We start from the raw sequence: 57,671 nt of genomic DNA, 5'->3' as shown, positions 1-57,671 counted from the left end.
TGACCGGATCGTGGATATCGCACACCGCCGCCAGGCGGGCACCGCGGCGTACGCTTTCATTCAGCGCGTTGACGGTGAAGTACAGCCGACCCATTTCCAGCACGCCGAACAGCAAGGTGAAAAACACCAGGCTGGTAATCGCGAACTCAACGACATACACACCGCGCATACGCTTGAGATTCATCATAAGGCCCTCATCACCACGGTAGAGGTCAACGTCAGGCCAAGCGGTTCGCTCTGGCCATAGAACGCAGGGATTGCGCTACCGATCACCGGCAAGAAGGTGTAGTTGATACTGACCTGGATGTGATCAGTGCCCACCGCCGTCACCGAGACATTTCCGGTGGTCAGCCCCGGTACCACCGCCGGGTAGCCGTTGGGGTTGGCCGGCACGCCGTACACCGCGACGCTCCGGGCCTGGGCGCGAAGCGCGTCGCTCACTTCGACCTTGCCCAAGGTTGCATTCCAGGCCTGGCCGGCGACAAAACGTCCGGCATCACGACTGGCTTGCATCAGGCTGTTGTACTGGAACAACATGCGCCCGAACTCACCGAAGGCGAACAGCATCAGCAACAGCAGCGGCAGCGTAATCACCATTTCCACCATCGCCAGCCCACGCTGGGCCTTCGGCGGCTTGCGTCCACGGTGTCCCATAAGGCCTCCTAAGAGTCGGTACTCGGTGTCTGGCTGTTATCGATATAGGTTTTGTACAACTGAATGATCTGCGGGCCGGCGTCGTTGACAGGATTGGGGCCGGGCACATTGTCGCCCTCGCACTGTTTGACGAACTGGCCGAATATCTGCGCCGAGTTGCCCTGTTGATTGGCCGGTTGCATCACGTAATAGCAGCCGAAACTCAACACCGGAATCGACGACGCCCCGTCGTTCTTGCCCGAGCAATTACCGATCACCACTTTCAGAATCCGCCGCTCGAACGCGCCGTTGCCGAGGCAGCCGCCGCCTGTGCCGGCAACACAAGCGGCAGAGGCCCGTACCCAGTCGTTGTAGTCGTACAGGGCTTCACCACTGGCCGTGACCAGGTTGCCATTGGTCGAGGTGATGGTCTGATTGTTGTACTGGATCTGTTCCGGTGTACCGGTGTACGTCAACGACTTGTCGTTGGCCGTAATCACCAGGTCCGGCGGATACTCTGCTGCGCTGAGGCCACCTGAATATTGGTTGAAGCGCGTATTCAGGCCTTGCGAGGCAGGCCCGACGGTGTTGCCCGGTTTGGTCAGGACGTTGTCGCCGACGCTATTGCACTGATTGATGCCGCCCGCCAGGCCTTGCCTCACGGTGTTGCCACCCGAGCCGAAGTCGAGCAGCTGAAAATTGCCGGGGCCGATTGCCGAGCTGTTGTTCGCCGCCGTTTTCAACACTTGCAAATCACCGTACTTGAACCCCCAGAACATCCCGGCAGCGGGGTCGTTCTTGCTCGGGTCGCCACACACCATCAGCGGCGTGATATTACAAGGGCTGGCAGGGCTGGGGCCGGCGGTGGCCACCGCGGCCACGGCCTTGTTCGGGGCAACACCGTCGCCGATTGCCTTCAGCATGCCCCAGAAAAAACCGCTCAGCGGGTAACTGGCGACCGATACCCGTACATAGCTCGCATTGGCCGGGCCCGGAAAGGAAAAAGGCCCATAGACACTGGCAGACAGCTCCACCGTGGCGAAGCCGGATGCATTATTACCAACCGCGTTGGCCAGTTCCTTGTTGCCACTGGCATTGGCATTAAGTGTCAGTGTGTCCAGGGCAGCGGCTTGCGTGAGGCTGGCGGCACCGGTCGCACCGTGCACCTCGCTGAGCGTCTTGGCCCCGCTCAGGGCTGCGGCATCGACAGCATTTTGCAGCCGGGCCTTGTTTACCAGCATATGGCCGCCGTCCAGCGCCAGAGCCCCCATCAACAAGATGGCGGCCATGGCGATCACCGCCAGTACAATAATCGTTCCGCGCTGTTGCCCTGGAAACGCACGGAGTGGTTGGTGGATACGTGCTCTCATCATCAAGCCCTCCAGAGTTCTGCCGACCTTGATCTGCAGGGTGCCGTCGCCCACCACCGCCAAGCGACGACGCTACCTGGCGGGCGATGCCTTCAACGGTTGCGCCTGTCAGCTACAGGGTGTTCACACGTTTGACTTCGATACCGCGGATCAGCGTGATGCCACTTACGCCAGGTTCGCTCTTGCGCTGGACGATCTGCTTGACCGGTGGCACTGGCGCAACCTGGGCCAGCTCCACTGGCTTGGCGACCGCGGGCAGTTTGTTGTTGTCCAGTGGATTGCGCAGGGCCAGTTGCAGCTTCCCGTCCGTCATGCCCTTGACCAGCAGTTCTGCCTGATCGGGGGTCATTTCCAGGGTGACTGCACGTACCACCACCGGCTGGGTCTTGTCGGTACTGGCGGTCTGGTCCACGGCCAGTACCCGCAAGTCCTCCAGAATGGTGCGGGACTCGGCGTTGCCGGTGTTACCTGTCTGCTTGGTCGCCAGGACATCGACCCGATTACCCGGCAAGAGGAACCCACCCACCCCCACCACATCATCCACGCGTACCGAAATCGCGCGTTTGTTGGGTTCGATCAGCGAGGCCAGCGTACTCCCGCCCAAGTGCTCGGCCACACGCGCACCGCGCACGATGTCGCCGCTCAACATGGAGAAGGTGGCGATCTTGCCGACGACCTTGTCGATGGCATCGAAGGCATCGTCGGGTACCGTGTCCTTGGGCATGCGCACCAGCGTCACCTGCTGCGCCTCGACCATTTGCCCGAACGCGATTTCCACGGTGGCCACCACCACGTTCTGCTGATTATCGTCGGGGCTGGCGTTGAGTCGGGCACTGAGCCAGGTGTTGGCCATCCACGCGGCGCCCAACCCCAGGATCACGGACAAGGCAATCAAGATGAAAGTACGAGAACTCATGGCGGTGTCTCCTTATCTATCCAAGGAAGTCGAGCTGTACGAAATAGTTGTGCCATGCCCACTCCAGTTCCTGCGCCGATAACGGCCCGCTGCCGCCCAGGTAACGCTGACGGTCGATGGCCATGTTCAACAGGTCACGTGGGTGGCAAGGCACCAGCGGCATGTTTTCAACGCCGTAGAGCTCCTGCAGCACGTAATGCAGTAGCTGCGGATCGTAAGAAACACCCAGTCGCTCACTCTCCTGGCGCCAGATGCGTTCGTATTCTTCGGGTTTCAGGTAACCGAACTGCAGCTTGTAGCCAATGCGCCGTAAAAACGCTTCGTCGGCCAGCTCCAGCGGATTGAGGTTGGTGGAAAACACCAGGATCAGGTCGAATGGCAGCTCACAGTGCCGCCCACCGCCGAGGTTGAGGAAGTCGCGTTTCTCCTCCATCGGCACGATCCAGCGGTTGAACAGCTCGGCCGGCGACATGCGTTGACGCCCCATGTCATCGATGACAAACAGGCCATTGCTGGCTTTGAGCTGCAAGGGTGCCTGGTACTGACGCGTGGAAGGGTCGTAGCGCACATCCAGCTGGTCCATGCTCAACTCGCCGCCGGTAATGATGACCGGGCGTTCACAGCGCAGTAGCCGGCGATCGACCCCTTCATCGAGCAGCAGATTGTTCTGCAGTTCATCGTCGCCACCCAGGCGCCGGTGTACCTGCGGATCGTAAATCTCGATCACCGAATCGTTGATCGCAATGGCATGTGGTACCCAGATGGCTTCATCAAACAGGCGAATCAGGCGGCTGCTGACATAGGTTTTGCCAGTGCCCGCCGGCCCGTAAATCATGATTGCGCGGCCAGAATTGAGCGCCACCCCCAGTTGGTCGAGCATGCTTTGCGCCAGGACCACCCCGCCAAAGGCCTGTTGCATGTCTTGGGCGTTGATACGACCGTGGTGAATGGTCTGCATTTTCAGCAGCGTGCGATAGTTACTCACCGGAAAGGGTGCCGCACCGATGTACCCGCTGCGCGCCAATGCATCACGGGCGGCGCTGCGACCGCGTTCAGTCAGCCCGTAGCGCAAGGCTTGACCACCGGCTTGCCCGAGAATTTCGACCCGACCGTCCTTGCGCAGGAAGGTCAGTATTTCTTCAAGTACCGCGCCTGTCAGTGCCAGGCGTTCCACCAGCCGCGACATGTCCAGCACGCCGGCATCGTGCAGATGCTTGCAGACCAGATCACCGAGCAAGTTGTCCGCCAGCCCGGTTTCACGGATGGTGCGTGGCTGTGGCGCCAACCGCTGCACGACTTGTTCGCGCTCATCGTGAGTGACGCTGCTGTTGCTGATGGCGTACATAGTGTTCTCCTGACCTACTGGCCGAAGGGCAGCCAGAAGACACTGGTCAAAGTGCCGAGCAGGACTGCGACTGAATAGGGAAAGGGCTTGCCTGCCACTTCATCAACCGCTGGCGAGAAATAGGCCCTGGCTCTCAACATCAGCCAGTAGCGCCCCATGGTCTGCTGTACTTGACCACGCACGAGGACAATCAATATTCCGCATAGACCGCCGGCTATCAGGCTGAACAGCGCGGCCCAAAGGGCGTCAAGCGGAGTAAGAAAGGCGCCGACCATGGCCATTAATTTGACGTCACCGGCCGCCATCCCCCCAAAGGCATACATCGGGAGAAAAACGGCAAAACCGATCAGCATGCCCAGCGCCCCATAACCGAACCCGATGACACCCAAGGTGTAAACCTGGCCGGCCAAACCCAGACCCAAGCCCAGCAAGACCAAGAGGTTGGGTATACGGTGATGGCGAAGATCGCTCAGCACCGCTATACCCAGCAGCCCCAGCAACGATGCAATTGCGACTGATTGCTCCATGCTCATGACTGCAACCCTCTGTGGACGGTGGGGTGTTAGCAAGTTTTGCCTGTGACTGCGCAGCCCAGGCTGGTAATGGCAGTTTTTACGTTAGTTCCCAGCGTGGTGAATGCGGTGACCGCGCCCAGGGTGATCAACCCACCCGCCACCGCATATTCCACAATGGTCAGGCCATCTTCGTCTTTGAGGAACTTCACTACCGACGTCTTGATCGATTGCAGATTCATTTTGCTCACCTCATTCAGTTTGTTTTTTTAGAGCAGCACTTTTCGTACTGCCTGGGTGAACATTAGTCAGTAGTACAACCCAGGGGTTAGGAGTTTTTTGCTCAACGCTAGGAGTTTTTTGCGAGTTTTTTGCGGTATTAACCGCGTAAGAAAAAAACACTAAGCACACCGTCTGAAACCCTAACGCAAGCGATCAATAGGAAATAACTTACATAACGCTGCAACCTAATCGCAGGCGAAACTCGGTCGCTTCCCGCTACCCTGCAAAGACCCGAAACAGTGCCAATACGCCGAGAAAAAAATCTCGCCAATACGGTCTAAGCCAGCGTTTTCTTATCAGGATTTGATCTGCTCGCAGGCAACACAACGACGATACTGGTCAACGAGGAAGAAATATCAGGAGCGGGGCCAGGACAGTGAAGTCTGACGCGCCAAGAGACTGGATTGTTGGGGGGGCTCGGCACGCAGGCCTTTAGCCTGCAGCGCCGCGGCTGAGAAGACTCCACCTTGTCCGAACGGGATCATGGTTAACCAACCAGGCAGAGTCCATATGATGCGTTTTTATCCTCGCGACACGTCCCTCAGCCTGTGGCCAGGTGTTCGTCGCCGCCACGGCCCAGAGGCTAGCAAGCTGCTTGCGCTCCGGGCGGGGCCGACGATGCGTGTTGTGGCACTAGCAGGGAGTGCCTTTGACTGCACAACCCAAACTGGTAATGGCGGTACTCACGTTACCCCCCAGTGTCACGAAAGCGGCCACGGCACCCAGTGTAATCAAACCACCCGCTACCGCGTATTCCACAATAGTCAGGCCTTCTTCGTCCTTGATGAATTTCAGCACCGACGTTTTGATCGATTGCAGATTCATTTTATTCACCTCATCTAAGTTCTATTGGCCGAGGCGGAGACTTAGTGTGCCGCCTGTTTGAATCCTAGTCAGGAGACATAACGAGGGGTTAGGAGTTTTTTATTGAACACTAGGATTATTTTGCAGCGCTGACTGCCCGGCGAGGTTGAGAAAACAGAAGCAAGGAAGGAATGAGAAGATGAAACCTGAATCGGCCAACCCGCCATTTCTGCTGTGGTTCGATCGCACCCGGGATCGATCGGCCGAGGCGTTGGTCGCGCATTTTCGCCCGACCTGTGAATGCCGTATCGCCAAGAACGCCTCGTTGTCCGAGCTTGCGGCGGAGCGCCAGCCAGACATGGTCTGCATTCACTATGACCGCCCCGACATGCCTGGCCTCAACCTGCTGCTGGAGATCAAGCACAAGTCCCCCTCGATACCGATCGCCATGTTCACCGTACAGCACTCCGAGGAGCTTGCCGTATGGGCCATGCGCTCGCGTGTCTGGGAGTACATCGTGCTGCCCCTGTGCAATAGCGAAAAAAGCCGCTTTTTGCACGCACTGCAGCAACTCTGCGAACTGCGCCGCAGCACTCATATTCATGCCAAGAAGCCACTGATCGAACATGGCCCGTCGCTGCCGGACAGCATCCGGCTGACCGCAGAACACCACAAGCACCAGGCGCTCAGTAACGTATTGCTCTACATCGACCAGCACTTACGCGACAGCATCGACCAGAAAGAACTGGCAAAGCGCTGCGGCATGACCACCTTTCGCTTCAGCCGCCTGTTCAAGGAAGTCAATGGCGTGGGGTTCATGGAGTACATCCTGAGCAAACGGATGGACTTTGCCAGGGAGCTGCTCGACAACAGCCAGATGCCCATCACCAGCATCGGTTACGAAGTCGGGTTCAAGGACCCTTCCTATTTTGCCCGTGCCTTCAAGCAATTCGTCGGGTGTACACCCAGCGAGTATCGGCAGCTCCCTCGAGCTGAAAGCTCCGGGGCAGAATCGACTTCAACGGAAGCACTCTCGGAGGTCGTCGAAAGCCTGCGACTGGGTGCCAACCGCTGACGGATGGCTACGTGCCATTAGCCCATTTGTGCTAATCGACCCCCCTCCTCCCTGGCGCTATATTCCTCGGCAACCCCAGTGTTCCCCAACGCCGCGATGATGCAGCGTGAGGGATCGTTGTGCCCGTAAAACAGAACAACACCAAGGAAGATGCACCATGAAACCAGCATTCACCAAGATCACCCTGCTCAGCGCCCTGCTGGTCGCCCTTGCCGGTTGCCAGACCATGAAGCCCAACGAAGACCGTCTCAAGTCCACTGCGCAGACCACCATCGGCGAGCCGGTGACCAAGATTTCCAACGTGCGCAGCGACCATAGCTCCACCTATTACATCGCCAGCACCGCTTCGGGTGACTACAACTGCGAGCTGCCAAGCGGCGTCATGATCGGGATCGCCTCCATGGGTATGGGCATGAGCGCGCATTGCTACAACAAGAACAGTGGCCGGCCGCAGAATCCGCTGCAGCGCTACTGATCCTGAACTAAACCGACACTGTCGAGGCCTCACGCAATGCCCGCAGGGTGGCACGTAACTCCGCCGGGCGCACCGGCTTGGACAGAATGGCGATCTGGCGGTCGTGCAGGGCCGCCTGGATCTTCTCCACTTCGTGCCCGGTGAGAATCAGCGCCGGCACGGCCCTGCCCCGTTGCGCACGCAAGCGGTCGATGCACTCGATACCGGTGGCGTGGTTGCCCAGGTCATAGTCGGCGACGATGATGTCGCAGTCGCTGGCCAGGTCCTTGCCGCTCAGTTCGGCCTGCACTTCACAGCCCCAGCGCTCAAGCAAGGCCTTGGTGGCCAGCAGCACGTTGCGATCGTCCTCCACCAGGCACACTTTCAGACCGGTCAACAAGCCGACCTGGCTCGGCTCTTCACGGTAGATCTGCTGCTTGGGTGGCTCAATCTTGCGCAGTCCCTGCAGGCTCACGGCCGTACCATGGCCGACCCGCGAACGTATCGCCACTTCCATGCCCATCATCCGCCCCAGGCGCCTGACAATCGACAGGCCCAGGCCCACGCCTTCGACGTCTTTGTCGCGCAACTGACGCACGCGGTAGAACTCTTCGAAAACCTTCGGCAATTCGTCGGCTTCAATGCCGCGGCCCTGGTCATGAATGACAATGGCCAGCCCTTCCCCACGCTTGCGCACGCCGATCAGTACCGGCCGCTGCGGCGCGTACTTGAAGCAATTGGACAGCACGTTCTGGACCATGGTGGCCAGCAGCGCCGGGTCTACCTGTACCCAGTGTTCGCCAGCGCGCAGGCGCAGTTCAACCCCGGCCCAGCGGGCCGCTTCGGCGTTCTGGCGCAGCAGGTCGTGAAGAAACTCGCCCAGCTGTATGCGCTGCAAGCGTGGCTGCAGGCGGCCGCTGTCGAGGGTGTAGAGGTCGAGAATCGAGCGAAACAGTTGCGAGACGTTGTGCAGCGAGCGGTCGATGTTGTCGACCAGGCGCCGCTCCTCCTCGCCCAGGCGTGCTTCGCGCAGGCAGGCGGTAAACAGCCCGATGGAGTGAATGGGCTGGCGCAGGTCGTGACTGGCCTGGGCCAGAAAGCGCGATTTTTCCAGGTTGGCCGCGGTAGCCTCTTCGGAGGCCTTGCGCGTGCGTTCGAGCAACAGGTGCGCATACATGGGGATGACCGTGCTGGTGATCATCAGCATCAGCACCATGAACGGCTGCGCCTGCCAGTAGGGTGTCAGCCGATAGACGCACAGCAGCGCCAACAATGCCAGTGCGGTGGCGATCGCCAGGTAGCGCGAGCCGTAGCGCATGCCGTTGCCCAGGTTGACCCAGACCATCACCGCGTACAGCGGCAGCGCCGCCTCGCCGCCCACCACCAGGCCGAAACAGGTGCCGGTGTAGTCCTGGACCATGCTGAAGATGCGCCGCGCCGGATACACGCCCGGCCAGCGCACGATGACCTGGCGCAGGACGATCGACAGCAGCAGGAACAGGACGATGTAGATCATGATCGGCAGGTAAGCGTTGACCTGCTGCCCGGGCAGAAAACCCAACACGCTGATATAGACCATGGCAAGGCCGGCAACAATGATCCGCAGGTTGGCCTGGTCGAGCTCGGTGTTTTTCTCGAACTTCATCGGGAACATCCTTGTGCGACAGTCGTCATATCCAGTACGTACACCGGGCAGCGTCCGTGCCCGGTGGTAAAGTAGCACGCCTGTAAGGAACGCCAGGCCCAGGGAGGCACTCGACATGGCATGCCGGATCATCATAGCTGACGACCACCCGCTGTTTCGCGAAGCGATGGTGCGTACTGTCCAGCGCCTGTTGCCCGATGCCGATCTCGAAGAGGCTGGCGACATGGACAGCGTACTGGGCCTGGTCGCCACCGGCGAAGCACCAGACACCCTGATCCTCGACCTGCGCTTCCCCGGGCTTACCTGCATCAGCCAGTTGGTCGAGCTGCGCCAGCAGCTGCGGCGCACCACCTTGATCGTGGTGTCGATGGTCGATGACGAAGAGTTGATCGGTGAGGTGATGGCCGCCGGCATCGACGGCTTTATCGGCAAGAACATCGCCCCCGACCAGATCGGTGAAGCCATCCTGGCCATTCGCGAAGGCGAAGTGCTGGTACGTTTTGCCCCGTCCGGGCTACTGCCGCTCGATACCAGTGCCGTCGCCGCCGCCCTGACCGCGCGCCAGCAAGAGGTGTTGCGCCTGATCGCCCAGGGCAAGACCAACAAGGAAATCGCCCGCGAGCTGGATATCTCGCCGTTTACCGTGCGTATTCATGTGTCGTCGTTGCTGCGCACCCTCAACGTGCCGTCGCGGGCGGCGGCAGCGGTGAAGTATTCGGTCACCCCATAGGGGCCGGCTCGCCCCGCGATTGCACTACTGAAGCCCAGGCTCGTCAGGATTTCGTCTGCTGTCGCACTGTGAATGCCCAACATTTTTTTATCGCCAGCAAGCGTGAACATCCGCCCACCGACTATATTGATAAAGCCGCCCGCTGCGGCAGGTGGGAAGCGCAGCCGTCCGTTTTTTCCACACCTTGGGACATCACCATGGTCTGACATCGAGACGGCGAACATGGACTCCAGTCAATCATCCAGGATTACGCCTGAATCGACCTCCACTTCACCACCGCTCAAATTCAACCTGAGCTGGGGGCTGCTAGCGATTGTAATGACCGTTGCAGCCGGCGTCTTGGCTCACTGGCAACCACCCTACCCTTACCCGGCCACCCCCGTTTCCGAGCGAAGCTGGATGGAACGACTGCTGTACCCCCGCGAGGCGAATGGTGAGTTACGGCTATGGCAACCTGCCCGCAAACTCAACTCCATCGCGGCCTCCGCAAATGGGCAATACCTTCTGGCTGTTGGCGACAGCGGCGCCGCCCTGTTCTCTGACGATAGCGGCAGGCATTGGCGCAGCCAGGTCAGCGGGTTGACCGAGAACCTGACATACGCGTGGATCTCCGATGATGGAAAGCAAGGTGGCGCCGTCACATTCTCGGGTTCGGTCTATGAGATGCGCCCTGACAGCGGCGCCTGGACACCAGATACTCGTTCATCTGGAATTCCGATAGGCCCTCCGCAGCTCCCGTCACCATCGCCGTACTTTAACAATCGTTCACCCCGCTGGCCCCAAGGCATGCCACCCGGAACACAGATAGAAAGGTCTCCAAGCAAGGACGCCTCGCAAACCGCCCACGATAGTCTGTGGGGGCTGGTGGTTTCTCCAGTGCCTACCGACTGCAAACACGCATGGGCCATTGGCGACTTTGGCAGCATCGTCACCAGCGAGGACTGCGGGAAAACCTGGAAGGTTCAAGCCAGCGCATTGCCTGGCAGCCTCTTCGCCATAACATTCCTGGCCGATGGCAAACGCGGCTGGGCGGCCGGCTACGCTGGCGTGTTGCTGCGAACCACCGACGCGGGTGAGCACTGGCTGCCGACGGCGGTCACCGACATTCACTCCACGGTGACTTCGATCATGTTCCTCGAAAATGGCCACGGATGGATGGTCACGGAGAATGGGGAATTGCTGTCGAGCACGGATCTAGGGCGCTCCTGGCGCTTGATAGAACCACAACCCCAACTGCCAGGGCTACGCTGCGTCTACTTTCAAGCGGATGGACTGCGTGGCAGGATCACCAATGACGAGGGGGCGTCCTTGTCTACCGCAGACGGCGGCTTGACGTGGACAAGTGTTGCCAGGGACAAGCCTGCGGACCTGCACACCATGACGTTCTCTCCAGACGGCTTGAAGGCCCCTCCCAAAGCAAAGGACGGGACGATGGTGTCCAACGATTGCGGCAGTACCTGGCGCTTGCAGCCCACGCCTGATGTCGAGATAACTGCAACCGCGACCTACAGCACTGGCAACGGCTTTGGCTGGATGGCGGGCGAGGACGGCCAGATGGTTGCAAGCGTCAACGGCGCGGTGCAAAAAAGCTACTCGCCGGCACGCTCCACGCGCTTGGCCATGTGGTTCAGTGACGCCAACAACGGCTGGGCCGTCGGCCTGCACCCTGCCCTCACGCGCACCCGGGACGGCGGTAAAACCTGGGCAATCGTGCCCACTCCGATTCAATACTCCCGCTCCCCTGCGCCGTGGTTCTGGGCCTTGCTGCCGCTGATCGCCTGGATGTGGATGCGTGCATTCCAAACCAGGCGCCCCCCCGTGGAGGAAGGCGTCGCCACCATGGCTGCATCGGATGCGCCAACTCAAGACTTCTGCCAAGACCGCTTGCGCTTCGGCCCACTGGCCAAAGGCATTTCGCGTTTTCTGCGCAACGAGGCCACGGAGCCGCCGCTGACGCTCGCTGTTTCCGGCGACTGGGGTACCGGCAAGAGCAGCCTGATGACGTTGATTTGCAAAGACTTGCGCAATAACGGCTGCCGCCCGGTATGGTTCAACGCCTGGCACCACCAGAAAGATGAGCAGTTGCTCGCCGCATTGCTCAGTGCCGTGCGCGAGCAGTCGCTGCCTTCCTTTTTCGAACCGAGCGGGTGGATATTCCGCTGGCGACTGCTTGTACTACGCACGAAAAGGCATTGGTTCGTGGCCAGTCTGTTGGCACTGTCCGGGGTCTGGTTGGGAGCCTACCTGTCGGCTCACGAGGCAGGTCAATGGCAGTCGCTTTGGACACTGCTCGATAAAGCCTCGGCGACCAAGGAAGATGGGATCACGCTGGCGTTTCTCGGATCGCTGAATCTGGGTCCACTGGCCGCGAAACTGGCAGGGCTGGTCACAGCGTTCGTTGCCTTGCGCAAGACGCTAACCGCCTTCGGCGCGGATCCGGCCGTGTTGCTGTCCAACTCGGTAGAGCAGTTTCGACTCAAGGAAGCGAATGCCCTGACCAGCTTCCGCTCACGGTTCGCCAAGGAGTTCGAGGAGGTCACCCAGTGTTTGCCTGGGCGCCTGGTGGTGGTGATCGATGACCTGGACCGTTGTCGCGCAGAGGCTGTTCTGGAGGTAATGGAGGCCGTCAATTTCCTGGTGTCATCAGGTAAATGCTTTGTCATCTTTGGCATGGCCACCAACCGGGTACAGGCGGCACTGGCGTTGTCCTTTGAAAAGATCGCCCAGGAAATGACCGAACTCGACACCTCCAGCCAAGCGCCGCTCACGGCTGAGGCAAAAGCCGAACTGGAGCGTATGCGGCGACGCAAATACGCCCGTGACTACCTGGAAAAGCTGATCAATCTGGAGATCGCTGTGCCGGATACGCCCAGCGACAAACCGCACTCCTTGCTGGAAGAAACCGCAGACGACTCAACACCACAGACGGCTCTTTTCAAACGGCTGAAAATTGCAGTCACTGCGGTTTTGTGTGCTGCTGCGCTCGGCTATGCATGGCATTCAGGCCAGCACTATCAACTCCCGCTTGCCTCGGCGCAAGCTTACGAAACCACGACAAACAAAACAGCTGCGACACCCCCTGCCAGCGTACCCGACGACAAGAAACAAGGCAGCTCCGCACCGCCTGAAACCAATCTTGACAGCGCCGTCACAGCCAACCCCTTCCCGCCGAACGAAGCGTTGGATACGCGTAACGATATCGCCTTTACGGTCGTATCGATCATCGTGCTGCTGGTTACCACGGGTTTGACCTATGCGCTTTGGCGCTTGCGCCGCACTCTGTACAGGGTGCAGGACTCACCAGCGTTCAAAGCGTCTCTGGTGGCATGGTCACCCTTGGTCCAGAAGCATCGCAGAACACCTCGAGCGCTCAAGCGTTTTGCCAATCGCTTGCGTTACCTGGCGATGCTGCAGCAGGCCCAGCGATTCGATCAGTCCGGTTGGGACATACTGCCAAGGCGTCTAAGGGAGTGGCTAGGGCTGACAGTAGCATCCGAATCTTCGGCGGCCGAAGCCAGTATTGCTGAACACCGGATCGTGGCCCTGGGCGCGCTCTATGAGGTGTTCGGTAGCGACTGGAAGAACTGCGCCAAAGACCATCTCCCCGAGAGTGAACTCGCCGAGCTGGCCAAGTTGTCGATCAAGGCCTACTGTGCGCCAGGCCTGGGGGTCACCTGGCCGCCCTCTGAGGAGGAGATACAGCGTTTTGCCCAATCATTGGCTGGAGTGCGCATTCCTTCTTGATAGCTTTTTCCAACGAATGTCGGCCTCATGGGCAGGGCCAGATCGAACGCCAGTGTTCGACCTGGTGAGGCCCTCCCCCAGCCATCAACGCACCCAGCGCGACTCGCTGCTCTGCAATGCCCCGGCAATGGTGTCGAGGCGGTTGTCCGGCAGGGTCTCGGGCAGCAGATCGGTCCCGGCGCTGACGAACAGCTGCGCGTGGGCATTGCGCAGTTCGGCATAGGCCAGGTCGCGCTTGAGCTGGGTCTGCAGGTTGTTGAGCTCGCCCTGGATCAGTTCCAGCTCACCGATATTCTGCGTCTGATAGCGGTTGCGCAGTTGCTCGGCAATCTGCCCGTCCAGGCTTGCCAGCTCTTCGCTGGTACGGAACTGCCGGGTCGCCTCGTTGAAGTTGGCATTGGCCACATACAGTTGCGCCAGCACCGCCATCGACATTGCCTGGCGACGGGCTGCCGCTACATCCTCACCGGCCTTGGCAACCTTGATCGCAGCCGGTGCCGAGAGCACGTTGAACAGGTTCCAGGTGACCTTGACGCCGTAGTCCGCCCAGCTCTGATTGACCAGGAAGGAGTTGCTGTCGTAATGCCCGCCGGCGGAAAACTCCAGCCCCGGCAGCAAGCGCAGCATGGCCTTGCGGGTTTCTGCCGCGCTGATGCGTGCCTGGTAATCCTGCTCGCGCAGTTCCGGCCGGCTGGCCAGGGCCTGCTGCTCAAGCTTGGCGAAATCGCCTGTGAACTGCGGCAGCGCATAGCCGTCCTGCGGCGCCAGGCTGAAATCGGCGTTCAACGGCAGGTTGATCAAGGCCGCCAGTTCGGTCTTGGCCAGCGACAAGGCGCGGCGCTGCTCTTCCAGCTGGCGCGTCGCTTCGATCAGCGCACGCTGATAGCTGAGCACCTGCACCGGATCGCCCAGGCGCTGCTCGCTCATGTGCTGGCTGTTGTTGCGCGCCTCGGCGATGCGGCCCATGAGGCTGTCGATCTGCGACAGCAGACGCTGCGCCGCTACCGCGCGCCAGTAGGCCGAGCGTACATCCTGGGTGATGGTATGGATGACCTTGCGCCGACGCTCCTGAAGGATCAGGCGCTGGTCGGCCTGCTGCTTGGCGCTGACATAACTGACGCCGAAGTCGAGGACGTTCCAGACCATGGTCAGGTCGGCCACCTCACGATCGCGGTCCTGGGAGGTCGAGGGTTCCAGGGACTGGGTGCCGGTTCGCACACTCTGGCTGCTGGATGCACTGACATTGTTACGCCCGGCATAACCGGCTTCCAGTGCCATGCGCGGCAGCATATCGAAGCTCGCCAGGTCGACCTGGCGCTTGGCCAGCGCTTCTTCCATGACTTTCAGTCGCGCCTCAAGGTTGTATTTCACTGCCCGGGCCATCGCCTGATGCAAGGTCAACGGCCCCCGCAGCGGTTCCTGGTCCTTGAACATGGCGCTGAGATCGGTGCGTGCCCGGTCCTCACTGACCTGTCGGTCGATGGGCTGGCTGGTGACTGCACAGCCGCTGATAGCTAATGCCAAGACGCTGACCCCGAGCAACTTGTGGTTTTTTTTCATCCTTGGGCCGCCCCCTGGTACGGCTTGATCTTGAAAGTGTTGGTGCCGTACATCATGCCCGCGGTCCGATCTGTGTCGGTTGCGCCAGGGCCAGGGCCAACTCGCGTACAGGACGCTGGTCAGCCTCGTTCATTGCCTGCAGCTGCTGGCCCAGGGTCGGTGCCCCGGGGGCACCGCGGCCTTCGCCGCCGCGCCACTGCTTGCCATCGAAAACGCTCAACTCGGTCGCCTCTGACGGTATTTGCCGGGTGAAAATATCCGAGAAGCTGCTACTGCCAAACACCCCGCCATCGCCACCGCCAAAACCCAGGAACCCGGTGCCCGTGCCCTCGCCAGGATTGTTGCTGCTGGCAAATACCTGGGCGATGAAGCTCGGTGCGCTGGCGCCGTTGTGTATGAAGAGGCTACCCAACGGGGCGATTCCGCTGCCCAGCGTGCGCACCTCGAACAACGGCGTCGGCAACAAGGGTGAGGTCGTCGGCTGCGTTGGCAGCAGCGGTACTTGTGGTTGCGCCAAGGTGCTCGGAGGCACGGTGCTCGGCTCGGGGACCTTGATCCGGTACTCCGGGTCGCCGGCATCCTGCGCATTGATGACATAGGCCGGGCCGGTCAGCGACACCGCCAAGGCGTTGCCGGCCTGGTCCTGAATGCCGCTTCCCAGCGCATTCAGGCGCAGGCCAAGGCTGCCCTGGCCGCTGATATTGGCCACACTGATGCGGTAGGTGCGGGCATCGACTTGCACCAGCGACTGCACGCTACCGCTGGCACTGCCGGTGCTGGCCACACTGAAATCGCCGGCGTCCACGCCGCTGACCGCTTCGTCGAAGGTCAGGGTGAAGCTCAGGGTCTGTTCCGCCGTCGGCGAAGGGCCATCGAGGGTGATCGTGCTTGGCCGCGGCGCCCGCGCGTCAATCAGCACCGCACCGGTACTGCCGATGTTGTTGAGTTCAGCCTTGAGGTCATTGCCAAGCGCATCGCGCAGGCTGCCGCCGTTGAGCTCGATGAGCGAGCCGACACTGATGCCGTTGTTGCCCTGTTGGCCGCTGCTGACGGTCATGCGGAACACCAATGCCGTGCTGCCGGAGCCGGAGAGATAATCGGCATAGGCGACCTTGCCGTTGCCCAGGTTGATAGCCAGGCGCGGCAGCCCGTCAGCGGTATCGACCAGCACGGCTTCGTCCAGGTGCACGGTGAAATCCAGGGACTGACCGGCGACATAGGTGCCGCTGGCCGGAACCTCCACCGCCGTCACCGAGGGGGCTACCCGATCGATGCTATAGACACTGCCTTGCAGGCCACCGCTGAGGTCGTTGCCGGCGAGGTCGACGATAGCGGTGCCGCTGTCTTTGAGATCAAGGCGCAGCGTACCGACCCCGGTGAGGCCGTCGACCAGTACGGTGTAGGTGCGGCCGTTGAGTTGGGTCACGCTGGCGATATGCCCGCTGGCCGTGCCGCTGAACATCAGTTCGAAGTCGGGGTTGTCGACGCCGCTGACGCTTTCATCGAAGGTCACGGTGTAACGAACCGAACTGCTGGCGACGGGGCTGACGTCGACCCGCACGATATCGGCCACCTGCGGCGCCACGGTATCCACCCGCACCGACGAGGTGCTGCCCAGGTTGTTGAGCGAAAGATTCAGGCTGTTGCCCGCCCCGTCGCGCACGGCCCCGCCGTTCAGGTCCAGGGTGCCCGCCACGCCAATGCCGTTGGCGTCGTTATTGCCCGCCTGCACGGTGTACTGGAACAGCAGCGCGCCAGTGCCGGAGCCTGACACATAGGTCGCGTGCCGGGTTACCCCGCCGATGTTCAGCAGCAGCCGTGGCGTGCCGGCGGAAGTATCGACGATCACCGCTTCACTGGTATTGACCGTGAAACTCAGCACATCACCGCTGTTGTACGCGCCGGCGGCCGGCACCGCGACCGTGGCCACGCTCGGCACGATGGCATCGACCAACACCCCGCTGGTGCTGGGCAGGCCATTGAGGGGGGTACCGGCATCGTTGCCAAGCCCGTCGCGCAGAGTGGCGCCGTTGAGCTGGAGAGTGCCGGCGACGCTAATGCCATTGCTGTCCAGTTGCCCGCTGGCGACGGTCAGGCGGAACACCAGGGCGGTGCTGCCCGAGCCCGACACATAATTGGCATAGACGGTGCCGCCGGTATCCAGGGTTACGGCAATACGCGGTGTGCCCCCCGTCGTATCGACCACCACGGTTTCGTCGAGGTGGACGGTGAAGTCCAGGTTCTGTCCGGCAACGTAGCTGCCATTACCGGGTACATCGACATGGGTGATGCTCGGCGCGACCCGGTCAATGCTGTAGACAGCGCCAGCCAGGCCACCGCTCAGGCCGTTGCCGGCGGCATCGGCAATGCCGGTAGCGCTGCCATTGAGGTCCAGGCGCACGCTGCCCGCCCCGCTCAGGCCGTTGACCAGTACCGTGTAGGTATGGCCATCGACCTGGGTAACACTGGCGATGCTAGCGGCAGCGCTGCCGGTCAACACCAGGGTGAAATCGGCGACATCCACGCCGCTGACGTTTTCGTCGAACGTCACCGTGTAGCGCACCGAATCGGCAGCGCTCGGGCTGGCATCGACGCGCACGATGCCGGTGGCTTGCGGGACAACGGTATCGACCAGCACCGAGGCTGTACTGCCCAGGTTGTTGAGCGTCAGCGTCAGCGGGTTGGCCGCCGCATCGCCCACGGTTGCGCCGTTCAGGTCCAGGCTGCCCGCCACGCTGATACCGTTGCTGTCGTTGTCGCCGGCCTGCACGGTGTACTGGAACAGCAACGCGCCGCTGCCGGAGCCTGACACATAGGTTGCATAACGGGTCACGCCACCAATGTCGAGCAGCAAGCGTGGCGTCCCCCCGCTGGTATCGACGCTCACCGCTTCACTGGTATTGACCGTAAAGCTCAGCACGTCGCCACTGTTATACGCGCCGGCGGCCGGCACCGCGACCGTGGCCACGCTTGGCACGATGGCATCGACCAATACGCCGCTGGTGCTGCCCACGCCGTTGAGCGTGGGCACTGCAGTGTTGCCGACGCTGTCACGCAAGGCCCCGCCGTTGCTGTCGATGGCACCGGCCACGCTGATACCGTTGCTGTCCAGTTGCCCGCTGGCGACGGTCAGGCGGAACACCAGGGCGCCGGTACCGGAACCGGACAGGTAGTTGGCGTAGACCGTGCCGCCGGTATCCAGGGTGATCGCCAGGCGTGGCGTACCGCCGCTGGTGTCGACCAGCATGTTCTCGCTGAAATTGACGGTGAAATCCAGGTGTTGGCCGGCGACATAGCTGCCATTGGCCGGCACGCCGACACTGGTGACTGTCGGCGCCACGCCATCGATGACGATGCTGTCCTGGCCGCCGATGGAGTTGGCGCCACCCACGGTGGGCAGGGTCAGCACCGCATCGTCGCTATGCACGCTTTTGATCGTCGCGCCGTTGAGGCTCAACGCGCCGGTGGAGGTGTAATCCAGGTCGGCGCTCAGGTCGCCGGCCTGGACTACATAACTGAAGGTCAGGGTGTTGCTGCCGGAGCCCGAAACATAGGACGCCAGGCGGTCGACCAGGCCGGTTTCCAGCAACAGGCTCGGCGCGCCGCCCGTGGTATCGACAACCACCGTCTGGTCGAAGGTGACGGTCACATTGATGACGTCGCCCACCTTGTAGCCGCCATTGGGGTTGCTGACCTGGACGTTGCTCACCAACGGATTGAGCGGGTTCACGTTCAGGTTGATGGTGTCGGTGTCGATCTGCGCGCCGCCGCTACCGTTAAAGCCCTGGTCGTTGCTGATGATCTGCAATGACGCCGGGCCGTTGAAGCCCGGGGTTGGGCTGAAGCTCAGGCCGTTGAGCGCGGCATTGATGCTGGCCAGGCTACCGGTGAAGATCATCGTCGCATCGGCTGACCCGTCACCGGTGGTGAAGATCAGGCCGGCAATCCCGGAGAGCGTGATCAGCCCGTTGTTGGCCACAAGCGTGACCTGCAGCGCACTGCTGCCGGCATCCACGTCACTGATGCTGATCAGGTTGCCGTTACCGGCATTGAACACCAGCACGCTGTCCTGGGCGAAGGACTGGGTGCCTGGTACCGAGTTGAACGGCGCATCGTTGATTGCCGTCACCGCCAGGGTCAGCGTGGTGCTACTCGCCTCGGAGGTACCGGTACCGGAGTTGCCGGGGTCGATGCCGGTGTTGCCGCCGTCGTCGATGGCCACCGTCAGGGTGACGTTGGCGACCGAGTTGGCGGCGGTGAGGAAACTCACCTGGCTGGCGGCGATGAAGGCGTTGATATCGGCCAGGCCGCCCACCAGGGTCAGGCTGCCGGTGCCGGAACCGCTCACCGTAACACCGCTGCCGCTGGTTGCGTTCAGGCTGCCACTGGGCACCGAGAGGACGACCGTGACCGCGCCGCTGCCGGCGTCGACGTCGGTAAAGCTGATGCCGGTGATGGCGCCAGGCTGGTCCTCGTTCACGGCAATGCTGCCCGGCGCGCTGATACTCGGTGCGTCGTTGACCGCCGTGACCTGCAAGGTCGTGATGGTCGAGGCCGTGGCGCTGCTGGCGCTGTCGATGCTCACCATCAGGGTCACATTGGCAGTGGCGTTGCTGGCGGTGGTGAAGCTCAGGTTGCTGCCGGCAATGAAGCTGTTGATATTGGCGATAGTGCCGGTCAGGGTACGGGCCGAGCCCGTGCCACCGACCACCACCCCGCCGCCACTGGTGGCCGACAAGGTACCGGAACCCACCGAGAAGGTTACCGTGGCCGTGCTTGAATCGGCATCGCTGAAGCTGATGCCGGTGACGGCGGTCACCGTGTCTTCGGTGACCGCAAGGGTCACCGGCGCGCTGACCTGCGGCGCGTCATTGATCGCCGTGACGCTGACCGTCTTGGTCGCCACGGTGCTGTCCAGGCTGCCGTCGTTGATCTGGAAGCTGACCGTACGGTTAGCGGTGCTTGGCGCGTCGGACAGGTTGGTGTAGTTCACCGCGCGCAGCGCCGCCTGCCATTGCGCCAGCGTGGCCGAGGCCCCTGCCGAGGTCAGGGTCAGCTCGCCGGTGGCAACGTTGTAGCTGGCGGAGATATTGCCCATGGTCGCCGGGTTGTTGCTAAACGCCAGGCGGTCCTCGGCGGTCTGCAGGTTGCCGGTGATGCTTACCGTGGCGCTGGCCAGGGTGGCGTTGTCGGAATCCGCCAGCGTCAACCCGCTGTCGATGACCACCGGGGTCGAGACGACATTATTGCCTTCGCTGAACGCGGTGGTGCCGCCGCTGGTGGTGACCTGCGGGGCATCGTTGACTGCGGTGACGGTCACACTGGCCGTGTCGCTGGCGACCGAAAAGGCGCCGGTACCGCCGGACAGCGCGGTGTCCACCTTGGTGCCCTGCTGCCCTGCCGTCAGGCCGGACTGGTCCCAGGCCCGGTAGGTCAGGGTGGCCGTGGTGCCATTGGCACCGTCCGGGACGAAACGAACCTTGTCGGTGGCCCGCAACAGCAGTGCGCTGTTGGCTGCCACGCTACCGATGGCGTTCCAGGTGCTGCCGTCGAGGCTGTACTGCCAGGTGCCGTTGCCGCTGGTGAGCCCGGTGATGGCGATACCCTGCAGCGCGCCGCTGTCGACATCGCTGATGCTGGCCCCGACCACGCTGGCAACCGTCTGCCCGGCGTTGTTGATCGCACCGTCGCTCAACGGCGTGAGCGACGGTGCGGCCGGGGTCAGCACCGGTGCATCGTTGAGTGCGGTGACGCTCAGCGTGGCCTGGGCGATACCGCTGGAAAACGCGAGGCTGCCACCATTGCTGCTGGTGTCGGCGGTATTGCGGGTGCTGTTGGTCGACGCCGTGCCGCTGCTCCGGTCCCAGGCGCGGAACGACAGGCTGACGTTCTCGCCATTGCCCTGGTCGGGCACATAGCGCAGGTAGCTGCTGCTCGACAGCAGCAAGGCGGCATTGCCCGCGACTGCGCCCACCGCGTTCCAGGTCAGGCCATCGGTGGAGTACTGCCAGGTGCCGTTGCCGCTACTGCCGGTCAGGGCAATCCCGGACAGCGCACCGGCATCGTCATCTGCATAGGTCAGCCCGCCGAGGATGGTCGAGACCAGCACGCCGGAGGTCGTTGTGTTCTCGTCGGTGCCAGGCAGTGCGTTCGGCCCGCCGGACAGCGTCGGCGCATCGTTGACCGCCACCACCGTCACTGTGCTGGCGATCGCCAGCACCTGGGTGTCGACGCCGCCATTGCTGGTGCCGCCGGTGTCGCGGATGCTGGTCAGGGTCACCACCCGGCTGGTGGTGTCAGGGGCCTGGCTGCTGTTGCGGTAGGCCAGGCCGTCGACCAGGGTCTGAGTCGCCGCCGTGGTGATACCGCCAACCTTGCTCAGGGTCACGGTAGCGGTGCTGCCGGTAATGTTCACCAGGTAGCTCATGCTATTGCTGGCGGTGGTGCCGGTCGTGCCGTTGAGCAGGACAATGGTGGTGCCGTCGACCACCAGCAACTCGTCGCTGCCATTGCCCAGGTTGCCGACCGTGAGGATCAACTGGTCGATATTCTGCCCCGCCTCCAGCGCACTGACGGTGACGCCGCTGAACAGGTCCGCCGCGCCACCGCCCTCGGTAAAGGTCGGGTTGTTCGGCGTCGCCACTACCGTCGGCGCATCGTTGATCGCGGTGATGGCGACGGTGACGTTGGCGTTGCTGCTGGTACCGCCGTCGCCATCGTTGACGGTGACGCGCACGGTCCGGCTGGCGCTGGCGATATCGCCGGTATTGCTGTTGCTGTAGGTCAGGTTGCGCAGCAGCGCTTCGACGCTGGCGGGCGTCGCGCTGGCGTTGAGGCTGATGACCAGGTTGTTGCCCCCGGTGCCGCCGGCCCAGGTGCCGATGGTCACGCCGGCATAGGTGATGTTGCTGCCCGATACGCCGATCTGGCCGGCCCCCAGGCCCTGGTCGCGGACACTGAGCACGTCCTCCCCCGCCACGCCGTTGGCGACGATCGCTACGGTGACATTGCCGCCGTTGAAGTCCGCCGAATCGGCATCGCTGAGGGTGGCATTGCTACCAGCATCGATCAGCACCGCAGTGCCGCCTTCGTTGAAACCGACCGAATCGCCATTAAGGTTGCCGACCACCGGCACGGCATTGCTGAGGGTGGTGAAGTTCAGCGTGGTGTTGTTCTTGATGCCCTTGAAAATCGCGCCATCGAGGTCGGCGAAGGTCTTGCTGTCGAAGCGAATGGCGTAGCCGGTCCCCATCGCCAGGGTGATCGACGGGTCGATGGTCCAGGTCGAGCCGGAACCGGTGATCTGCCCACTGCCGACTGCAATGGTTTCGACAATGGCGTTGTCGGAGGTGCGCACGATATAGAGGTTGCCGCTGCCCTTGACCACACTTTCGTTGAAGGTCAGCACGATGTTGGCCGTGGGCGAAACGTTCACCCCGTTGTCGCTCGGGGTGGAGCTGACCACGATGGGCGGCCGGTCGTTCTGAATGACGTAGGTGCCGGTGGAGGTGTTGATCCCGGCATACAGGTCGACGTCACCGTCGCCGTCGAAATCGGCGACCCGGTAGTTGGTGCCGCTGGTGTCGGTCAGGCTCACGCCGGCAAACGGCGAAGCGGCCTGGGCCATGATGCTGAACGTGCCGTCGCCATTGCTGCGCGCATACTGCCAGGCCGTGCCGTTGCCGCCGGTCTGGTAGAGGATGTCGGTATCGCCGTCGCTGTCGAAGTCGCCCACCACCAGGCGCGCACCAAAGACCGGTGCCGGGAAGGTGGCGCTCGACTGGCTGCTGAAGCTGCCGCCGTCGTTGCGGTAGTAGTTGCCGGTGGCGCCGTTGACCCCGGTGAGGATGTCCAGATCACCGTCACCGTCGAAATCGCCGACCCGGTAGGCGTTGCTGTTGTGGTCGGCGAAGCTCAGGCCGGCAAACGGCGAAGCGGCCTGGGCCATGAGGGTGAAGGTAGCGTTGCCATTGTTGAGCGCATACTGCCACACCGAGCCATTGCCGCCGGTCTGGTAGAGGATGTCGGCGTCGCCGTCGTTGTCGTAGTCGCCCACTACCATGCGCACGGCGAAACTCAGCGACGGAAAGGTGGCGTTCGATTGGCTGCTGAAACTGCCACCGTCGTTGCGAAAGTAGTTGCCTTGGCCGCCGTTCACCCCGACCAGCAGGTCGATATCGCCATCGCCGTCAAAGTCCTCGGCGAACACGTTGTTACCCGCAGTGTCGCCCAGGCTCAGGCCGGCAAAGGGCGAGGCGGCCTGGGTCAGGAGGGTAAAGGTGCCGTCGCCGTTGCTGCGCGCATACTGCCAGGCCGTACCGTTGCCGCCGGTCTGGTAGAGGATGTCGGCATCGCCATCACCGTCAAAATCGCCCGCCACGGTACGCACACCGAACAGCGGCGCCGGAAAGGTAGCGGTAGAACCGGAGCTGAAGCTGGTGGCCAGCAGGCTCTGGTAGCCGCTCAACTGGGTGCCCAGGGAGGCGCTTTGCAGCACCCCGCTGCTGCGCTCCAGGGTCCAGTTGCCGCCCAGGGCCTGGGCCCCGGTGTCATCGACGGAGGCCGCGATATCGGCGCCGGTCAACGCCGCCAGCTGATCGACGAACGCCTGGCCGGCGCTGTCCTTGCCGACGCGACAGCCATACAGCATCAGGTCGCCATCGGCCTTGAGCGCCGAGCCGATGCCTTGCAGGACTGCGCTGTGCTCGGCCAGGTTGCTGCTGTCGAGCCAGACATTGCCGAGCTGTACGGTGCCCGATGCCCCGTGGGACAGCAGGTGGATGGTATCCAGGCCGTCGCGCCCTTTCAGGTAGTCGGCCATCTGTTGCAGGCCGTCCTTGCTCGGGTCGAGGATTACCACCTCGGTGCCGGCAGGCAGGCCGTTGATTAACTGTTGCGAGTCCTTGACCTGGCCATCGACGAACACCACTTCGTGGCGTTGTCCGGCCTGTTGGCTGCCAATGTCGGCGGAGGCCGGCGCAGCCTGTGCGTTGTGCTCGGCAGAAGCGCTGTCCTTGGCCGGCTCGGCTGTCGCCTCGGCCACGGCCTCCTGGGCAACGACCGCCACGGAGGCATCGAACATGATCCGCGGCTCCAGGGCGAACAGCAATGGTGCCTGGCCGCTGCCCGCAAGTGGCGTGGATTGCTGCGCCGCCTGACGCTTGAATCGCTCGATGAACTTCATGCCCCGCCTCCTGCTGTGCAACCGCCCTGCCCACAGGCAGCAAACGGTGGAAAGTGGCGGCGGCCCAGCGGGGCCGCCACCGAACTGCGCTGATCAGCTACGCGTAGGGAAGGTGCCTTCTAGCGCAATGATGTAGGTGACGCCCAGGTACGGATTACGGTTGCCGAATGGCTGGCCGCCGCCGGCCAGGCTCAGCGAGTTGGGGGCCAGGGTCACCGCACCGGTCATGTCGCTACCGTAGATGTTCACGGTGTTGCCGGCGGTATCGGCCGCGCGCGCCAGGTACAACGATTCGCTGCCCACGTCGCTGCTGCCGCCAACCGTCGAGATCACCTGCGCATGGCCGTGACTCGGCAGCTGGTTGTAGGTCAAGGCAATGTTCTCGACCCCGCCCACCTCGCCCAGATCGATATCGCTCAGGCCCGGCCCCTGCCCGGTTCCAATCGGGCTACGCCCGCGCAGGTCCGGCAGGCCGAAGGTGTTCTGGCCATTGCCGCCGTAGATCGTGCCAAGGATCGAAAACAGCGCCGCGTTCTGCGCGATAGGCAGGATCTGGGCCTGGCAGAGGGCATATCCGCGAGGCGCGAAATTGCCGCCGAACATCTTGATTTCACCGAGAAATGGTTCGCTCATCGGGCATTTCCTTACGTTGCGTTGTTGGAATCTCGGGCCTAGCCGCAGACCGCCTGGGGCGGTGCTTGGCATTCGCGATGGATCACCACTTCGAGGGTGTGGCGCCCGTCTGCCTCAGGCAGTGTCGGGGTCATCAGCAACACCCACTGCTGCCCCGCCGGGCCACCCAGGCGATACACCGCCTGGGGCAGCCGCACGGCGGGAGGCAAGGCAAAAACCGCGCTATAGCATTCATAACGCGCGCTCATCGGCGTACCGTCGAGCACTTGCAGCAACGTCAGCGGCAGCGCCTGGTCCGCGGCGAGCCAGAGTACGAAACCCTGCACGGGTGCCTGGGCCAGTTCGTCGCGGCTGGGGATGAGGTAGAGATTCTGTTCGCTCATGAGGCAATCCTGTCGGCGCACACCGGTGCCTGGCGGCGCATGCGCAGATAGACACCGGAAGTATTGATGGCCTCAAAACCGAACCGGGCATACAAGCGCAGCGCCGGGTTGTAGGGCTCGACCGACAACTCGACGGCCAGCCCGCGTTCATCGGCGCGCTGGAGCAGGTCCGTGAGCAAGCGGGTACCAAGCCCCTGGCCGCGGCAAGCCGGCAGCAGGGCGATATCGATGAGGTTGAGGGTGGTCTGGCCCCAGAACAGGTACAAGCGGCCGATGGGCTGCCCGTCTTGTTCGATGAGGTAGAATTCGGCGTCGTGAAAATGTACTTGATAGTACTGGTGCTGAGCCTGGAACTGCTGGTCGAGAAAGACCGCAATGGCCTCGGCAGACCAGCCGCTAGGGGCCATTTCCTCGCTGCGAGTGCTGGCGTAGAGCATCCGCAGGAAATCCAGGTCGGCAGCTTCCATCCCTCGAAGGGACACCGCGAACTTCATCATGAACGCAAACTTCCCTGTTTGGTTGGAACGCTTGGACCTGGAGCAAAATGATCGGCTGATCAGTGTGGCATTAAACTGATGGCAGATTAGTCCAATTGTTGAACAATCGCACGCTTAAAATCCACTTTCCCTTACACCTAGTGCGGCTACTCGTCGCCAGGCCGTCGCCACCAGCGATTCGCCACTACCTTCAAGCACCACAAGGCCACGGACAGGCTGTGAAACACCTGTTTGCGCGCCGTCTTGTAGGGTAAACCGCACCCCGTATTGCGCCTGCAATGGCTGGGCGCGGTTGTCCTCATCGCGGCGCACGGCAATTGGTCCCCGATGCTCGGAAACCAGCGCTTCCTGGTCAATATAGGCGACTCCGGTGGTGTCGATATCATCCAGCTGCACTTTCAGCGAGGCGCGCAACGGGTCGTCTGCGACAAAGCGCCCGGGCGCACCGGGCTGAACCCGCCACAGATCGGCTTCGGCCAGGTAGCCGCGCAGGCGCGTGCCCTGCTCCACCACTTCGGCCAGGGGCAAGCGCGCCGCCACCCAGCGGCCCGGCCCCAGATCGCCGAGCAGATCGCGCACGATCCCGGCATGCGGTGCGCGCAGCTTCAGCCGTTCACGTTGGGCGACAAAGCCGCGGTACTCGGCAACAGCCTCGGCCAGGCGCTGCTCAAGGATGCCACTGTCGCCAGCGGTTTCGCTGCGCCCGGCCTGACGACGCAACTGCAACTGCAGAATCTCGATTTCGCGGCGAATGATGCGCAGGCGCGAATCCAGGTCCGGGGACTCCAGCTCCACCAGCAGCTCATCCTTCGCCACGCGCTGGCCGTCATGCACCCGCACCTGGCGGATACGCGCCGCCGTCGGCGCATGCAACGCGCTGCTGCGCGATGCCTCGAGCATCGCCGGTGCTTCGACGTCACTGCGCCAGGGCACCAGCAACACCGCCAGCAATGCCAGAAGCCCCAGCCCTAGCAGCATCACCCGCCTGGGTTGGGCCTGCTCACGCTGTTGCCACCAGTGCCGGCCTTCGCGCCAGACCGGCAAACCGATAAACCAGACCAGCTCCACCAGCATCAGGAAAATACCCAACACCTTGAAGAACAGGTGATAGACCGCCAAAGCGATGCCAAAGAACAGCACGGCCCGCCACAGCCACGAGGCATAGCCCCAGACCAGCAGGCGCCGACGCATGCCGGCCGACCAGGGTTCGGGGGCCGGCTCGCGATAGCCGAACAGTGCCTCGCGCAGATGCCAGCGGCACAGGGCATAGGCCCGGCCCTGCAGGTTGTCCACCGCCCACAGGTCACTGAGCAGGAAGTATCCGTCAAAGCGCATCAACGGGTTGAGGTTGATTGCCAGGGTGGTAAGCCAGGTGGCGGTGGCCAGCATGAAGGCCGCCGTGCGCCCTGCGCCGTCCGGCAGCAACGACCAGGCCAGCAAGGCAATGCAGGCCAGCAGCAGCTCGGCAAGAACTCCGCCGGCGCCGATCAGCAGCCGGGTGCGGCGATCCTGCACGCGCCAGGCATCGCTGACGTCGGTATACAGCATCGGTAACAGCACCATGAACGCCAGGCCCATGCTCGGCACCCGGCAGCCGGCGCGTTTGGCCATATAGGCGTGACCGAACTCGTGACACAGCTTGGCGAAACCCAGGGCGATGGCGAAGGCGATCACGCCGCCGAGGCTGAGCAGGTGCGGAAAGGTCGCCAGAAAGCGCTCCCAGTCACGCATCACCAGCAAGACCCCCAGCCCCAGTACCAGCGGCAGGCCATAGCGCAGAAGCCTGGGCCCGAAGCGCGCCAGCCACGGCCAGGTGCGATTGAGGAAGGCATCCGGGCGCCAGAGCGGAATGCGGAAAAACAGGTACTTGTGCAGCAGCTGGGTCCAGATCCCCTGGCGCTGGTTCGCGGCCTTGAGCGCGTAGCTGCCGCGTTGTTCATCATCGCCGGGCGTGACCAGGTCGTGGCCACGCAAGAAGCGCAGCAATTCTTCCACGGCCGCCGCCGGCAACGGCACCCCCGCTTCGCTATTGGCGGCGGCCAGGACCTGTGCCGGGTCGCCCAGTGCCCAGTGGCGCAACAGGCGCATTGCCGGGGCACCGAGCTTGAAATAGCGCCCGCGCAACGGGTCGGCCAGGGTCCATTGTGGCGCGCCGTCCAGCCCCGCTGAGCTGGCCGAGAGCTGCAGGTCCGGGCGCAGGGCGGGCAGGCTCACACCCCCACCGCCTGGCGCAGCGCCGCCAACGGTCGGCGCAACAGGTACAGGGCCAGCGGGGCGCGCTGACCGAAGACCTTGGCCGTGCCACGCAAGCCGATCCGCGGTGGCCCGGCACTGAAGCGTGCGTCCAGCCGGTAGGCCAGCTGCCCGGCCGGCGTGGTCTGGGCCTGATAGGCGGCGCGTTCAAGCTGTGCGCTATGACGATGCAACGGATCGCTATCGAGAAACAGCGCCACCTCGGCGCCCGGTGCAAGGTCGATGGCATCGGCAACGGGCAATTCGATACGCAGTTCGGCCTCGGCCGGGTCGGCGATTTCCAGCAGGCGTTCACCGGTTTGCACCGGTTTGCCGGTTAAGCGCTGGGCGTCTGCAAAAACTGCGATGCCCTCGCGTTCGGCACGCACTTCAGTGCGCGCCAGCAGATCGCGGGCGTAGTCGTATTCAGCGCGTTTCTGTTCGACCCGTGCGGCCAGCAGGTCAAGCCGGGCACCGGATTCGGCATCGGAGAAGGCCCGCTGGGTATTGGCCTTGAGTTCGGCCTCGGCGACGCCGAGGGTGCGTCCGGCCACATCCGCCTGCGCCTTGAGGCTGGTGGCGTCAAAGCGCAGCAACAGCTGGCCGATGGTCACGCGCTGGTTGGGTTTGACCAGGAACTCGGCGATCACCCCATCCAGTGGCGCCGCCACCACCTGGCCGTTGCGCGGCACGACTTCGGCCGGCGCCAGCACCGACTGGCGCACAGGCACGAACAGCAACAGCAGCACGATACTGGCAAGCGCCCAGCGGGTCCGTAGCGGCCAGCGCAGGCGCCACGGCTTGCCAGGCTGCAAAGCGCGCCAGGCATGGCTGTAGCAATCCCCCAACTGCACCAGCAGTGCTTGTTCAGCCTCGCTCCAGAGCGTGTCGCGGGCCAGCCAGAGGCCGCCGAACACTTCACCTCGACGGTCCTTGAGCGGTAGCCAGAACGCTTCGGCCGCCGACAGTGCCTGCCAGTCCTCGCGGCTGGCGGCATCCAGCGCCTGGGCGCGCACCGGCGCGGCATTGGCCAAGTGCTTAGCGGCTTCCAGGCAGCCGACCGCACGCTCGATGAACGCCACGAACGGCGCATTGGGTTCGACCACACTGATGCCGGTGAGCGCCCGGACCTTGCCAGCGATCAGCAACACGGCATGGCGGTAGCCGAACAATGCCTGGCCATCGTTGACCATGGCGAAAGCCAGGGCGTCGACCGTGGCAGCGGCCCGGGCCTGGCGCTCCAGGCCCAGGTAATGGGCCAGCAGTTGTTCGAGCACACCCGGGACGGGGGCGTTCATGGCTGGTCGGCAAAATGCGCGGTACCGCTCATTCCCGCCAGCAAGCCCGGGCTGTTGGCCGGCAGCGTGCCGATCAACAACAAGGTCTGGCTGCCTTCATCAATCCGAGCGCCGAGGCGCTTGACCGAGGCATCGAGGGGTTTGCCGGTTTCGTCGGGGGTAAAGCTGAACTTCTGCTCCGGCTTGAGCCGCCCCAGCCAGCGCGAGGGCACCAACAGGTGGACTTCCAGGGAACGGTTGTCGACGATCTCCAGCAGTGGCGTGCCACTGGCGACACTTTCATGGGCCTGGACCTTGCGGGCGACCACCTGCCCATCGAAAGGGGCCTTGACCTGGCAACGCTGAACCTGCACCTGGTACACCTGGGCTTCAGCCTGAGCCTGGGCCTGGCGGGCCTCGGCCAGGGCCACCTCGAAACGCCCTACTGAATTGAGCGCAGCCAGTTGCTGCTTGTTGCGCAGCTCTTCACGGGTGGCTCGCACCGCAGCACCGGCAGCACTCTGCTGCGCCTGGTAGGCGCTGCAGTCGAAGCGCACCAGCACATCGCCCTTATTGAACGATTGGCCTTCGGCATAGGGTATTTCCACCACCCGCCCGGCCAGTTCACTGGCCAACAGCGCCTGGGAGCGCGCCCGCAACACGCCACGGACCTCGCTGGCGGTGGAGGTAGCACCTTCGAGCAACGGGTCAGGGTCCGTTGCGGCCTGAGCCCATCCGCTGGCCATCACCAGCACCATCCACCACGCTGATCGCTTCATGTTGCTGCATCCTTGCGGTTATGGCCGGATGCTATCAATCTTTTCGGCCATCCGGAAGTCGGATGCCGGTCCATCCGGCTGGACTGCATGACCCTTCCCACCCCGACCAAGTGATCTTGAAATGCCACTTTGCTCTGCTAGCGTTAGCAGCGCACCAGCGCATCCCCGCGTTCGCGGGATGCAACTGCGGTACAAGGACGATAGACCCTCTGCCAACAATGATTGGAGGCAACTATGAGCGCAGTCACCAGTTCGACCAATTTCGGTCATGGCTACCCCACCCCCGGCCCACAAACACCCAACGCACAGAAGGTGCTGGACCATGTGTTCTTTCTCTCCGAGTCCGCCTGGAAACAGGTCCGCGAAGAGGAGCAGTTCGACTTCATCATTATCGGTACCGGCTTCTGCTCCCTGGCCTTCGCCGAGCGGATCCTGAGCAGCAACCCCAAGGCGCGGATCCTGATGATCGAACGCGGGCCGTTCTTCCTCCCCGAGCACTTCCAGAACCTGCCGATCCCCTACCAGAAAACCCTCGGTGGCTTTTCCGAAACCTTCCCCTGGACCCTCTCGGCCCGCACCGCCAACCAGCCACCGGGCAACATCGGCTGGCAGCACGGCATGGTGCCGTTCTTTGGCGGGCGCAGCATCATGTGGAGTGCCTGGTGCCCACGGCCAACCAAAGATGAAATGGCCTTCTGGCCCGAGCAGACCATCGCTGCCGCCGAGGCCCGCTTCGAGTCGGCCGAGAGGCTGCTCAACGTGATCCCGGCCGACAAGATCGACACCCAGCTCGACCCGCAGGTGCGCGCCCATGTAACCGAGCAGCGCCCGGTCTACGGCACCCTGCAGCTTGAGTTGCAGAATATGCTCGAGCACAACATCGGCAAGATCGACTCGGCCACGCGCTGGCTACCGGCGCCACTCGCCGCCGCTGCCGACCGTGCTGGCGGCGTTGACTTCGCCAAGTTTTCGACCCCGGCCTCGATCATGGAACTGGCGGGCAAACAGGCCGACCTTGCCGCCGCCGGCACCGGCAGCCCGCTGCGCATCATTACCGAGTGCATTGTCGAACGTATCCACCAGCAGGATGGCGTGGCCACTGCGCTGCAAACCTCGCGCGGGGTGGTCAACATCGGCAATGCCAAGCTGATCCTGGCCATGGGCACCCTGCCGCCGGCGACCTTGCTGATGAACTCGTTCCCGCAGGTCAAGCGTGCTGGCGATCGCTTTACCGCGCACTTCATCACCTCGGTGGTGGCGCGGGTGCCGCGCAAGGACTACCCGTTCGCCGCCAAGCTGGCCGAGCTGGAACTGGCGGCGATCTACCTGGCCGGCAAGAACCAGGACAACGGCATGCAGTACCACGTGCAGCTGTCGGTACTGTCTGACCGCGAGCCTGCAAAGAACGCGCAGAAAGCCGCGCGCTACATGCCTGACGTGGTGGCCACCGCATCCATGGCACAACTGGAATCGTCGAAGGATTACCTGGTGTTCGTTTGCGCCGTGCTCGGCGAGATCGACTTCCGCAACCCGGAAAACCACTTCCACCTCAACGGCCAGGCCGACCCCACCACCAACGTCAACCTACAGGTGCTGGCCAGCGAAACCGACCGGCAAACCTGGGACACCATGGATCAAGGGACCTTCCAGATGATGGAACGGGTGTTTGCCCCCGAGGGCAAGGTCGAATACTGGCATGGCGACCCGAACCTGGGCCATTGGACCAGCGAGCGGCCAAGCATTCCCGAGCGCCGGGTGGCCGGGCTGGTGCACGAAGGCTCGACGCTGTGGATTGGCGACAAGGACGAAGGCGTCGTTGGCCTGGATTACCGTCCCCATGGCGTGGAAAACGTCTACGTCACCGGCGGCGCGCTGTGGCCGGCTAGCGGTTCGTGGAACCCGACCATGACCATGGTGGCCCTGGCCCAGGACCTGGCTGACCAACAACTGCACTGCATCAATGCCGTCCAGCCGCTAACCTCGGACCTGACCGAAGTCTGACAGTAGGAGCGGGCTTGCCCCGCGATGAGGCCAGTCAAACCCATCGCGGGGCACGTCAAAATACCCACACGCTATGTTCAGGCCCTGCAGTGGCGTTGGCGAATCAGCTTCTTGTCGATCTTGCCGACACTGGTTTTCGGAATCTCGCTGACAAAGCGCACCAGCCGCGGGATTGCCCATTTGTTCAGGTGACCGCTGTCGACGAAAGGCTGCAGGTGCCGAGCCAGCGCTGGCTGGTCCAGCTCGACACCGGCGACGCAGACCACCAAGGCCAGGGGCTGCTCGCCCCATTGCGCATCGGCCACCCCGACCACCGCCACCGAATCGACCCCACTGTGCTGGCTGATCAGGCTTTCCAGCTCCACCGAACTGATCCATTCGCCGCCGGTCTTGATCACGTCCTTTATCCGGTCGCGGATCTGCAGCATGCCGCGCTCATTGATGCAGGCCATGTCGCCGGTGTGCAGCCAGCCGCCGGCCCAGAGTGCGGCACCCTGCTCCGGCTCCTTGAGGTAGCCCTGGGTCAGCCATGGCGCGCGGACGACGATTTCGCCGAGGCTTTCGCCATCATGGGCAATGTCCTCGCCTTGTTCGTCGACGATGCGCAGGTCAACCAGCGGGATCGGCACCCCGGCGTTGATGCGCAAGGGCAGTTGCGCTTGCATGGGCAGCGCCAGGTCTTCAGCGCTGAGGCGGGTGACGCTGAGCAACGGGCAGGTCTCGGACATGCCATAACCGCAGTGCACGCGAATGCCCCTGGCGCTGGCCCGCGCCGCCAGGCCCTGGGTGAGTGCGCTGCCGCCCAGCAGCATTTTCCAGCCACTGAGGTCGGTGCGCCGGCCTTCGTCGCAGTCGAGCATCATCTGCAACAGGGTCGGCACGCAGTGCGAAAAGGTCACCTGCTCTTCACGCATCAGCCTCACCAGCTGGTTGGGTTCGTAACGGCCGGGATAGACCTGCTTGATGCCCAGGGCCGTGGCCACGTAGGGCACTCCCCAGGCATGCACATGGAACATCGGCGTAATGGGCATGTACACATCGCCCGAGCGCAGCAACGGCTCGCCCCCGCAGGCAGCGAAGGTGCCCAGTTCGTTGAGGGTGTGCAGCACCAGCTGGCGATGGCTGAAGTACACGCCCTTGGGGTTGCCGGTGGTGCCGGTGGTGTAGAACAGGGTCGCCATCGAGTTCTCGTCGAAATCGGCGAAGTCGAAGTGCGTGCCCGCGCCGGCCAGCAGTGTTTCGTACTCGCCCAGCAGTGGCAGTTCACTGCTGATATCAACGCCGTCGCTCAGGCGGATGTAGCCTTTTACCGTCGGCAACTGGTCGCGCAACTGGACGATCAGCGGCACAAAGTCGTCATGCACCAGCACCAGGTGATCCTCGGCATGGTTCATGGTGTAGCGCACTTGCTCGGGTGACAGCCGCACGTTGACGGTATGTAGCACCGCGCCGAGCATCGGCACGGCAAAGAAGCACTCCAGCGCGCGGTGGCTGTCCCAGTCGAGCAAGGCCACGGTGTCGCCGGGTTTGACTCCGGCCCGGGTGAGCACATTGGCCAGGCGCTGGATGCGTTCGAGCAAGGTGGTATAGCTGTAGCGCAGTTTGTCGGCGTAGACGATTTCCTGGCTGGGCTGATAGCGCACGCCTGACAGCAGCAGGCGCTTGATCAGCAACGGGAAGCTGTAGGCCCCGGGGGCCGGTTGCATGATGCGGGTGGTGGTCATGGGCGCGTCCTTCACAGTTGCTCGGCCTTCAGCAGGTACAGGCTTTGGCTGCCGGCCTTGACGCTGGCGCTGAGCGAATGGATGCGCGGCAGCAAGCGCGCAAAATAGAAGCGTGCGGTGCCCAGCTTGCTCTGGTAGAAGGTGCCGTGCTGATCCAGGACGACGTCAGCCATCTGTGCCCACAAGTAGGCATACAGCGTGTAGCCAAACACCTGCAGATACTCCACCGCCGCCGCGCCGATTTCCTGGGGGTTGCCCTGGGCGCGATCGAGCACCCAGGCGGTCAGGTCGTCCAGGTTGGCCAGCGCGAGCAACAACGGCGTCTTGAACTCGGCGCGTGACGGCGTCAGAGCCTGGGCAAAAGCCTTGATCTCCTGCGCCAGCGCCGCGTAGCTGCGGCCACCGTCGGCAACCAGCTTGCGCCCGAGCAGGTCCAGGGCCTGGATGCCATTGGTGCCTTCGTAGATCTGGGTGATACGGCAATCGCGAATCAGCTGCTCCTGGCCCCATTCGCGAATGTAACCGTGGCCGCCGAACACCTGTTGACCGTGCACGGTGGTTTCCAGGCCCATATCGGTCAAAAATGCCTTGGCCACCGGGGTCAGCAGCGCCACCCGTGCTTCGGCCTGGGCACGCTCATCGGCTTTTTCACTGTACTTGGCCAGGTCCAGTTGCAGTGCAACGTAGGTGGAGAACGCCCGCCCGCCTTCGTTCAGCGCCTTCATGGTCAGCAGCATGCGCCGTACATCCGGGTGCACGATGATCGGGTCGGCCGCCTGTTCAGGCGCCTGCGGCCCGGTAGATGCGCGGCTTTGCAGGCGTTCGCGGGCATAGGCAACGGCGTTCTGGTACGAGCGCTCGCCCAACGCCAGGCCCTGGATACCCACGCCCAGGCGCTCGTAGTTCATCATCGTGAACATGGCGTTGAGACCTTTATTGGCCTCGCCCACCAGGTAGCCGGTAGCGCCGTCGAAGTTCATCACGCAGGTGGCCGAAGCCTTGATACCCATCTTGTGCTCGATGGAGCCGCAACTCACCGCGTTGGCCTGGCCCAACCCGCCGTCTTCCTCGACCATCAGCTTGGGTACCAGGAACAGCGAGATGCCCTTGGCGCCGGCCGGTGCATCCGGCAGCTTGGCCAGCACCAGGTGAATGATGTTCTCGGTCAGGTCCTGCTCGCCGCCGGTGATGAAGATTTTCGTGCCAGTGATCCGGTAGCTGCCATCGGCCCCAGGTTCGGCACGGGTGCGGATCAGCCCCAGGTCGGTGCCGGCATGAGGTTCGGTCAGGCACATCGACCCCGACCAGCGCCCTTCATACATAGGCGGCAGGAAGCGCGCCTTGAGCGTCTCGCTGGCGTGATTGAGCAGCGACAGACAGGCCCCGGCGGTGAGCATCGGGTAGAGGGCGAATGACAGGTTGGCGGCGTTGAGCATCTCCTCGACCTGGGCGGCAATGACCTTGGGCATGCCCATGCCGCCGTATTCGCTGGCCCCGGCCACGCCGACCCAGCCGTCTTCGGCGTAATTGCGATAGGCCTGGGCAAAACCGTCCGGGGTGCTCACGCGACCGTCTTGCCAGCGGCAACCCTGCTCGTCGCCACTGCGGTTGAGCGGCGCCACCTGCTGGGCGATGAGCTTGCCGGCCTGCTCGAGAATTGCCCGCGCGGTGTCGCTATCGACCTGCTCGGCGAGGGCCGGGATCCGCGCCCACTGGCCGGGGATGTCGAATACTTCGTTGAACAGAAAATCCATGTCGCGCAACGGTGGTAGGTAATCAGACATGCGATGAACACTCGGCTTTTGGGTTGTTGACGTGCAGCCCCTCGACGTTCGTGGGGCTGGGTGAAGGCGCCCGTGCCTTGCTGGCGGGCAACAGGAAGTGCGACAGCGCCGGGATCAGGATCAGCGCACCGAGCATGTTCCAGAGGAACATGAAGGTCAGCAGGATGCCCATGTCGGCCTGGAACTTGATCGGCGACCAGGCCCAGCCCACCACCCCGGCGGCCAGGGTGATGCCGACCAGGCCCACCACCCGGCCGGTAAAGGCCACGGCATTCTTGTAGGCCTGGGCCAGCGACAGGCCCTGGCGCTGGTAATGCAACTGCACGCTGAGCAGGTACAGCGCGTAATCCACGCCAATGCCCACGCCCAGGGCGATCACCGGCAAGGTGGCGACCTTGACGCCAATACCCATGGTCACCATCAGCGCCTCGCACAGCACCGAGGTGAGCATCAGTGGCAATACCGCCACCAGGGTCGCGCGCCAGCTGCGAAAGGTGATCAGGCAGAACAGCGTCACCGCCAGGTACACCAGCAACAGCATGCTGCGGTTGGCGTCGCGCACCACGATATTGGTCGCCGCCTCGATCCCGGCGCTGCCGGCCGCCAGCAGGAACTGGCGATCCTCGCCGCTGTTGGCCTGGGCAAAGCGCTCGGCAATCGCCACCACCTGATCGAGGGTGTCGGCCTTGTGGTCCTTGAGGTAGGCGATCACCGGCATCAGCGAGCAATCGTTGTTGAACAGTTCCGGGGCATTGACCGAGGCTTGCTGGGCGGCGTAGTTGAGCACGTCCTGGTTGCGCTGGATGCTGCTCAGCTTGGGGTTGCCCTCGTAGGTGCCTGCGGTTATCTGCCGGACCGCGTTGGTCAGCGACAGGGTGGTCTGCACTTGCGGGTTCTGCTGTAGCGCCCAGGCCAGGCGGTCGGCGAGCACTAGGGTCTGGTAGCGCAGGCAGCCTTCCGGGGCGGTCTTGATCATCACCGCAAAGGTGTCGCTGGACAGCGCGTAATGGCTGGTGATGTAGGCGTTGTCGCGGTTATAGCGCGAGTCGGCGTGCAGCTCCGGGGCACCGCTGTCGAGGTCGCCGATCTTCAGTTGCAGGCTCAGCCAGAAACCGCCGGCACCGAGCAATGCGGCCACCAGCACCGCGGCGCTGGCCCATTTGCGTTCGGTGAAGCGGTCGAGCACGTCCCAGAGTTTGCCGAAGCCCCGGTGCTCGGCCGCGCGCAGGTCGATACGCAAGGCCCGTTCCGCCGCCTTGCGCCCGACGCCCACGTACGACAGCGCTACCGGCATCAACAGCAGCGAGGTGAAGATCAGCACGGCGACACCGATGCTGGCGGTAATCGCCAGGTCCTGGATCACCGGGATATCGATCAGCATCAGCACGGCAAATCCCACCGCATCGGCCAGCAAGGCGGTGACGCCGGCGACGAACAGGCGCCGGAAGGTGTAGCGCGCAGCGATTTGCCGGTGGGTGCCGCGGCCGATGTCCTGCATGATGCCGTTCATCTTCTGCGCCGCGTGGGACACGCCAATGGCGAAGATCAGGAACGGCACCAGGATCGAATACGGGTCGATGGCATAGCCCAGCCAGGCGACGATACCCAGCTGCCAGACCACCGCCGTCAACGAGCACAGCACCACCAGCAAGGTGCTGCGCACGCAGCGGGTGTAGAGGTAGATGATCAGCAGCGTGGTCAGCACCGCCAGGGCGAAGAACAGCATCACCTGCAGCAGCCCGTCGATCAGGTCGCCCATCAGCTTGGCGAAGCCGATCACGTGCAGCTTATAGACACCACCCGCTTCGTAGTGCGCGCGCAATTGCTCGAGCTTGACCGAGAACCCGTGGTAGTCGATGCCGGCGCCGGTCGCCGAGGCCTGGTCGAGCAGCGGCACGATGAGCATGCTTGATTTGAAGTCGCGGGCCACCAGGCTGCCGACGATGTTGGCCCGCTCGATGTTCTGGCGCAGCTGCTGAATGTCGGCGGCCGAGCCCTGGTAGGCATCGGGCATCACCGGCCCGCCCTGGAAGCCCTCTTCGGTGACTTCGGTCCAGCGCACCGCCGGGCTCCACAGCGACTTCATCCAGGCGCGGTCGACCCCCTGGCTGAGGAACAGCTCGTCGTTGATCTGGCGCAGGGTCTGCAGGTAAGCCGGGTCGAAGATATCGCCACGGGTATTTTCCACCACCACCCGCAATGAATTGCCCAGGCCGCGCAGGGACTGGCGGTTGTCCAGGTAATTCTGGATGTAGGGATGGCCCTGCGGGATCATTTTCTCGAAGCTGGGCCGCAGTTCCAGGCGGGTCAGGGCCATGTAGCCCAGCACCACGGTGACCAGCAGCATGCACAGCATGAACGGCAGCCGATGGTTGAACACCAGGCGTTCGAGACGATTGCCGGAGCGCGCGTCGAAGTCGCTGAGGTTGCGGATCACCGGCAAGGTGTCTTGTTGGATGTCGGCCATCAGGGTTTTCTCTTGTTATGGCTGCTGCGGTTGTTCGAGGGCCAGGGTGCGAATGCCACGCTCACCGACCAGCACCAGGTCGGCGGCGCTATCGAAGGCCGCGCCGCTGACCGGGGCGCGCTGGGTTTGCGCCACGGGGCTGAAGCTGGCGCCGTCGTCACCGCTGACCAGCAGATCGCCGGCCTGGCTCGCCAGCCAGAAACGCCCGCTGGCGTCGAGGCTGGCGGCGGTGATGCTGCTGGTCAGATCAGTTTTGACCGCTTGCCACTGGGCACCGCCGTCGGTGCTGCGCAACACATGGCCGCGCAGCCCGTAGGCCAGCAGCGTCCCAGGCTTGCCAATGACGCCGAAGTAAGTGCCGGCATACGGCGTGGACAGCCGCTGGAAGCGTTCGCCATCGGCGCTCAACTTGAGCAGCAGGCCCTGCTCGCCGCTGATGTACAGCGCGCCGTCGACGCTGGCCAGGCCGGTCAGGTGCAGGCCCTGCGGGTTGTCACTGCGCTCGAGCCAGGGCGTCCAGTGCTGGCCGCCGTCACGGGTGTGCAGCAGCAGGTTGAACACCCCGACTGCATAGCCGTGGCGGGCATCGGCGAACCACACGTCGAGCAACGGCTTGTCGGCGCCCTCTGCCACCAGGCGCTCGCCCTCGCCTACCCAGCTCGCCCAGACAGGGTCCGCGGGCGCGGCCAGGGCTTTGGCCTGGTAGTACGCCAGCACCTGGTCACCGAGCACCCGGCCGTCCAGTTGCTTTTCCCAGCTCAGGCCGCCATCGCGGCTGTGCAGGATCACCCCGTCGTTACCCACCGCCCACCCAAGCTCCGGCGTCGCGAAGGTCAACGCATTGAGGTCGGCGCTGACCGGCACCTGTGCCTGTTGCCAGTGACTGCCATGGTCATCCGAGTACAGGATGTGCCCGCGCGGCCCCACCGCGACCATCCGTGCGCCGGCGCGGGCGACATCGCGCAAGGCGCTGCTCGCAGCCAGCGCACTGGGCAGCGCTGGCAGGTCGAGCACGTCGACGTAAGGCTCGGCCTGGACCGCGCCCTGCAGCGCGGCCCAGGCCAGCAGCAGCACGCTGCAGCGTTTGAACATATCCATCCCTGATCCTCCTCAAATGCGTGCTCGACAGGCTCAGCGAATGCCGGCCCCGGCCAGGGACTCGGGCGACCACTGGGTGCGCGACAGCGGCTCGATATAACGAATGCCGCCGTAGGCACCGACCACGCCATTGAGGTTGTAGGTGCCGCCGATCAGGTCGTAGATCATGAACGGCGTGGCATCCGGGGTCTGTTTGTCGTAGCTCTGGCTGAGGAAGGCGAAGGAGCCGCGGTACAGCTGACCACGGGCGTCGTACTGGTCCGAGGCCAGGGCAATCCAGCTGTCCTCGTCGAGGTAGAAGCGGCGCTTGTGATAGATATGCCGGGCACCATCCTTGAGCTTGCCTTCCACCACCCAGACCCGGTGTTTTTCCCAGCGCACGAACTGCGGTGCCAGGTGATTGGCCGTGGTCAGCTGCTTGACGTCGGTGTTGTAGGTCAGCCGGTAGGTGTTGTAGGGCACGTACATTTCCTGCTTGCCGACCAGGGTCCAGTCGTAGCGGTCCAGGGCGCCGTTGAAGACGAACACGTCATCGTAGGTGCCCGAGCCCGAGGTGCCCGGGTTGGGCGTGTCGTAGGCCAGGTTCGGTGCCAGCTTGACCCGACGCTGGCCCGGCAGGTACTGCCAGGCGCTGCGTGGCTGCACCAGCGGGTTGGCGGCATCGCGCAGCATCATCGCCTCACCGGCGCGCCGGGCTGGCGCGGTGTAGGTGAGCTTCATCTGGTAGTAGGTGTCCTTGGCGCCGATCGGCTTGGCCATGTCTTCGTAGATCGGGTAGCTGATGTTGGCCTGGCCGGTGGTGCTCAAGGTCGCGTTGCCGGCAGCATCGACGTTCCACGAGTCGTACTTGGCGGTCATGCTCACGCCCTGGTAGCGCAGGAGGAAGTTCCACATGGCCTCGGCGCCGGTCTGCGGGATCGGGAACGGAATACCCGGCAGCACGTTGTCGACCGCACTTCCGCCCTCCTGGCTACGAGCGCCGACGGCGTTCTTCAGGGTGTTGTCGAGCACCGGCTGCGGCAGTGCCACGCTGCGATGGGTGGGGTAGACATCGACGCGAAAGCTCGGGAAACGCTTGAGCAGTTCCTGGGTGGTGGCGGTCAGTTGCCCCTTGTACTGCTCGGCATTCTTGCCATCGATGACCCGCAGCGGTTTTTCCTCGGCGAACGGGTCCGGGCGCATGCTTGCACCGCTCTTGAACGCCGCGGGTGGGGTGACCAGGCCGCCCTGGTAGGCGGGGATCGAACCGTCGGCGTTGGCGGCCTTATCTGCGCCGATGGGCGTCAGGCTGGTGCCCAGGCGCGCGGCCTGTTCGGTGGAGACAGCGGCGTGAGCCGCGTTCAGGGCAGCCAGCGACAGGCACGTGGCCAACAGGGTGTGCACGTAGTTCATGATTGTTGTTTTCCTGTGTGACTCAGAAGGTGGTTTTCAGGGTCAGGTACAGCGCGCCACGGTCCTCGGTGGTAGCAGCGCCGCCAGAGAACGCGGCGTAACCGCCGCCGTAGCAGGTGTAGTCCTGTTCGCCGTCCAGGGCGTTGGGGGTAGTGCCGTCGGTCTGGCCGTTGTCGCAGGACTGGGTCTTGCCAAAGCCATCGACGTACTTGAGGTCGACGAAGTACTGGTTGTAGATCGCCGCGCTCAGGCCCACGGCGTAGTTGCCGGTGTTCTCGGCGCCACCGCCCTGCACCGGCGATACGCCGTCCAGGCCGAGGTTGATCGACAACGGCATGCTCAGGTCCATGCCAGGGAACACCTGGTACCAGGTCGGGGTGAAGTTGACCGCGATCCCCCAGTTGTCGCGGGTCGGCTGGTCGATGCCGCGGTAGCTGCCCTTGCCCTTGTACAGGGCCTCGTTGTGGCTATCGAGCTTGAGCAGGTTGCTGTAGAACAGCTCGCCCAGCAGGGTCGCCGAATCGAACAGCGGCGTATCGCCAAGGGTCATCAGGCCGTTGAGGGTCCAGTGCAGGGTGTCGCCGGTGGCGCTCATGCTGTCGCCGTCCGATGGCAGTTCATACACCACGCCGCTGCTTGGCAAACGCGCAGGCAGCAGGCCGAAGCCCCCGCCCAGGCCGGCCTGCCCCGGTGCACTGAGAATCGCCGGAATACTCGCCAGGGGCATGTTGTGGCGAATGTTCAGGTCGCTGCCGACGCTGATACCGCCGACATCCTTGGACAGGCTCAAGCCGTAGATATCGATGTTGTCGGCATAGGCGAACTGATACGTAGCGCTTTGCAGCGAGTTGTAGAGGTTGCCCACCGCGCCCTGGGCGCTGCCCGGCGGGTTGCCGAACGGGCCGTTGGCGACGGTCAGGCCACGGGCATCAAGCCAGGCCTGGGGCAGGATTTCCGAGGTCTTGCGGTAGTAGAAGCCCAGGGTGCCGCCCAGCCAGTCGGGCGACCACTTGGCCATGACGCCCCAATCGCCGCGTTTGTCCGGGGTCAGGTCGTGGCCACGGCGGATGTTGGTCAGCGCGCCGCGCACCGGGATCAGCCCCGGAGTGCCGGTATGGCCGAGCAGGAAGCTCTGCGCGCCCTCGCCCACCAGGTCCGAGCCCCCGTAGTAGGTGCCCGCTTCCGGCAGCCGCGCGGCATCCCAGTCGAGGAAGTACTGCGCGCCGACGCTGAGTTCGGGGTTGACCAGAAACGCCGTCGAGAGCTGGTTGCGCGGCACGAACAGTTCCTTGGCTTCGGTGCCGGGAGACGCGGCCAGCTTGGCCAGGTCCAGGCCCGACTGCCCATAGCTCAGCGAATGCACCGGGTTGAGCAGGGTTTCGCCCCAGAACAGGTTGTGCTGGCCAAGCTTGCCGCTGATCTCGGATGAGTCGCCCACTTCACGGCGCATGAACACGAAGGCATCGAGCACTTCCCCGGACGGGCCGCTGTAGTAGCGCTGGGCGTAGTTGCTCAGGTGCGGGCTGCCCAAGGGCACGCCGGTGCCGGGCAAGCCGTTGAGGCTGGGGTTGATGCCCGACTGGCCACCGTTGCCGTTGACGAACGGGTTGGAGTTGGAGCCGGTGTTGTCATAGGCCTTGTCGTACCAACTGGCGGCGCTGACACGAAAGCCCATGTTGCCCTGGTAGATCACGTCCAGTTCGGTGAGCAGGTCCACGCGATTGGTGACCGTGGTCCCGGCCTTGCGGAAGTTGTAGTTGCCGTCGTTGTTGTTGGGGGTCGCCAGCAGGCGCTTGTCGGCGCTTTCGGTGCGCACGCCATAGTTGTACTTGACCGTATTATCCAGGCGCACGGCCCAGTCTTCACTGCCGGTATCGACCTCAAACGCCTGGGCGCCGGGTAGCGCCAGCAGGCCGATGGCGCAGGCCAGCAGGCAGCGCTGTGGCTTCACAGCACGGTGAATGCGAGGGTTTGGCATCGCGATGACTCCACTTATTGTTATTGTTTTTTTTCGCTGCCCGTCGTTTGCGGGCTTGGCTCAAGCGTCCGTGCGCTACTGCAGCATTAGCGATCCAGGGCCTGGATCAGGGTTTCAGCCAGGGGCCAGGGGCCGTAGCCGGCTGCCGGGTTGAGGTGGCCGACGGCGCCCAGTTCGAGCAACTGGCTGCCCCAGCCGCGCGCCATGGTGCTGACCGCCTCGAGGCTGGCCAGATGATCATCGCTACTGGCGGCGACGATGCTGGGGAACGGCAGCGGCGTGATCGGCAGCGGGCTCCAGCCGTTGGCGCGCAGGCTGTCCGGGCTTGGGTAGGCGGCGGGCCACGCCGCTTGCAGGTCCGGCGGCGCCGCCAGCAGCGCGCCCTTGATCGGCCGCTGATAGCGCGCGGCCCAATGGGCCACCATCAGCACCCCGGCGCTGTGCGCTACCAGCACTACCTCGCCGTCGATCTGCTGCAGCACCTGCTCGATGGCCTCGACCCGGGCATTGCAGTCCAGGCCGTTGCGCTGCAGCGCTGGCACCGTGTGCACCTTGGCCAGGCGCGCCGCCAGCAGGGTCTGCCAGTGTTCGGCAACGTGCTCGCGCAGGCCGGGGACGATCAGGACAGTTGCGCGGGTATGCAGTTTTTCCACGTCGGCACCTATGCTCAAGACAGTCCGCTCGCAGGTAATCTCGAGCGCTTGCACAGCCACAGTAATCAGCCCTCCCCCCTGGCGCTTTACATTGCGCGTCAGCGACTTTTCATTTGGTGACAGCGCTGCCGGCAAACGACCGGGCGCTCAGCAATAGCGGGGGTTGGCCGACGGAGCGCTGCTGCAGGCGGCTTCTCATTTGACGACACCCGCGCTATAACGAGTGACCCGCCACAGAAGCGGGACGCCCGATGACCACGCGTGGAAAACAACAACAATGACCGCCCTCGTACGTGCTGCAAGCCTGACCAACTACCTTGAGGTGTCTCGCCACCTTGGGCTCAACCCCCACGCCCTGTTGGCCCAGGTCGGCCTCAGCACCGCCCTGCTCGACGATCCTAACCAACGCATTGCGGTGTCCAGCGTGGTGACCCTGCTGGAAGAGTCGGCGCGGGTCAGTGGCTGCGAAACCTTCGGCCTGCGCATGGCCGAGCTGCGCCAGCTCTCGGATTTTGGCGAGATCAGCCTGCTGCTCAGCCACCAGCGCACCCTGCGCGATGCCCTGCAGGTGATCGTCCAGTACCGGCACTTGCTCAACGACGCCCTGGCCATCCATATCGAAGAAGCCGGCAAGACCGTGATCATTCGTGAAGAAGTGGTCACCGACCAGCCCCAGCGCGGCCGGCAGGCAACGGAACTGGCGATTGGCGTGATGTTGCGTTTGTGCGCCGCGCTGCTGGGGGCTCACTGGCACCCGATCAGCGCCAATTTCACCCATACCGCCCCGGCGGACCTGGCGATTCATCGGCGCATTTTTGGCTGCAAGCTGGTGTTTGGCAGCGAATTCAATGGCATCGTCTGCCCGGCTACCGACCTCGACACCGCCAACCCCTTGGCCAACGAGGCCATGGCGCGCCTGGCGCAGCGTTACCTGGACACCTTGCAGGCCGGTGGCAAGCTGTCGCTGGAGCTGGAAATGCGCAAGACCATCTACCTGCTTCTGCCCATGGGCCGGGCGACCATCGAGCAAGTGGCACAGACCCAGGGCATGAACGTGCGCACCTTGCAGCGGCGCCTGGAAGAATGCGGGGTGACCTTCAGCGACCTGATCAACGGCGTGCGCCGTGACCTGGTGATCCGTTACCTGGAAAACCCCAGCTACTCGCTGGGACGGATTGCCGACATGCTGGGGTACTCGATGCCCAGCTCATTTACCCGCTGGTTCATCGCCCAGTTCGGCATGCCGCCGGCCAGCTGGCGGGCGCAGCATGATCGCCGGCAAGATCAGCACTGAATGGATCGCGACCGCTGCGCGCTCGATCGCGGGGCAAGCCCGCTCCTACAGGTTCGGCGTACACAGATACATTGTGGGAGCTGGCTTGCCAGCGATGAGGCCAGTTCAGCCGGCACATCAGGCGTTGCCTGGACTACCATCGCTGGCAAGCCAGCTCCCACACGTTCGCGGAGCATGCAGAACGGTTGTGGGCAACCGTCTACAACCCCCAGTGCATCAATGCCAACACCAGCAGCACCAGGAACACCGTCTCACCCACCATCAGCGCAATCGGCTTGAAGCCCACCGCTGCCAGTTCCTTGAGCTGAGTCTTCATTCCCAGGGCGCTGATCGCCACCACCAGGCACCAGCGGGACAGATCGTTGACCCCACCCTGCACCGCCGCCGACACCCAGCCGGTACTGTTGACGCAGGCCAGCAGTACAAAACCGACCGCAAACCACGGCAGCAACGGCGGCCGCTGCCCGCTCGCATCCCCACCGGCCCGCCGGGTAATCATCGCCGCACAGACAATCACCGGCAGCAACATGGCCACGCGCATCAGCTTGACCACGGTCGCCACGTCCCCGGTCTCGGTCGACATGCTGTACCCCGCCCCCACCACCTGTGCCACGTCGTGAATGGTCGCACCGAGAAACACCCCGGCCTGTTGCGGCGACAACTGCAGCCAGCCGGCAATCATCGGGTAGAGGATCATCGCCAGGGTCGACAACGCCGACACGCCGATCACGGTAAACAACGTGGCGCGCTCTTTTTGCGGGTGATGGGGCAAGGCCGCGGCCAGGGCCAGAGCCGCCGAAGCCCCGCAGATCGCCGTGGCACCGCCGGTAAGCATGCCGAACAAGCGCTGAAAGCCCAGGGCACGGGCCGCCACCACCGAAACCAGGATGGTCACCACCACCAGGATCACCACCAGCGCCACCGGTTTCCAGCCCAGGCTGGCGATCTGGCTCAGGGTAATGCGCATGCCCAGCAGCGCCACCCCCAGGCGCAACACTGTGCGCGCGGTAAATTCAATCCCGGCCTTGCAACGGCCATCGGCCGCGAGAAAGTTCAGGGCCATGCCCAGCAACAAGGCAAACAGCATCACCGGGGCATCGTAGTGCTCACTGAGAAAGCTGGCCGCCGCCGCGGCGATCAGGCTGACGATAAAGCCCGGCGCCAGTTCCCGGGCACGGTGGTTGACGGCGGCAATTGCGATCACGCTCATTGGCCCGGTTCCTTGCACGCTAAGACGATGAACAGTTGCTCGCCCTGGCGCTCGACCGGGTAGCTGGCAACCTTGAGTTGATTGGAGTTGAGCAAGTAGCCGCTGGCCAGATCAAAGCGCAGGCCATGGGCGCAGCACTGGATCACCCGCCCGTCCAGGCGCCCGCCGCACAGCGAGGCGCCCTGGTGCGGGCAACTGTCGTCGATGGCGTAAAAGGTGTCAGCGACGTTGAACAGCGCCACGCTCTTGCCTTGCCATTCGAGCAGCACCCGCCCGTCACGCGCCGGCACTTTGTCGGCCGGTACCGGATAGCGCAGGCTCATGCCGGGACCACTTCTTCCAGGGCGTCGCCCATGGCCTGCAGCAGCACCGCGACCGGCTGGGCGCCCGATACCCGCAGGCGCTGATTGAAACGAAAACACGGCACGCCATCCGCGGCGCGATCATTGGCGCCAATGAACGGGCTGGCATCGCCGCGCAGGCAATCGGCAACCTGGGCCGGCTCCAGGCCACAGGCGCGGGCGATGTGCAGCAAGGTAATCGGATCGCCCAGGTCCTTGCCCTGCTGAAAGTAGGCGGCAAACAGCTTGGCCAGCAGGGCTTCAGCCCGTTCCGGCGAGCCCAGCGCCACGGCGCGCTGCAGCAGACGATGGGCGTCGGCGGTATTGGGCATGCGACTGATACGGGCAAAATCGATATCCACCCCGGCAGCCTCGGCGGCGGCGCGCACCTGCGCCTGGCGCAGGCGTACCGCCTCATCGCTGCCCAGGCGCTTGCGGTAGAAGGCCTCGAACGGCTGCCCGGTCCTGGCGATCTGCGGCAGCAACTGCACCCCGCGCCAGTGCAGGCTCACCTCAACTTCCGGCTGCTCGCGCCGCAACTGCTCCAGGGCCCGCTGCAGATGAGCCTGGCCGATCAGGCACCAGGGGCAGATAAAGTCAAAGAACACTTCGATCGACAACACTTGTTTCACGGTTTCAACTCCTCGGCCGCACCGGGTTCAACCGCCTGCGGGTTGTCGAGGCGGGCCATGTCACGGTGGTAATGACGCTTGGCGATGAAGAACACCGCGGCGGCGCCGATGCTGATCAGCGGCACCAGCTGAAAGGCGGCGTGCAGGCCGATCAGGTCGGACACCCGACCGGTAATCAAAGGCCCGGTCGCCAGGCCAAGCAGGTTGTTGGCCAGGGTCAGGGTGGCAAAGGCGGTGCCGTGCACCGAGTAATGAGTGAGGTTGGCGACCATGGCGCTGGACGGGCCGTTGGTGCCGGCGGCAACCATCATTCCCAGGCAGATCAGCACCAGTTGCGCCGTGCCCGAGGGCAGCGCGAAGGCCAGCGACAGCAACAGGCAGCTACCCAGGCAATAGCCGATGGCCAGGCTGATCTTGCGGTCCGGGCGCTGGCGGCCGAGGCGGTCGCAGAGCATGGCGCAGAGGATCATGCCAATGCCGCTGCACAGCACGATGATTGCCGCCACCACGCCGGCCTGGTCGGTGCCCATGGCGTAGTAGCGATTCAGGTAGCTGGGCATCCAGACGATCACCGTGCCGCCAACGAACAACTGCAAGCCACTGCCCACGTAAGCGGCGATCACCGAACGGCTGCCGTACAGGGTGTGCAGTGGCCGGGCGATCTTGCACGCGGGGGCGTTGACGCGCTGCGGGGCGATCTTCGCCTCCTTGACGATCAGCGGGTACAGCAACGCCAGCAACAGGCCGAACAAGGCCATGCCGGCAAACGCCCAGCGCCAGCCAAAGTGCTGGGCCATCAAGCCGCCCAGGGCCATGCCCAGTACTGAGCCGAACATGCCGCCGGCCATGAAGGCACCGGCCAGGGTGGCGCGCATGTCACGGGGGAACACTGCGACCACCACGGCAATGCCGACGCTGCCATAGGCCGCCTCACCGACGCCGACCAGAAAGCGCGCGGCGAACATCTGCGGGTAGTTGTCGGCCAGGGCGCAGCCGAGGGTGGCCAGGCTCCAGAGCACGGCCATCAGCACCAGGCTCCTGATCCGCCCGAAGCGGTCGGCCAGTAGCGACAAGGGAAAGGTCAGCAGGCCGACCATCAGCGCGACAATGCCGCTGAGCAGGCCCAACTGGCTGTCGCTCAGGGCCCATTCGGCCTTGAGCAGCGGAAATACCGCGTTGAGTACCTGCCGCGACATGTAGTCGGAAATCAGCAGGCCGAAGGTCAAGGCAAAGACAATCCAGGCATATCGCCGTGGAATGCCCCGTGAAGTGTCGGCGCCGTCGTCTGTGGCGCTGGCGAGATAGGCGGCCATGCTGCCTCCTTGGGGTTGTCTGGCATGAGTTTTATTGTTTTTGAAAAGCCCGACGGTCAGCGCTGCGGATCGGCGGCCCGGCACGTAAACACGTACCGGGCCTGGCCAATCAGGCGCGCTGCGGCACACCCTTCTGGCCCGGCTGGCGGTTAGGCGCCATGCCGTTGGCCTGGAGGGTCTGCTCGATGCTGCTGTACTGCTCGCCAATGCGGTAGATGGCCCGCGCTTCCTTGCCGTTGGCAATCTCACGGCCCAGTTCATGGGCCACGCGCACGGTCTGCTGGATCTGCTGCACCGAACCGAAGCGCTTGCCGTGCTGGTCGATGATGGTGTCTTCGTTGCCGCAACGCGGGTGCAGCCCCATGGCCAGGGCCATGGTGTTGAACGGCAGCACGTTTTTCAGCAGCGATTCGGCGGTCAGCGTGCAGCCGTTGGGTGCACGGTGAATGAAGTTGAAGAAGTTGAACGGGTTGGGGCCGTCGAAGCCGCCACCAATGCCGATCCAGGTCAGGTTCAGCGGGCCCATGTAGTCACCCTTGCGCACAATGCGTTCGAGGGTTTCCAGGGCGTGCATGCCGGTCAGCTGGAAATGCGGCTGGATACCGCTCGCCTGCAAACGGCGCAGGTGTTCGCGCACCCAGGCGGGACCGGCCGGTACGGTCATTTCGCTGTAGGCGGCCTGAATCGCCGGATGGGCCAGGGAGGTGCCTTCCAGGTACTGCGGATACAGCAGCTCCATGATGTTCATCTGCGTGGTGTTGATCGCCACGGTGACCTGATCGGGCTTGGGCGTCAGCTCTGCGAGCATGTGCCGGGTGTCATCGGACAGCCACTTGGCCGCCTCGCCATCGCTTTCCGGGGCGAACGAGATCGAACCGCCGACCTGGATGATCATCTCCGGCACCGCTTCGCGCACGCCGGCAATCAGTTCGTTGAATTTCGACAGGCGCTTGGAGCCCTTGCCGTCCAGTTCGCGCACGTGCAGGTGGAGTACGGTGGCGCCGGCGTCATAGCAGTCGACTGCCTTTTGCACCTGTTCGTCCATGGTCAGCGGGATGTCTTCGGGAAAGTCCTCTGGCATCCATTCCGGGCCATAAGGGGCGACGGTGATCACCACCTTTTCCATGTTTTCCGGGTGCAACGAATCGTCGAAGAATTGCATGCTGTAGTCCTCGGTCTTGTTATTGTCCTGGGGTGTTGCGGGCCTTCAGAAGGTGCGGTCGCCCTTGATCCCGGCGCGCTCCATCTTGCGGTGGCAAGGCGGGTAGTCCATCACCGCGTAGTGCTGGGTGCTGCGGTTGTCCCAGATCGCCACGCTGTTGGGCTTCCAGCGCCAGCGCACCTGGTATTCGGGCAGGTAGGCCTGGCTGATCAGGTAGCGCAGCAGATCACTGGCACCGGGGTTGGCGTCCTGGCCGAAACGCACCCGCTGCGGGGTGTGGTAGTTGCTGAAGTGGGTGGTGAAAGCATTGACGAACAGCACCTGCTCACCGGTTTGCGGGTGGGTACGCACCACCGGGTGTTCGGCATCGGGGAACTGCGCCTTGAGCGCCAGGCGTTTTTCCATCGGCATCGCGGCGCCAAAACTGGCCTCGATGCTGTGCCGGGCGCGCAGGCCCTCGATCTTGGCTTTCACATCCTCCGGCAGGTTCTGGTAAGCCAGCACCATGTTCGCCCACATAGTGTCGCCGCCTACCGGCGGGCATTCCACACAGCGCAACACGCAGCCCATGGGCGGTGCCTCGCGCCAGGTGGCGTCGGTGTGCCAGGCGTTTTCGTAGCGGTCGGCGGGCTGGTCCGGGCGCTTGTAGATCTGTACCAGACCCGGGTGCTCGGGGTCGCTGCCGGCCACCGGGTGGTCTTCCAGCTCGCCAAAGCGCCGGGCAAAAGCGACATGCTCGGCGCGGCTGAAGGTCTGATCGCGCAGGAACAGCACCCGGTGCTTGAGCAACTGCGCACGCAGTTGCTCGAACAGGTCGTCGTCATGAATCGCATCTGCCAGATTGACCCCGGTGACTTCGGCACCGAGAGCGCAGGTCAGTTGTTCGATGTGCATGCTGTTGCCCTCTTCAGATGACGAAGATCGACGAGCCGGTGGTCTTGCGCGCTTCCAGGTCACGGTGGGCCTGGACCGCATCCTGCAACGCGTAGTGCTGGTTGATCTCGATCTTGATCCGCCCGCTGCTGACATGCTCGAACAGCTCGCCGGCAAGGTCGGCCTTCTCGGCCGGGTCGGCGATGTAGTCGGCCAGCGCCGGGCGGGTCAGGTGCAATGAGCCTTTGATCGCCAGGATCTGCGGGTCGAACGGGGTGATGGTGCCGGAGGCAGTGCCGACGCAGACCATCAGGCCACGGCGCTTGAGCGAGTCCAGCGAGGCCATGAAAGTGCTCTTGCCGACGCTGTCGAACACCACATTGACGCCGACGCCATCAGTCAGCTCGCGTACGCGCTTGGCCACATCTTCATGGCTGTAGTTGATGGTGTGGTTGCAACCATGGGCGCGGGCCACTTCAGCCTTGGCCTCGGTGGACACCGTGCCGATCACCGTCAGCCCGAGCAGGCGCGCCCACTGCGAGACAATCAGGCCGACACCGCCGGCAGCGGCGTGCAGCAGCACCGTGTCACCGGGCTTGAAGTCATACAGGCGGCGCATCAGGTAGGCCGAGGTCAGGCCGCGCATGGTCATCGCTGCAGCGGTTTCGAAGGCGATGGTTTCCGGCAACTTGATCAAGGCTGCCGCCGGAATCAACCGCTCGGTGCAATAAGCGCCCAGGGTGTTGAGAAAACCGGTGTAGGTCACCCGGTCGCCAACGGCGACCTGGGTCACGCCCTCGCCCACCGCCTGCACCACCCCTGAGGCTTCCACGCCCATGCCGTTGGGCAACGGGATTGGATAGGTGCCGTTGCGAAAGTAGGTGTCGGCGTAGTTCAGGCCCACCGCCACCTGGCGCAGGCGCACCTGGCCCGGGCCCGGCTCGCCGACCTCGGCGTCCTCGTAGCGCAGTACCTCGGGGCCACCGGTTTCATAGAAGCGTACGACTTTGGCCATGCATGTCACTCCAGTCATCCTGACGCCGTGCGTCAATTCTTGTTGACTGGACTCTATGCCCTACGCCAGGCAGGTGCTTCGCATCGGACGACAAGCTGTTTTCATTTGATGACAAGCGCCCTGGGCTGGCCGCCTGGCGGGCTTTCTCGTAGCATGTCCAGGCCCTTCTTAGTGTCTGCGAGAGCTCGATGAAGTCCCCCGCCGGTTTGCTGTTTGCAGGTATTGAGCTGGACCGTGACAGCAGCACCCCGCTCTACCGCCAGCTGTACCTGCAGATTCGCAAGCAGATTCTTACCGGTCGCCTGCAGGGCGGCATTCGCTTGCCCTCGACGCGCACCCTGAGCCAGGAGCTGCAACTATCGCGCATCACCCTGCTCAATGCCTTCGACCAGTTGATTGCCGAAGGCTTTCTGGTCTCGCGCACCGGCGCTGGCACCTATGTCAGTGACGAGTGGCAGCGCAGCGCCGGCGCCGAGCCGCCAGCAGCGGCCGCGCCCAAGCTCTCGGACTTGAGCCGGACGATGCTGTCGCTGCGCAGCGATCATTTTCGCGGGGTGTCCTACGCCCACTGCGGCGATCAAGCACCGACCTCGTTCCTGCCCAGTCATGGCGCTTTCGAAGCCTTTCCCCAGGCATTGTGGAAGCGCCTGCTCAACCGCCACGGGCAAAAGCCGAGCAAGGCCATGCTCGGTTACGGCGAGTTGCAAGGCCTGCAGACGCTGCGCCAGGCGATTGCCGAGTACGTGTTCGACGCCCGCGGCATCGACTGCAACGCCGAGCAAGTGGTGATCGTCTCCGGCGCGCAGCAGGCCTTCAACCTGCTGGCGATGCTGCTGCTCAACCCGGACGAGCCGGTATGGATGGAAGACCCTGGTCATATCGCCGCGCGTATCGCCTTTCAGGCCCATGGCTGCCGGGTGGTGCCCGTCCCCATCGACGATCAGGGCCTCGATGTGCAACACGCCATTGGCGAATGCCCCGAGGCGCGCCTGGTGTTCACCACCCCGTCACGGCAACACCCGCTGGGTATGACCCTCAGCCACAACCGGCGCCTGGAACTGATTGACTGGGCGGCGGCCAGTGGCAGCTGGATTATCGAAGACGACTGCGACAGCGAACTGCGCTACCGCGGCCGGCAATTGCCGGCGCTGTACGCCATGGACCGAGGCGACCGGGTGATCTACGTCGGCACCTTCAGCAAGGTGCTGTTCCCTTCCCTGCGCCTGGGTTACGTGATTCTGCCCCCGGCACTGGTCGAACCGTTCTGCACCTTGCGCGCGGTGCTCGACCGCAGCCCGCCGACCCTGTTGCAGGCAGTGACCGCCGATTTCATGAGTGAAGGCCACTTCATTGGCCATATCCGTCGCATGCGGACGTTGTACCAGGCCCGCCAGCAGTGCTTGCTGGAGGTGTTGCAACGGCGCCTGGGCGGCTTTTTGCAGGTTGCCCCGGTCGAAGCCGGCATGCACCTGATTGCCTGGCTCCCGCCGCAGCTGGATGACCAGGCACTGGCCCGGCAGTTGGCCGGGCATGGCGTGCATACCTACGCCTTGAGTGACTACTGCCTCACGCGCTACTTGCCACCGGCGCTGCTGCTCGGCTTTGCCGGCACGCCCCAGGATCAGGCCGAAGCCAAGGTCGAGGCGCTGGTGCAGGCCCTCAGGGCGATTGGCCACCAGGTCTGAGCAGTGGCCTTATCAATTGATTGGTAATGGATCTATCGAGTGTTGCTCCGCGGCGCGATAAAGAACGCGCCGGTAGAACCGGTGTCCGCACCAGGAACGACTCGAATGAACACATTACAAGAACGCTTCGCTACGTTACTGAACCACAATGCCCAGGGTGCCCAGGCGCCACTGCTGACCCGCGAGCTGGCCAGCCGCCTGCTTGAACGCCTCGACCAGGCGCGGCTGTTTGCCCACGCCTACCCGCTGCTGACCAACCTCACCCACGGGCGCGTCACCCCGTTCGACCTGCTCGACTTCGCCTACCGCCATGAACTGGCCGGCCTGAGCCTGCACATGCTCGACGGTGAGCACAACAGCCTGGCGCAAATGAACACGACGCAATTGTGCGCCTTTGCTGAAAAGGCCCGGGCCCTGCAACTGGATGTGCACCTGGAAATCAGCAGCACGCGCAAGGCCGACGTCGATGCGGTGGTGGCCGTGGCCAAGGTCATCGGCAGCCGCAACATTCGCGTGTACTCACGTTATGAAGGCCTGCTGTCACAGGTCATGGACCAGATCGGTGGCGACCTGCTGTACCTGGCCCGGCTGGCCGATGCCCACGACCTGAATTTTGATTTCGAGCAGCATGAGGAGCTCAAGAGCGACGAGATCGCCCAGTTGCTGCGCCAGGCCAACCATCCACGGCTCAATGCCCTGTTCGATTTCGGCAACATGATCAACGCCTGCGAACAACCGCTGCAGGCCCTGCACAACCTCGCCCCGCATATTCGCCAGAGCCACCTCAAGGGCGTGCGGGTGGTGGCCGAAGACCAGGGCTTTGGCCACTGCGGGGTACTGCAAGGCAGCGCCGAGGACGAGCTGCCCGGCGCGCGCATGCTGTTCGAGTTGCTGATGCTCGGTGAACAGCAGCCCCAAGTGATCGCCTTCATCCTCGAACAGGAAAACCACTACCTCGCCCCGGCCTTCCGTCAACACAACGAGCCGGCCGATCCGTTCATTGCCTACCGGGAAATGAGCGACACGCCCCTGCCCGCAGGCCTGACCCTCGAGCAGATGCTGGCCGGCGAACAACGCTGGGCCAACAACCAGGTCAGCTACGTGAAGACCTTGCTGGCCGAGCTGCGCACCCTCGCCGAGTTGACCCTGGCCAGCCCTGCCAGCCTTTGAGCCCTACCCCACTACGCCTGGAGAATAACAATGACTGCGCACAACAAGGCCAAATGGTTCAAGTTCCTGATACTGATCCTGGGTGGCGGCACCGTCTACAAGCTGGCCAACCTCAAGGACGCGTTCTACGTACCCATGCAGGAGTTCATGGGCCTCTCGCACACCCAGATCGGCTTGCTGCTCAGCGCCAACGCCATCATCGCCACCGGCCTGTTCGTGGTCGGCGGCATGCTGGCTGACCGCTACGACACCCGCAAGCTGATCCCCCTGGGCCTGATCGGTACCGGCGCCCTGGGCCTGTACCTGGCCACCTTCCCGCCGTTCAGCAGCCTGATGCTGGTGTTCTGCCTGCTGGCGGTGTGCGCCGACTGCATCTACTGGCCGGCGCTGCTCAAAGCCATTCGCGGCCTGGGCAACGACCAGGAACAAGGGCGCATGTTCGGCCTGCTCGAAGGCGGGCGCGGCGTGGTCGACACCCTGGTGGCGTTTTCCGCGCTGGGCGTGTTCATTGCCCTGGGCAGCGGCGAACACGGCCTGAAAGCGGCGATCCTGTTCTACGCGCTGATCGACATCGCCGCCGGGGTGCTGACCTGGTTCTTGCTCAAAGGCAATCCGGCGCAGGCCCAGACCAGCGCCAAGAACCCGCTGGCCAACCTTATGGAGGCAATCAAGGTGCCGGCGATCTGGCTGGTCAGCTTCAACGTGTTCATGGTCTATATCGTCTACTGCGGTTTGACCTACTTCATCCCCTACCTGAAGGAAGTCTACGGCCTGCCGGTGGCCCTGGTCGGCGCCTACGGCATCATCAACCAGTACATGCTGAAAATTCTCGGCGGGCCGGCGGGCGGTTTCATCGCCGACAAACACTTCAAGAGCCCCAGCCGCTACCTGAAGTGGGCGTTTCTGGCGTTGCTGCCGATGATGGCGATCATTCTCCTGGTGCCCAAGAGCCCGGGCTTCATCTATGCCGGCATGGCCGCGACGCTGTCGTTCGCCTTCATCGTGTTTTCCATGCGCGGGGTGTTCTGGGCGCCGATGGGCGAAGTCGGGATTGCCCCGCACATCACCGGTTCTGCGTTTGGCATCGGCTGCCTGATCGGCTATGCACCGGGGATGTTCGCCTACGTCGGCTACGGCGCAATCCTTGACCACTTCCCCGGCCAGCAAGGCTACAACTACGTGTTCATCGCCATGATGCTGCTGGCGCTGATCGGCTTTGCCATCGCCAGCCGCCTGCAGCGCCTGGTGCGCAAGGCGGCGCCGCTGACGGCAGCGGCCACCGCCTAGGGCCCGGGTTACATCTCGACCTGGGTGCCCAGCTCGATCACCCGGTTCAGCGGCAGGTTGAAGTACTTGAGGTTGCTGTTGGCGTTTTTGAGCAGGAACGCGAACAGCGCCTCGCGCCAGCGCGCCATACCGATGCGCTTGGTCGGGATCACCGTCTCGCGGCTAAGGAAGTAGGTGGTGGCCATCGGGCTGAAATCCAGGTCCTTGAGGTGGCACAGCTGCAGCGCCGCCGGTACGTCGGGTTCTTCGATAAAGCCGAAGTTGAGGTTGACCCGGTAGAAGCCCTCACCAAATGCCTGTACTTCAAAACGCTGGGCCACTGGCACCCGTGGGCGATCCTGGGACACCACGGTGAGCAGCACCACCCGCTCGTGCAACACCTGGTTGTGCAGAAGGTTATGCAACAGCGCATGGGGCACGGCGTCGGCACGGGCGGTGAGGAACACCGCAGTGCCCTGCACCCGGTGCGGCGGCTGTGCGGCCAGGCTGCTGATGAACAGCGGCAGCGGCAAGGCCGACTCGTCGAGGCGCTCGACGATGATCTTGCGCCCGCGTTTCCAGGTGGTCATGAGGATGAACAAGACAATGCCGGCGATCACCGGGAAGGCACCACCCTGGAAGATTTTCGGCGCGTTGGCGGCAAAGTACAGGCTGTCGACCAGCAAAAAGCCCAGCAACAACGGCACCGCCAGCCAGCGCGGTGCCTTCCACAGCAACAAGACCACCGCCGAGGACAGCAAGGTGGTAATCAGCATGGTGCCGGTCACCGCCACACCATAGGCCGCCGCCAGTGCGCCGGACGACTCGAAGCCGATCACCAGCAGCACCACACCGACCATAAGCGCCCAGTTCACCGTACCGATGTAGATCTGCCCCTGCTCCTGGCTGGAGGTGTGCTGGATGAACATGCGCGGCACATAACCCAGTTGAATGGCCTGGCGGGTGAGCGAGAACGCACCGGAGATCACTGCCTGGGAAGCAATGATGGTCGCCAGGGTGGCCAGGGCGATCATCGGCAGCAGCGCCCAGTCCGGGGCCAGCAGGTAGAACGGGTTGCGCACCGCCTCGGGGTTGCCGAGGATCAGCGCACCCTGGCCGAAATAGTTGAGCACCAGGCCCGGCAGCACCAGCAGGATCCAGGCGCGGGCGATGGGCTTGCGGCCAAAATGGCCCATGTCGGCATACAACGCCTCGGCGCCCGTCAGGGCCAGCACCACTGCACCGAGAATCGCCACGCCGATGCCCGGGTGCACGATAAAGAAGTTCACCGCCCAGGCCGGGTTCATCGCCAGCAGCACTTCCGGACGCTGGACGATGCCATAGATACCCAGCGCACCGAGCACGCTGAACCACAACACCATGACAGGGCCGAAAATGATACCGATGCGTGCGGTGCCATGCTTCTGGATCAGAAACAGCGCCACCAGCACCACCACCGCCAGGGGCACGACCCAGTGGTCGATGCCGTCAAAGGCCAGTTGCAGCCCCTCTACCGCCGACAGCACCGAGATCGCCGGGGTGATCATGCTGTCGCCATAGAACAGCGCAGCACCGAACAGCCCGAGCAGCACCAGCACCCGGCTCAAGCGCGGATACGGCGCCGCCGCACGCCGGGCCAGGGCCGTCAGGGCCATGATGCCGCCTTCGCCCTGGTTATCGGCGCGCAGCACAAACAGCACGTACTTGATGGTGACAACCCAGATCAGCGACCAGAACACCAGCGACAGAATGCCGAGCACGCCGTCATGGTTGGCCTGTACGCCGTAATGGCCGGCGAAGACCTCCTTGAGGGTGTACAACGGGCTGGTACCGATATCGCCATAGACCACGCCGGCAGCGGCGATCAACAGGCTCAGTGACGAGGTTTTTACGGGGGGATGGGCGCTTGCGGAAGTTGCGGCTTGGCTCACGGTAGGACGTCTCGAAGAAATGCACGGGCAGTATCCCTTTCTGCGTAACGCGTCTTCGTAAAAAGTCCGTAAAATTTTTTTACATTTGTCGGCTGGCTGGACTGGCCCCCACAGGTCTGACGTACACCTATCTACTGTGGGAGCGGGCTTGCCCCGCGATCGATCTACAGCCCGATCACCGTCCCGGCCCACGCGCCGCCATCGTCCTGCCGAGCAATCACCAGACACTCCCCTGCCCCCTGCGCCTTGCCGATCAACGCACCCTCCCTGCCCCAGATCGCACTCTGCCCCGCCGCCTGCCAGCCACCGGTTTCACCGCCATGGTTGGCCAGCATCACCATCATCTGATGTTCGACGGCATAACCGGCCATCTGCTGGCTCTCGGCAACGATGCCCCTGTGGGAAATCAGCATCCCCGCTGCATAGACATCTGCACCGAGCCTGGCGGCATGGGCCGGGTGGCTGGGTTGCATGGCATCGGCGCAGATGGCCAACGCCAGCCGCTGGCCCCCGAGCGGCAGCAGATCGCCACCGCTGCCCGGGGTGAACACCAGGTCTTCACCGGGGTGCAGATACTGCTTGCTGTACAAGCCAACACTGCCGTCGGGGCGAAAGATCAGTGCCGCC

General features: G+C 63.6%; 42 protein-coding genes (2 of these 42 cut by a window edge). 9 read left to right on the top strand and 33 right to left on the bottom strand.

Annotated features, from left to right (window positions below; translation table 11 throughout):
- The 8 genes from JV241A_RS23425 to JV241A_RS23390 all read right to left on the bottom strand — a co-directional run.
- On the bottom strand, positions 1-184 hold the 5' portion of the coding sequence (locus tag JV241A_RS23425) for a TadE family protein (RefSeq protein ID WP_115087106.1). 320 nt of this gene lie to the left of the window's left edge; 184 of the gene's 504 nt are visible here — the first part of the coding sequence; its start codon is at positions 182-184; the stop codon falls past the left edge of the window.
- Positions 184-654, bottom strand: a complete 471-nt coding sequence (locus JV241A_RS23420) for a TadE/TadG family type IV pilus assembly protein (protein WP_115086644.1) — start codon at positions 652-654, stop codon at positions 184-186. The genes JV241A_RS23425 and JV241A_RS23420 overlap by 1 nt, the downstream gene beginning before the upstream one ends.
- Positions 655-662: 8 nt before the next feature.
- Positions 663-2,006 (bottom strand): TadE/TadG family type IV pilus assembly protein, encoded by a 1,344-nt coding sequence (locus tag JV241A_RS23415; RefSeq protein ID WP_166675741.1) that lies wholly within the window; start codon positions 2,004-2,006, stop codon positions 663-665.
- Between the two features lie 109 nt (positions 2,007-2,115).
- Positions 2,116-2,919: a Flp pilus assembly protein CpaB gene (gene cpaB / locus JV241A_RS23410; protein ID WP_134064691.1), complete on the bottom strand. Its 804-nt coding sequence runs from the start codon at positions 2,917-2,919 to the stop codon at positions 2,116-2,118.
- Between the two features lie 16 nt (positions 2,920-2,935).
- Entirely contained in the window at positions 2,936-4,264 is a 1,329-nt protein-coding gene (locus JV241A_RS23405; protein ID WP_115086646.1) for an AAA family ATPase, read from the bottom strand.
- A gap of 14 nt (positions 4,265-4,278) precedes the next feature.
- Positions 4,279-4,797, bottom strand: coding sequence for a prepilin peptidase (locus JV241A_RS23400; protein ID WP_115086647.1), 519 nt, complete (start codon positions 4,795-4,797; stop codon positions 4,279-4,281).
- A gap of 29 nt (positions 4,798-4,826) precedes the next feature.
- On the bottom strand, positions 4,827-5,018 hold the full coding sequence (locus tag JV241A_RS23395) for a Flp family type IVb pilin (protein ID WP_038995325.1): 192 nt from the start codon (positions 5,016-5,018) through the stop codon (positions 4,827-4,829).
- Positions 5,019-5,691: 673 nt separating this feature from the next.
- The gene (locus JV241A_RS23390) at positions 5,692-5,883 is read right to left on the bottom strand and encodes a Flp family type IVb pilin (RefSeq protein ID WP_115086648.1); all 192 of its coding nucleotides are present in this window, start codon (positions 5,881-5,883) and stop codon (positions 5,692-5,694) included.
- 178 nt (positions 5,884-6,061) lie between these two features.
- On the opposite strand from JV241A_RS23390, the gene JV241A_RS23385 reads away from it, so the two are divergent.
- Together JV241A_RS23385 and JV241A_RS23380 are read left to right on the top strand one after the other, a co-directional pair.
- Positions 6,062-6,937: a response regulator transcription factor gene (locus tag JV241A_RS23385; protein WP_115086649.1), complete on the top strand. Its 876-nt coding sequence runs from the start codon at positions 6,062-6,064 to the stop codon at positions 6,935-6,937.
- A 157-nt stretch (positions 6,938-7,094) separates the two neighbouring features.
- Positions 7,095-7,412: a hypothetical protein gene (locus JV241A_RS23380; protein ID WP_134064689.1), complete on the top strand. Its 318-nt coding sequence runs from the start codon at positions 7,095-7,097 to the stop codon at positions 7,410-7,412.
- 7 nt (positions 7,413-7,419) lie between these two features.
- Here JV241A_RS23380 and JV241A_RS23375 read toward each other — a convergent pair whose 3' ends face one another.
- Entirely contained in the window at positions 7,420-9,036 is a 1,617-nt protein-coding gene (locus tag JV241A_RS23375) for a hybrid sensor histidine kinase/response regulator (protein WP_115086651.1), read from the bottom strand.
- 115 nt (positions 9,037-9,151) lie between these two features.
- On the opposite strand from JV241A_RS23375, the gene JV241A_RS23370 reads away from it, so the two are divergent.
- A complete protein-coding gene (locus JV241A_RS23370) occupies positions 9,152-9,766 on the top strand; it encodes a response regulator transcription factor (protein ID WP_115086652.1) in 615 nt (204 codons plus the stop codon).
- Between the two features lie 399 nt (positions 9,767-10,165).
- Complete coding sequence (locus JV241A_RS23365; RefSeq protein WP_166675739.1) at positions 10,166-13,510, top strand: P-loop NTPase fold protein; 3,345 nt, start codon at positions 10,166-10,168, stop codon at positions 13,508-13,510.
- Between the two features lie 84 nt (positions 13,511-13,594).
- Here the strand turns inward: JV241A_RS23365 and JV241A_RS23360 are convergent, their stop codons facing one another.
- The 8 genes from JV241A_RS23360 to JV241A_RS23325 all read right to left on the bottom strand — a co-directional run bounded on the left by JV241A_RS23360 (position 13,595) and on the right by JV241A_RS23325 (position 30,055).
- Positions 13,595-15,070, bottom strand: a complete 1,476-nt coding sequence (locus JV241A_RS23360) for a TolC family protein (RefSeq protein WP_134064685.1) — start codon at positions 15,068-15,070, stop codon at positions 13,595-13,597.
- Between the two features lie 52 nt (positions 15,071-15,122).
- Positions 15,123-24,254, bottom strand: a complete 9,132-nt coding sequence (locus JV241A_RS23355) for a DUF4347 domain-containing protein (protein WP_134064683.1) — start codon at positions 24,252-24,254, stop codon at positions 15,123-15,125.
- A gap of 93 nt (positions 24,255-24,347) precedes the next feature.
- On the bottom strand, positions 24,348-24,887 hold the full coding sequence (locus tag JV241A_RS23350) for a tail fiber protein (protein ID WP_115086655.1): 540 nt from the start codon (positions 24,885-24,887) through the stop codon (positions 24,348-24,350).
- Between the two features lie 38 nt (positions 24,888-24,925).
- The gene (locus JV241A_RS23345) at positions 24,926-25,270 is read right to left on the bottom strand and encodes a hypothetical protein (protein WP_115086656.1); all 345 of its coding nucleotides are present in this window, start codon (positions 25,268-25,270) and stop codon (positions 24,926-24,928) included.
- On the bottom strand, positions 25,267-25,767 hold the full coding sequence (locus JV241A_RS23340) for a GNAT family N-acetyltransferase (protein ID WP_134064681.1): 501 nt from the start codon (positions 25,765-25,767) through the stop codon (positions 25,267-25,269). Before JV241A_RS23340 ends, JV241A_RS23345 begins: the two co-directional genes overlap by 4 nt.
- A 114-nt stretch (positions 25,768-25,881) precedes the next feature.
- A complete protein-coding gene (locus JV241A_RS23335; RefSeq protein WP_134064679.1) occupies positions 25,882-27,981 on the bottom strand; it encodes a site-2 protease family protein in 2,100 nt (699 codons plus the stop codon).
- Complete coding sequence (locus tag JV241A_RS23330; RefSeq protein WP_134064677.1) at positions 27,978-29,297, bottom strand: HlyD family efflux transporter periplasmic adaptor subunit; 1,320 nt, start codon at positions 29,295-29,297, stop codon at positions 27,978-27,980. The genes JV241A_RS23335 and JV241A_RS23330 overlap by 4 nt, the downstream gene beginning before the upstream one ends.
- Entirely contained in the window at positions 29,294-30,055 is a 762-nt protein-coding gene (locus JV241A_RS23325; protein WP_115086660.1) for an efflux RND transporter periplasmic adaptor subunit, read from the bottom strand. Before JV241A_RS23325 ends, JV241A_RS23330 begins: the two co-directional genes overlap by 4 nt.
- Before the next feature lie 234 nt (positions 30,056-30,289).
- On the opposite strand from JV241A_RS23325, the gene JV241A_RS23320 reads away from it, so the two are divergent.
- On the top strand, positions 30,290-32,056 hold the full coding sequence (locus tag JV241A_RS23320) for a GMC oxidoreductase (RefSeq protein ID WP_134064675.1): 1,767 nt from the start codon (positions 30,290-30,292) through the stop codon (positions 32,054-32,056).
- A gap of 77 nt (positions 32,057-32,133) precedes the next feature.
- On the opposite strand, the gene JV241A_RS23315 is transcribed toward JV241A_RS23320, so the two are convergent.
- The 7 genes from JV241A_RS23315 to JV241A_RS23285 all read right to left on the bottom strand — a co-directional run bounded on the left by JV241A_RS23315 (position 32,134) and on the right by JV241A_RS23285 (position 43,152).
- Entirely contained in the window at positions 32,134-33,780 is a 1,647-nt protein-coding gene (locus JV241A_RS23315) for a fatty acid--CoA ligase (RefSeq protein WP_134064673.1), read from the bottom strand.
- A gap of 11 nt (positions 33,781-33,791) precedes the next feature.
- Positions 33,792-35,564: an acyl-CoA dehydrogenase C-terminal domain-containing protein gene (locus JV241A_RS23310; protein ID WP_134064671.1), complete on the bottom strand. Its 1,773-nt coding sequence runs from the start codon at positions 35,562-35,564 to the stop codon at positions 33,792-33,794.
- A complete protein-coding gene (locus JV241A_RS23305; RefSeq protein WP_134064669.1) occupies positions 35,557-38,031 on the bottom strand; it encodes an MMPL family transporter in 2,475 nt (824 codons plus the stop codon). The genes JV241A_RS23310 and JV241A_RS23305 overlap by 8 nt, the downstream gene beginning before the upstream one ends.
- Positions 38,032-38,046: 15 nt before the next feature.
- Positions 38,047-39,129, bottom strand: coding sequence for a YCF48-related protein (locus JV241A_RS23300; protein WP_134064667.1), 1,083 nt, complete (start codon positions 39,127-39,129; stop codon positions 38,047-38,049).
- Positions 39,130-39,162: 33 nt separating this feature from the next.
- On the bottom strand, positions 39,163-40,521 hold the full coding sequence (locus JV241A_RS23295; RefSeq protein WP_115086666.1) for a DUF1329 domain-containing protein: 1,359 nt from the start codon (positions 40,519-40,521) through the stop codon (positions 39,163-39,165).
- A 22-nt stretch (positions 40,522-40,543) separates the two neighbouring features.
- A complete protein-coding gene (locus tag JV241A_RS23290; protein ID WP_134064666.1) occupies positions 40,544-42,499 on the bottom strand; it encodes a DUF1302 domain-containing protein in 1,956 nt (651 codons plus the stop codon).
- An 86-nt stretch (positions 42,500-42,585) separates the two neighbouring features.
- Positions 42,586-43,152 carry an alpha/beta fold hydrolase gene (locus JV241A_RS23285; RefSeq protein WP_134064665.1) on the bottom strand — a complete coding sequence of 189 codons (567 nt, stop codon included), beginning with the start codon at positions 43,150-43,152 and terminating at the stop codon, positions 42,586-42,588.
- Positions 43,153-43,429: 277 nt separating this feature from the next.
- Here JV241A_RS23285 and JV241A_RS23280 point away from each other — a divergent pair, with 277 nt between their 5' ends.
- Positions 43,430-44,446: an AraC family transcriptional regulator gene (locus JV241A_RS23280; protein WP_134064664.1), complete on the top strand. Its 1,017-nt coding sequence runs from the start codon at positions 43,430-43,432 to the stop codon at positions 44,444-44,446.
- Positions 44,447-44,645: 199 nt separating this feature from the next.
- On the opposite strand, the gene JV241A_RS23275 is transcribed toward JV241A_RS23280, so the two are convergent.
- The 7 genes from JV241A_RS23275 to JV241A_RS23245 form a co-directional block, all read right to left on the bottom strand.
- On the bottom strand, positions 44,646-45,656 hold the full coding sequence (locus tag JV241A_RS23275) for a putative sulfate exporter family transporter (protein WP_115086670.1): 1,011 nt from the start codon (positions 45,654-45,656) through the stop codon (positions 44,646-44,648).
- Positions 45,653-45,979 (bottom strand): Rieske 2Fe-2S domain-containing protein, encoded by a 327-nt coding sequence (locus JV241A_RS23270; protein WP_115086671.1) that lies wholly within the window; start codon positions 45,977-45,979, stop codon positions 45,653-45,655. Before JV241A_RS23270 ends, JV241A_RS23275 begins: the two co-directional genes overlap by 4 nt.
- Positions 45,976-46,629 (bottom strand): DsbA family oxidoreductase, encoded by a 654-nt coding sequence (locus JV241A_RS23265; protein WP_134064663.1) that lies wholly within the window; start codon positions 46,627-46,629, stop codon positions 45,976-45,978. Before JV241A_RS23265 ends, JV241A_RS23270 begins: the two co-directional genes overlap by 4 nt.
- On the bottom strand, positions 46,626-47,942 hold the full coding sequence (locus JV241A_RS23260) for an MFS transporter (protein ID WP_134064661.1): 1,317 nt from the start codon (positions 47,940-47,942) through the stop codon (positions 46,626-46,628). The genes JV241A_RS23265 and JV241A_RS23260 overlap by 4 nt, the downstream gene beginning before the upstream one ends.
- Positions 47,943-48,051: 109 nt before the next feature.
- Entirely contained in the window at positions 48,052-49,104 is a 1,053-nt protein-coding gene (locus JV241A_RS23255) for a 3-keto-5-aminohexanoate cleavage protein (RefSeq protein ID WP_115086674.1), read from the bottom strand.
- A 45-nt stretch (positions 49,105-49,149) separates the two neighbouring features.
- Positions 49,150-49,998 carry a TauD/TfdA family dioxygenase gene (locus JV241A_RS23250; protein WP_115086675.1) on the bottom strand — a complete coding sequence of 283 codons (849 nt, stop codon included), beginning with the start codon at positions 49,996-49,998 and terminating at the stop codon, positions 49,150-49,152.
- Positions 49,999-50,011: 13 nt separating this feature from the next.
- Positions 50,012-50,992, bottom strand: a complete 981-nt coding sequence (locus tag JV241A_RS23245; RefSeq protein ID WP_134064659.1) for a quinone oxidoreductase — start codon at positions 50,990-50,992, stop codon at positions 50,012-50,014.
- A 188-nt stretch (positions 50,993-51,180) separates the two neighbouring features.
- Here JV241A_RS23245 and JV241A_RS23240 point away from each other — a divergent pair, with 188 nt between their 5' ends.
- The 3 genes from JV241A_RS23240 to JV241A_RS23230 all read left to right on the top strand — a co-directional run bounded on the left by JV241A_RS23240 (position 51,181) and on the right by JV241A_RS23230 (position 55,134).
- Positions 51,181-52,677, top strand: coding sequence for a PLP-dependent aminotransferase family protein (locus JV241A_RS23240; RefSeq protein WP_115086677.1), 1,497 nt, complete (start codon positions 51,181-51,183; stop codon positions 52,675-52,677).
- Between the two features lie 105 nt (positions 52,678-52,782).
- On the top strand, positions 52,783-53,847 hold the full coding sequence (locus JV241A_RS23235; protein WP_134064657.1) for a TIM barrel protein: 1,065 nt from the start codon (positions 52,783-52,785) through the stop codon (positions 53,845-53,847).
- A 30-nt stretch (positions 53,848-53,877) separates the two neighbouring features.
- Positions 53,878-55,134: an MFS transporter gene (locus JV241A_RS23230; RefSeq protein ID WP_115086679.1), complete on the top strand. Its 1,257-nt coding sequence runs from the start codon at positions 53,878-53,880 to the stop codon at positions 55,132-55,134.
- 8 nt (positions 55,135-55,142) lie between these two features.
- Here JV241A_RS23230 and JV241A_RS23225 read toward each other — a convergent pair whose 3' ends face one another.
- Both JV241A_RS23225 and JV241A_RS23220 read right to left on the bottom strand, forming a co-directional pair.
- Entirely contained in the window at positions 55,143-57,044 is a 1,902-nt protein-coding gene (locus tag JV241A_RS23225) for a potassium transporter Kup (protein WP_115086680.1), read from the bottom strand.
- Positions 57,045-57,208: 164 nt separating this feature from the next.
- A protein-coding gene (locus tag JV241A_RS23220) for a carbon-nitrogen hydrolase family protein (RefSeq protein ID WP_166675738.1) crosses the window boundary here: on the bottom strand, positions 57,209-57,671 show its 3' portion. The gene runs 287 nt beyond the window's last position; the window shows 463 of its 750 coding nt (coding positions 288-750); the start codon falls outside the window, past its right edge; it ends in the stop codon at positions 57,209-57,211.

Origin of the sequence: Pseudomonas sp. JV241A (assembly GCF_900275665.1) — a bacterium.
Taxonomy (GTDB): Bacteria; Pseudomonadota; Gammaproteobacteria; order Pseudomonadales; family Pseudomonadaceae; genus Aquipseudomonas; species Aquipseudomonas wadenswilerensis.
This window is presented reverse-complemented; position numbering and strand designations above follow the sequence as displayed.

Coding starts and splice junctions, on each gene's coding strand:
- JV241A_RS23385 (WP_115086649.1), top strand. CDS start 6,062: ATGAAACCTGAATCGGCCAACCCGCCATTTCTGCTGTGGTTCGATCGC.
- JV241A_RS23405 (WP_115086646.1), bottom strand. CDS start 4,264: ATGTACGCCATCAGCAACAGCAGCGTCACTCACGATGAGCGCGAACAA.
- JV241A_RS23345 (WP_115086656.1), bottom strand. CDS start 25,270: ATGAGCGAACAGAATCTCTACCTCATCCCCAGCCGCGACGAACTGGCC.
- JV241A_RS23275 (WP_115086670.1), bottom strand. CDS start 45,656: ATGAGCGTGATCGCAATTGCCGCCGTCAACCACCGTGCCCGGGAACTG.
- JV241A_RS23290 (WP_134064666.1), bottom strand. CDS start 42,499: ATGCCAAACCCTCGCATTCACCGTGCTGTGAAGCCACAGCGCTGCCTG.
- JV241A_RS23270 (WP_115086671.1), bottom strand. CDS start 45,979: ATGAGCCTGCGCTATCCGGTACCGGCCGACAAAGTGCCGGCGCGTGAC.
- JV241A_RS23340 (WP_134064681.1), bottom strand. CDS start 25,767: ATGATGAAGTTCGCGGTGTCCCTTCGAGGGATGGAAGCTGCCGACCTG.
- JV241A_RS23330 (WP_134064677.1), bottom strand. CDS start 29,297: ATGAACGCCCCCGTCCCGGGTGTGCTCGAACAACTGCTGGCCCATTAC.
- JV241A_RS23260 (WP_134064661.1), bottom strand. CDS start 47,942: ATGGCCGCCTATCTCGCCAGCGCCACAGACGACGGCGCCGACACTTCA.
- JV241A_RS23295 (WP_115086666.1), bottom strand. CDS start 40,521: ATGAACTACGTGCACACCCTGTTGGCCACGTGCCTGTCGCTGGCTGCC.
- cpaB (WP_134064691.1), bottom strand. CDS start 2,919: ATGAGTTCTCGTACTTTCATCTTGATTGCCTTGTCCGTGATCCTGGGG.
- JV241A_RS23360 (WP_134064685.1), bottom strand. CDS start 15,070: ATGAAAAAAAACCACAAGTTGCTCGGGGTCAGCGTCTTGGCATTAGCT.
- JV241A_RS23355 (WP_134064683.1), bottom strand. CDS start 24,254: ATGAAGTTCATCGAGCGATTCAAGCGTCAGGCGGCGCAGCAATCCACG.
- JV241A_RS23240 (WP_115086677.1), top strand. CDS start 51,181: ATGAAGTCCCCCGCCGGTTTGCTGTTTGCAGGTATTGAGCTGGACCGT.
- JV241A_RS23280 (WP_134064664.1), top strand. CDS start 43,430: ATGACCGCCCTCGTACGTGCTGCAAGCCTGACCAACTACCTTGAGGTG.
- JV241A_RS23420 (WP_115086644.1), bottom strand. CDS start 654: ATGGGACACCGTGGACGCAAGCCGCCGAAGGCCCAGCGTGGGCTGGCG.
- JV241A_RS23310 (WP_134064671.1), bottom strand. CDS start 35,564: ATGTCTGATTACCTACCACCGTTGCGCGACATGGATTTTCTGTTCAAC.
- JV241A_RS23320 (WP_134064675.1), top strand. CDS start 30,290: ATGAGCGCAGTCACCAGTTCGACCAATTTCGGTCATGGCTACCCCACC.
- JV241A_RS23245 (WP_134064659.1), bottom strand. CDS start 50,992: ATGGCCAAAGTCGTACGCTTCTATGAAACCGGTGGCCCCGAGGTACTG.
- JV241A_RS23400 (WP_115086647.1), bottom strand. CDS start 4,797: ATGAGCATGGAGCAATCAGTCGCAATTGCATCGTTGCTGGGGCTGCTG.
- JV241A_RS23305 (WP_134064669.1), bottom strand. CDS start 38,031: ATGGCCGACATCCAACAAGACACCTTGCCGGTGATCCGCAACCTCAGC.
- JV241A_RS23250 (WP_115086675.1), bottom strand. CDS start 49,998: ATGCACATCGAACAACTGACCTGCGCTCTCGGTGCCGAAGTCACCGGG.
- JV241A_RS23395 (WP_038995325.1), bottom strand. CDS start 5,018: ATGAATCTGCAATCGATCAAGACGTCGGTAGTGAAGTTCCTCAAAGAC.
- JV241A_RS23390 (WP_115086648.1), bottom strand. CDS start 5,883: ATGAATCTGCAATCGATCAAAACGTCGGTGCTGAAATTCATCAAGGAC.
- JV241A_RS23230 (WP_115086679.1), top strand. CDS start 53,878: ATGACTGCGCACAACAAGGCCAAATGGTTCAAGTTCCTGATACTGATC.
- JV241A_RS23255 (WP_115086674.1), bottom strand. CDS start 49,104: ATGCAATTCTTCGACGATTCGTTGCACCCGGAAAACATGGAAAAGGTG.
- JV241A_RS23375 (WP_115086651.1), bottom strand. CDS start 9,036: ATGAAGTTCGAGAAAAACACCGAGCTCGACCAGGCCAACCTGCGGATC.
- JV241A_RS23350 (WP_115086655.1), bottom strand. CDS start 24,887: ATGAGCGAACCATTTCTCGGTGAAATCAAGATGTTCGGCGGCAATTTC.
- JV241A_RS23315 (WP_134064673.1), bottom strand. CDS start 33,780: ATGACCACCACCCGCATCATGCAACCGGCCCCCGGGGCCTACAGCTTC.
- JV241A_RS23415 (WP_166675741.1), bottom strand. CDS start 2,006: ATGATGAGAGCACGTATCCACCAACCACTCCGTGCGTTTCCAGGGCAA.
- JV241A_RS23365 (WP_166675739.1), top strand. CDS start 10,166: ATGGAACGACTGCTGTACCCCCGCGAGGCGAATGGTGAGTTACGGCTA.
- JV241A_RS23370 (WP_115086652.1), top strand. CDS start 9,152: ATGGCATGCCGGATCATCATAGCTGACGACCACCCGCTGTTTCGCGAA.
- JV241A_RS23325 (WP_115086660.1), bottom strand. CDS start 30,055: ATGAAGCGATCAGCGTGGTGGATGGTGCTGGTGATGGCCAGCGGATGG.
- JV241A_RS23300 (WP_134064667.1), bottom strand. CDS start 39,129: ATGGATATGTTCAAACGCTGCAGCGTGCTGCTGCTGGCCTGGGCCGCG.
- JV241A_RS23380 (WP_134064689.1), top strand. CDS start 7,095: ATGAAACCAGCATTCACCAAGATCACCCTGCTCAGCGCCCTGCTGGTC.
- JV241A_RS23235 (WP_134064657.1), top strand. CDS start 52,783: ATGAACACATTACAAGAACGCTTCGCTACGTTACTGAACCACAATGCC.